This is a genomic window from Pseudoalteromonas sp. SR43-7 (assembly GCF_014163785.1).
GTDB classification, from domain to species: Bacteria; Pseudomonadota; Gammaproteobacteria; order Enterobacterales; family Alteromonadaceae; genus Pseudoalteromonas; species Pseudoalteromonas distincta.
Genome location: NZ_JACJDY010000028.1, coordinates 1 through 55,278, shown reverse-complemented (window position 1 = coordinate 55,278; position 55,278 = coordinate 1). Strand labels below are relative to the sequence as shown.

General features: G+C 39.8%; 46 protein-coding genes and 2 pseudogenes. 25 read left to right on the top strand and 23 right to left on the bottom strand.

Features of this window, described 5'->3' with window-relative positions; genetic code table 11:
• Nucleotides 1–491 precede the first annotated feature (491 nt).
• The 3 genes from H5087_RS17815 to H5087_RS17805 form a co-directional block, all read right to left on the bottom strand.
• Complete coding sequence (locus H5087_RS17815; protein WP_182672900.1) at nt 492–1,469, bottom strand: helix-turn-helix domain-containing protein; 978 nt, start codon at nt 1,467–1,469, stop codon at nt 492–494.
• Between the two features lie 589 nt (nt 1,470–2,058).
• On the bottom strand, nt 2,059–3,033 hold the full coding sequence (locus tag H5087_RS17810; protein ID WP_182672899.1) for a transposase: 975 nt from the start codon (nt 3,031–3,033) through the stop codon (nt 2,059–2,061).
• A 142-nt stretch (nt 3,034–3,175) separates the two neighbouring features.
• A complete protein-coding gene (locus tag H5087_RS17805; protein WP_149613366.1) occupies nt 3,176–3,799 on the bottom strand; it encodes an isochorismatase family protein in 624 nt (207 codons plus the stop codon).
• A 136-nt stretch (nt 3,800–3,935) separates the two neighbouring features.
• On the opposite strand from H5087_RS17805, the gene H5087_RS17800 reads away from it, so the two are divergent.
• The gene (locus H5087_RS17800) at nt 3,936–4,844 is read left to right on the top strand and encodes a LysR family transcriptional regulator (RefSeq protein WP_182672898.1); all 909 of its coding nucleotides are present in this window, start codon (nt 3,936–3,938) and stop codon (nt 4,842–4,844) included.
• A 20-nt stretch (nt 4,845–4,864) separates the two neighbouring features.
• Here the strand turns inward: H5087_RS17800 and H5087_RS17795 are convergent, their stop codons facing one another.
• Complete coding sequence (locus H5087_RS17795) at nt 4,865–5,746, bottom strand: LysR substrate-binding domain-containing protein (protein ID WP_182672897.1); 882 nt, start codon at nt 5,744–5,746, stop codon at nt 4,865–4,867.
• Nucleotides 5,747–5,905: 159 nt separating this feature from the next.
• Here H5087_RS17795 and H5087_RS17790 point away from each other — a divergent pair, with 159 nt between their 5' ends.
• The 3 genes from H5087_RS17790 (at nt 5,906) to H5087_RS17780 (ending at nt 7,528) form a co-directional block, all read left to right on the top strand.
• Nucleotides 5,906–6,583 carry a pirin family protein gene (locus tag H5087_RS17790; protein ID WP_182672896.1) on the top strand — a complete coding sequence of 226 codons (678 nt, stop codon included), beginning with the start codon at nt 5,906–5,908 and terminating at the stop codon, nt 6,581–6,583.
• Nucleotides 6,584–6,725: 142 nt separating this feature from the next.
• The gene (locus H5087_RS17785; RefSeq protein ID WP_169060237.1) at nt 6,726–7,265 is read left to right on the top strand and encodes an NADPH-dependent FMN reductase; all 540 of its coding nucleotides are present in this window, start codon (nt 6,726–6,728) and stop codon (nt 7,263–7,265) included.
• Nucleotides 7,266–7,342: 77 nt separating this feature from the next.
• Nucleotides 7,343–7,528 (top strand): hypothetical protein, encoded by a 186-nt coding sequence (locus H5087_RS17780; protein WP_182672901.1) that lies wholly within the window; start codon nt 7,343–7,345, stop codon nt 7,526–7,528.
• A 152-nt stretch (nt 7,529–7,680) separates the two neighbouring features.
• Here the strand turns inward: H5087_RS17780 and H5087_RS17775 are convergent, their stop codons facing one another.
• The 3 genes from H5087_RS17775 to H5087_RS17765 all read right to left on the bottom strand — a co-directional run bounded on the left by H5087_RS17775 (nt 7,681) and on the right by H5087_RS17765 (nt 10,693).
• Nucleotides 7,681–9,309, bottom strand: coding sequence for a hypothetical protein (locus tag H5087_RS17775; RefSeq protein ID WP_182672895.1), 1,629 nt, complete (start codon nt 9,307–9,309; stop codon nt 7,681–7,683).
• Nucleotides 9,310–9,687: 378 nt separating this feature from the next.
• Nucleotides 9,688–10,167, bottom strand: a complete 480-nt coding sequence (locus tag H5087_RS17770; RefSeq protein ID WP_259397787.1) for a DUF7010 family protein — start codon at nt 10,165–10,167, stop codon at nt 9,688–9,690.
• Nucleotides 10,168–10,288: 121 nt separating this feature from the next.
• Nucleotides 10,289–10,693 carry a hypothetical protein gene (locus H5087_RS17765; protein ID WP_182672894.1) on the bottom strand — a complete coding sequence of 135 codons (405 nt, stop codon included), beginning with the start codon at nt 10,691–10,693 and terminating at the stop codon, nt 10,289–10,291.
• Nucleotides 10,694–10,948: 255 nt separating this feature from the next.
• On the opposite strand from H5087_RS17765, the gene uvrA reads away from it, so the two are divergent.
• On the top strand, nt 10,949–13,507 hold the full coding sequence (uvrA, locus tag H5087_RS17760; RefSeq protein WP_182672893.1) for an excinuclease ABC subunit UvrA: 2,559 nt from the start codon (nt 10,949–10,951) through the stop codon (nt 13,505–13,507).
• A 52-nt stretch (nt 13,508–13,559) separates the two neighbouring features.
• Here the strand turns inward: uvrA and H5087_RS17755 are convergent, their stop codons facing one another.
• The 5 genes and pseudogenes from H5087_RS17755 to H5087_RS17735 all read right to left on the bottom strand — a co-directional run bounded on the left by H5087_RS17755 (nt 13,560) and on the right by H5087_RS17735 (nt 17,822).
• Complete coding sequence (locus H5087_RS17755) at nt 13,560–13,748, bottom strand: DUF2798 domain-containing protein (RefSeq protein WP_231615234.1); 189 nt, start codon at nt 13,746–13,748, stop codon at nt 13,560–13,562.
• A 293-nt stretch (nt 13,749–14,041) separates the two neighbouring features.
• Entirely contained in the window at nt 14,042–14,314 is a 273-nt protein-coding gene (locus H5087_RS17750) for a DUF2798 domain-containing protein (RefSeq protein WP_259397786.1), read from the bottom strand.
• An 80-nt stretch (nt 14,315–14,394) separates the two neighbouring features.
• Complete coding sequence (locus tag H5087_RS17745) at nt 14,395–15,012, bottom strand: LysE family translocator (protein WP_024595057.1); 618 nt, start codon at nt 15,010–15,012, stop codon at nt 14,395–14,397.
• Between the two features lie 71 nt (nt 15,013–15,083).
• A pseudogene (locus H5087_RS17740) lies at nt 15,084–15,308 on the bottom strand (alpha/beta hydrolase family protein); the annotation flags it as partial.
• A gap of 51 nt (nt 15,309–15,359) precedes the next feature.
• A complete protein-coding gene (locus tag H5087_RS17735; RefSeq protein ID WP_182672891.1) occupies nt 15,360–17,822 on the bottom strand; it encodes a prolyl oligopeptidase family serine peptidase in 2,463 nt (820 codons plus the stop codon).
• 166 nt (nt 17,823–17,988) lie between these two features.
• Here H5087_RS17735 and H5087_RS17730 point away from each other — a divergent pair, with 166 nt between their 5' ends.
• The 3 genes from H5087_RS17730 to H5087_RS17720 all read left to right on the top strand — a co-directional run bounded on the left by H5087_RS17730 (nt 17,989) and on the right by H5087_RS17720 (nt 21,553).
• Nucleotides 17,989–18,984: a LacI family DNA-binding transcriptional regulator gene (locus H5087_RS17730; RefSeq protein ID WP_182672890.1), complete on the top strand. Its 996-nt coding sequence runs from the start codon at nt 17,989–17,991 to the stop codon at nt 18,982–18,984.
• Nucleotides 18,981–20,210 carry a glycosyltransferase gene (locus tag H5087_RS17725; protein ID WP_182672889.1) on the top strand — a complete coding sequence of 410 codons (1,230 nt, stop codon included), beginning with the start codon at nt 18,981–18,983 and terminating at the stop codon, nt 20,208–20,210. Before H5087_RS17730 ends, H5087_RS17725 begins: the two co-directional genes overlap by 4 nt.
• 116 nt (nt 20,211–20,326) lie before the next feature.
• The gene (locus H5087_RS17720) at nt 20,327–21,553 is read left to right on the top strand and encodes a threonine/serine exporter ThrE family protein (RefSeq protein ID WP_002960134.1); all 1,227 of its coding nucleotides are present in this window, start codon (nt 20,327–20,329) and stop codon (nt 21,551–21,553) included.
• 190 nt (nt 21,554–21,743) lie between these two features.
• Here H5087_RS17720 and H5087_RS17715 read toward each other — a convergent pair whose 3' ends face one another.
• Nucleotides 21,744–21,989 (bottom strand): hypothetical protein, encoded by a 246-nt coding sequence (locus tag H5087_RS17715; RefSeq protein WP_259397785.1) that lies wholly within the window; start codon nt 21,987–21,989, stop codon nt 21,744–21,746.
• A 259-nt stretch (nt 21,990–22,248) separates the two neighbouring features.
• On the bottom strand, nt 22,249–23,973 hold the full coding sequence (gene poxB, locus H5087_RS17710; RefSeq protein ID WP_182672888.1) for a ubiquinone-dependent pyruvate dehydrogenase: 1,725 nt from the start codon (nt 23,971–23,973) through the stop codon (nt 22,249–22,251).
• 315 nt (nt 23,974–24,288) lie between these two features.
• Between poxB and H5087_RS17705 the strand changes: the two genes are divergently transcribed.
• Both H5087_RS17705 and H5087_RS17700 read left to right on the top strand, forming a co-directional pair.
• Nucleotides 24,289–25,944, top strand: coding sequence for an RluA family pseudouridine synthase (locus tag H5087_RS17705; protein WP_182672887.1), 1,656 nt, complete (start codon nt 24,289–24,291; stop codon nt 25,942–25,944).
• Between the two features lie 178 nt (nt 25,945–26,122).
• The gene (locus H5087_RS17700; protein WP_182672886.1) at nt 26,123–28,042 is read left to right on the top strand and encodes a GGDEF domain-containing protein; all 1,920 of its coding nucleotides are present in this window, start codon (nt 26,123–26,125) and stop codon (nt 28,040–28,042) included.
• A 36-nt stretch (nt 28,043–28,078) separates the two neighbouring features.
• On the opposite strand, the gene H5087_RS17695 is transcribed toward H5087_RS17700, so the two are convergent.
• The 3 genes from H5087_RS17695 to H5087_RS17685 are packed head-to-tail and all read right to left on the bottom strand — an operon-like array spanning nt 28,079 to nt 28,910.
• Complete coding sequence (locus H5087_RS17695) at nt 28,079–28,297, bottom strand: DUF6500 family protein (RefSeq protein WP_182672885.1); 219 nt, start codon at nt 28,295–28,297, stop codon at nt 28,079–28,081.
• 29 nt (nt 28,298–28,326) lie between these two features.
• Entirely contained in the window at nt 28,327–28,581 is a 255-nt protein-coding gene (locus tag H5087_RS17690; RefSeq protein WP_182672884.1) for a hypothetical protein, read from the bottom strand.
• 59 nt (nt 28,582–28,640) lie between these two features.
• On the bottom strand, nt 28,641–28,910 hold the full coding sequence (locus H5087_RS17685) for a hypothetical protein (protein WP_182672883.1): 270 nt from the start codon (nt 28,908–28,910) through the stop codon (nt 28,641–28,643).
• 331 nt (nt 28,911–29,241) lie between these two features.
• On the opposite strand from H5087_RS17685, the gene H5087_RS17680 reads away from it, so the two are divergent.
• Nucleotides 29,242–29,667 carry a hemerythrin domain-containing protein gene (locus H5087_RS17680; protein WP_008134499.1) on the top strand — a complete coding sequence of 142 codons (426 nt, stop codon included), beginning with the start codon at nt 29,242–29,244 and terminating at the stop codon, nt 29,665–29,667.
• A 93-nt stretch (nt 29,668–29,760) separates the two neighbouring features.
• Here the strand turns inward: H5087_RS17680 and H5087_RS17675 are convergent, their stop codons facing one another.
• Nucleotides 29,761–30,174, bottom strand: coding sequence for a hypothetical protein (locus tag H5087_RS17675; protein WP_182672882.1), 414 nt, complete (start codon nt 30,172–30,174; stop codon nt 29,761–29,763).
• Between the two features lie 419 nt (nt 30,175–30,593).
• On the opposite strand from H5087_RS17675, the gene H5087_RS17670 reads away from it, so the two are divergent.
• The 10 genes from H5087_RS17670 (at nt 30,594) to H5087_RS17625 (ending at nt 47,122) form a co-directional block, all read left to right on the top strand.
• The gene (locus H5087_RS17670) at nt 30,594–32,954 is read left to right on the top strand and encodes a TonB-dependent siderophore receptor (RefSeq protein ID WP_182672881.1); all 2,361 of its coding nucleotides are present in this window, start codon (nt 30,594–30,596) and stop codon (nt 32,952–32,954) included.
• Nucleotides 32,955–32,964: 10 nt separating this feature from the next.
• Nucleotides 32,965–35,118 (top strand): FAD-dependent oxidoreductase, encoded by a 2,154-nt coding sequence (locus tag H5087_RS17665; protein ID WP_182672880.1) that lies wholly within the window; start codon nt 32,965–32,967, stop codon nt 35,116–35,118.
• A 1-nt stretch (nt 35,119) separates the two neighbouring features.
• Nucleotides 35,120–35,938: a DUF547 domain-containing protein gene (locus H5087_RS17660; protein ID WP_182672879.1), complete on the top strand. Its 819-nt coding sequence runs from the start codon at nt 35,120–35,122 to the stop codon at nt 35,936–35,938.
• Nucleotides 35,925–37,259: an ABC transporter substrate-binding protein gene (locus H5087_RS17655; RefSeq protein ID WP_182672878.1), complete on the top strand. Its 1,335-nt coding sequence runs from the start codon at nt 35,925–35,927 to the stop codon at nt 37,257–37,259. The genes H5087_RS17660 and H5087_RS17655 overlap by 14 nt, the downstream gene beginning before the upstream one ends.
• Entirely contained in the window at nt 37,256–39,010 is a 1,755-nt protein-coding gene (locus H5087_RS17650; protein WP_182672877.1) for an ABC transporter permease, read from the top strand. The genes H5087_RS17655 and H5087_RS17650 overlap by 4 nt, the downstream gene beginning before the upstream one ends.
• A gap of 55 nt (nt 39,011–39,065) precedes the next feature.
• Nucleotides 39,066–39,704, top strand: coding sequence for an ATP-binding cassette domain-containing protein (locus H5087_RS17645; protein ID WP_182672876.1), 639 nt, complete (start codon nt 39,066–39,068; stop codon nt 39,702–39,704).
• Between the two features lie 32 nt (nt 39,705–39,736).
• On the top strand, nt 39,737–40,417 hold the full coding sequence (locus H5087_RS17640; RefSeq protein WP_182672875.1) for a CDP-alcohol phosphatidyltransferase family protein: 681 nt from the start codon (nt 39,737–39,739) through the stop codon (nt 40,415–40,417).
• Nucleotides 40,410–41,201 (top strand): sterol desaturase family protein, encoded by a 792-nt coding sequence (locus H5087_RS17635; RefSeq protein ID WP_182672874.1) that lies wholly within the window; start codon nt 40,410–40,412, stop codon nt 41,199–41,201. Before H5087_RS17640 ends, H5087_RS17635 begins: the two co-directional genes overlap by 8 nt.
• Before the next feature lie 261 nt (nt 41,202–41,462).
• Nucleotides 41,463–44,123 carry a glycoside hydrolase family 16 protein gene (locus H5087_RS17630; protein WP_182672873.1) on the top strand — a complete coding sequence of 887 codons (2,661 nt, stop codon included), beginning with the start codon at nt 41,463–41,465 and terminating at the stop codon, nt 44,121–44,123.
• Between the two features lie 65 nt (nt 44,124–44,188).
• Nucleotides 44,189–47,122: a TonB-dependent receptor gene (locus H5087_RS17625; protein WP_182672872.1), complete on the top strand. Its 2,934-nt coding sequence runs from the start codon at nt 44,189–44,191 to the stop codon at nt 47,120–47,122.
• A 243-nt stretch (nt 47,123–47,365) separates the two neighbouring features.
• Here the strand turns inward: H5087_RS17625 and H5087_RS17620 are convergent, their stop codons facing one another.
• Nucleotides 47,366–48,124, bottom strand: coding sequence for an SDR family NAD(P)-dependent oxidoreductase (locus H5087_RS17620; RefSeq protein ID WP_182672871.1), 759 nt, complete (start codon nt 48,122–48,124; stop codon nt 47,366–47,368).
• 130 nt (nt 48,125–48,254) lie between these two features.
• Here H5087_RS17620 and H5087_RS17615 point away from each other — a divergent pair, with 130 nt between their 5' ends.
• Both H5087_RS17615 and H5087_RS20230 read left to right on the top strand, forming a co-directional pair.
• Entirely contained in the window at nt 48,255–49,157 is a 903-nt protein-coding gene (locus tag H5087_RS17615; protein ID WP_182672870.1) for a LysR family transcriptional regulator, read from the top strand.
• A gap of 62 nt (nt 49,158–49,219) precedes the next feature.
• Nucleotides 49,220–49,393 (top strand): annotated as a pseudogene (locus H5087_RS20230) (IS110 family transposase); the annotation flags it as partial.
• Between the two features lie 40 nt (nt 49,394–49,433).
• On the opposite strand, the gene H5087_RS17610 reads toward H5087_RS20230, so the two are convergent.
• From H5087_RS17610 to H5087_RS17595, 4 genes are all read right to left on the bottom strand, one after another.
• A complete protein-coding gene (locus H5087_RS17610) occupies nt 49,434–49,643 on the bottom strand; it encodes a hypothetical protein (RefSeq protein ID WP_182672869.1) in 210 nt (69 codons plus the stop codon).
• A 170-nt stretch (nt 49,644–49,813) separates the two neighbouring features.
• Entirely contained in the window at nt 49,814–50,176 is a 363-nt protein-coding gene (locus H5087_RS17605) for a hypothetical protein (protein ID WP_182672868.1), read from the bottom strand.
• Between the two features lie 115 nt (nt 50,177–50,291).
• Nucleotides 50,292–50,972, bottom strand: coding sequence for a hypothetical protein (locus tag H5087_RS17600; protein ID WP_182672867.1), 681 nt, complete (start codon nt 50,970–50,972; stop codon nt 50,292–50,294).
• Nucleotides 50,973–51,435: 463 nt separating this feature from the next.
• Complete coding sequence (locus H5087_RS17595) at nt 51,436–52,956, bottom strand: aldehyde dehydrogenase family protein (protein WP_149593193.1); 1,521 nt, start codon at nt 52,954–52,956, stop codon at nt 51,436–51,438.
• 172 nt (nt 52,957–53,128) lie between these two features.
• Between H5087_RS17595 and H5087_RS17590 the strand changes: the two genes are divergently transcribed.
• Entirely contained in the window at nt 53,129–54,022 is an 894-nt protein-coding gene (locus H5087_RS17590; protein WP_182672866.1) for an AraC family transcriptional regulator, read from the top strand.
• A gap of 80 nt (nt 54,023–54,102) precedes the next feature.
• Nucleotides 54,103–55,134, top strand: a complete 1,032-nt coding sequence (locus tag H5087_RS17585) for a LacI family DNA-binding transcriptional regulator (RefSeq protein WP_182672865.1) — start codon at nt 54,103–54,105, stop codon at nt 55,132–55,134.
• Nucleotides 55,135–55,278: the final 144 nt, after the last annotated feature.

Sequence of the window (55,278 nt, the reverse complement as noted above, 5' to 3'; positions counted from 1 at the left end):
GTTAGTATGTAGCATGAGAGTTACCTCTTATATGTTTTGATTTAAAGATTCGACACCTTTTATCAAAACGGGTAACTCTCACTTTTTCAAGTTGAAGTGTCAGATCTTGTCTGAACTAATACAATGTAGCTTAAGAGCATTGACAATGCTTTTAAAAGCTTACCATAGGGTATAATTCATTTATATAAAGTAAAAAACATGAACGCTCGTAACGAACGTTCATAAAATGTAATAACCAAGGAGACGAGTATTGACTTCATACATCATAATTTCTCACAGTCTGCCTCACGCTCACAGCCGAACTTCGCTAAAGTGCCATTTATAGTATTTGAATTTAGGTCTAGATTGATGATCGTAAATGCCAGCATAGCGGTTGTTCAAGTATTTATATTTAGATGACTTATTTGTATCCCCCTAATCTCTGCCATATTAGAAAGTTACTGGTTAAGATTAGGTTTTTGTATCGCTGATAAAGATGCATATCATGTTCATCACTCTTCTTTATCCAGCAACTCCATTAATCCAACCAGTGCAGCGAAAAATACAGCCCCTACAGGCCAAATTATCCAAGTTACGCCCCAATCCATAGTCCATAAGCTCCAACCAAGAAAGATAGCGATTAGCAAAGGCCAGTAGAATGCAGCGAGTTTTTCAGCACGTTTTACACGTCTACTCTTTACGGTACCTAGAGGCCCATCTTTTAGAATATTGTTATAAGCCTCGTATTTAGCCGCAACAGGAGACACAATGTATATCCCAGCGGCTATGATGAGCATAAGCACAATTAGCATCATTAGAGTTATACTTGGGCCTCTGAAAAGCATACTAGCAAACATAAGAGGTGCAAAACTGATAATGAACATAAATATACCCAACGATAATCTTCGATTATAGGTAGGTCTGAACTTTGTTAATTTTTCATTGAAAACACCGTGTACACCATAGGCTAATTCAAATGCTTCATTATCTATTACCGCTATATCGCTTTTATATTGGTTGGCTCTGAGAAAAAAATTTATTCCCATAGAGACCATAACTACAATACACACAACTCCTATCGCTGCTGCGATATTGCCTGTCAGGTTCAATCGATTGGTTTCAGCCATTGCCAAGAAGAAAAACAAAGGTACTACTGAGCATAAACAAAGTATAACTCCTTTAGTGATTAAGGCTGACACTTCCATCTTATTTTCAATATATTTTGCTGCTTGTTCTAAACTAAATTGAATGATATCAGGCTTTTTATTTTCATCATGAGAATCAAAAGCTTCATTCTCATCTCTTAGTAGAAAGTCAGTAGACACGTCAAAAAGCTCCGCCAACATAATTATCCTATTTAAATCAGGTATGCTATTAGTGCTTTCCCACTTAGACACTGACTGCCTAGAAACATTCATCTTTTCAGCCAATTCTTCCTGCGACCAACCAACTTGTTTTCTTAATCTAACAATCTTTTCTGCTAAAATCATAAAGTTCATTCCTTCATTTGTTGTTGAGCGGTAAGCATAGAAAGTCAGGTAGTTGCAGACTAGCAAGTCAAGTTGTTAATTTGTCAACCAGCGGTTGCAATTAGGTTAAACAGCTAAATTTAAACATTTTATTTGGTGCTAGCAAGTTAGTTTTTCATTTTGAGAGTCGAACCAAATTAGACATCCTAAATATAACTAAGCTGTCAATCTATGGCAAAATTTCCCCATCAGGCAGGTCTTCCAGCCCAAAAGTTTTAAAGGTGCCCGTTTGATCCAATTTTGTCACTCGCTTAGGGAATAGTTTAGTGTTTAATTGCTAAAATCACCTATAGCATAACTAGGGCATCCATAGTTAAACCTCCTCAAAAAAAGCGACCGGCGAAACTAGACAGCCACTTTAATTATACATACCAAACTGTGTCATAAAATTTATCTTTTAGGTTAAAAATTTACCTTTCCTACTGGATTACTTTCATTTCACCTATTAAATAAGTCATTAACTCTATTAAACCTAAATCACACGCATAAAAATGGCTGCATGGTGCAGTTGTGATTTATTACTGAATAGTTTTACTGAGTAGCTTAAGTTTTATGCAAGTAGCTTTTCGCAGTTACTGATATTCGCCCGTCGCTTTCTGTTTAAATTTTCACAGTAACTTGCTTGTGAACTTGGCCTGCCTACTGCACCATGAAATACACGCGTAAATTGTGTGGTGAGTTTTAACCAGTTTTCGGGGGATATATTCACTCTTTCGAGTAAGGGTAGGTGCGAACTTTCAATATAACCTCGTTTGTCTTCTCGTATACAATGTCCAGTTAACTCAACAAGTTCAAGGTACGATTTAAGCTTAAACGGCAGCCCTTTTGGCATAATTTGACGTGGCATACCTGCAAAGCGCAGTAGTTGTTTTGGTTGCTTGCCATCCTTTACATACGTTAAACGCTGTTTGATGCTGGTATGGTCTGACTCCTCTGGGGTGTTAGCCATTTTGGCTCTAATTGGGTTTAAATCGACATACGCCATACAAGCAGCAAGTGCCGCTTCATCCAGAAGTGCTTGGGACGTAAAACGTCCCTCCCAAAACCTACCTGTGCAATTATCTTCTTTGTTCGCTCTGCGGGCAATATCTTCATTTAGTAATCGCATAAACCAACTAATACTGGATAGGCGCTCGCGGTAGTCGTTTACTGTTTGATTGAAAAAGATAAGTTCGGCTTTACTTAGCTTTTCACCTTGTACATATTTTTGCGTAAGTACAGTGCCTTTACAGAGCTTATGCCAGCGAATGATAATCGCTTTATCGTTTAATCGATTCGCTTTTTTATCATCAACATACAGTACTAAGTGGGTGTGATTACTCATAACAGCGTAAGCACATACATCAATACAAAATACCTTCGCTAATTCAAGCAGCTTATCTTCAACCCAGCCTCTGCGGTGCTCGTAAGATTTGCCTGTAAAACAGTCTTCGCCACATAAAAATGCACGACGAACACAGCGTGAAATACAATGGTAATATTTTGTATCAACCAAACTTATTTGACGCTTTCTTGCGATAGCCATGAGACACTCTGCTTGTTTTTTACACTAAATAAAGCCTAGTACTTCTTTTCATAAAGTGCAAAATTTAGAGTGGGTGTCTATTCTATTGTTTTTGACTTAAACTGTTGACCTACCAGTGAATATGATAGGCCAACGATACAAATTAAGAGCGAAGCGCAATTAATGTTTGATAAAACGGAATTGCAAGATCTGCGTATAGCCCTGCAAGTTGCTCACCTGTTGGGTTTTTCCAATCACGTTGTAACTCAGCTGTAATACCAACTGTAGAGTTCATAGTTACACCAGCGGCTGACATACGAGCAATTGATGTTGCTTGTGCTGCATCGTTCCACGTGCCTGACGCATCAATTAGCGCATGAACATTATAACCACGAGCAACGGCACTCAATGCTGCAAACGTTAAACAAACATCAGTCGATATGCCCGCAATAATAAGATTTTTACGACCTGTTGCTTCTACTGCATCAGCAAACTCAGGATAATCAAACGCATCGATTTCACCAGTACGTTGAATTATTTTTACATCAGGCAACTCATTTGTAATTTGTGGAATTAATGGTCCATTCGGTCCATCTTCTGCAGATGTTGTTAATATTACTGGTAAATTAAACATCTTAGCTGTTCTGGCTAGAGTCGCAGCATTACGACGCACCATATCTTGGTCTAAATCTTTAACTCCAAGTAATAAGCCGGTTTGATGATCAACTAATAATATGGCGCTATTTTCTGGAGTGAAACGAGTATTAGGATAATGTTGGGTTGTCATATTTATGTTCCTCTATCTAATTTATTAACGTGTTGGGTTACTACGATTTAGATAATACGTGTTCTTGTTATTGACAAAAACATCGTACTGAAGAAATAATAGTTCTCCAAATTAGAACAAGAGAAGACGCAAGGCTATGGACAAATATGAAGAGATGAAGACTTTTGTACAAATTGTAGATTCTGGTGGCATTAGCCATGCTGCAAGTAAGCTTGATATTGCAAAATCTGCAGTTAGCCGGCGTCTAAACGATCTTGAGTCTCGACTTCATATTCAGCTTTTTAATCGTTCAACTAGGAAGTTTAGCCTAACCGACACAGGGAAATCATATTACGAACAATGCCTGCGACTGCTAAATGATTTAGATGAAGTGGAGTCTTTGGTCACTAATGAAAATAGAAAACTAACGGGTACACTTCGCATTGCAGCCCCTTTATCTTTTGGGGTTGCCCATCTTGGTAATGTTGTTAAAACATTTATTAATAATCACCCCGATATAAAAATAGAGCTCAATCTAGATGACAGACGCATAAACATTATTGAAGAGCACTATGACATTGCGTTAAGAATAGGTGTATTAGAAGACTCACAACTAATTGCAAGAAAGTTATTTAAGCTTAATCTTATTCCGGTTGCCAGCCCAAATTTTTTAAATATGCACAGCGTGCCTAAAACAGCAAGCGATTTAGAATCATTACCAATGGTTGGCTACATGCTGAGTAACGACTATCTTCACTACACCGATCCCACGGGTCATGCAGGTAAAATAAAACCTCAAATAGTTCACTCATGTAGTAACGGAGATTTTATTGCAGAGTTAATTTCAAACGACATTGGATATTGTATTTTACCGAGCTTTATTGCGTATAAATACATCGAAGATAAACGTTTGGTGCCTTTATTACCAAAGTACATATGGGGCAATGAAAACGCTTATGCTGTTTACCCTTCAAATCGTCACCTTTCTCGTCGAGTAAGAGCATTCATTGAATATTTAATATCTAGTTTTGAAAACACACCTTATTGGGATGACTGTATAAAATAAATAAGCGCTTTGATATTAAATTACAGACTCTTACGCAGTTTATTAATAAACCATCTTGTAGCTTTCCCTTTATTGTTTGTCCGCCAACCAAGGAACAAAGGTGTTACCGGTGCATCTTTATTAATTGGTAAAGGGATTAAATTTCCTACCTCCAGTTGATTTATAATTCGATGTGTTGGTAAAAAACCAACGCCCAAACCTTTTACCTGCGCTGTTATTTTTTGCTCTAATGTGGCAACACGCATCACTGTTTGTTTTTCGAATATCCTGTGCGTCATCGGAGGCAACTTTTTTGAAGAGTCCCTGATCACAATTGAATGATATGGTTTTATATCCTCCTCAGATAGAGGAAGCTTATATTTTAGCAAAGGGTGGCTTTTACCGACTACAAACTGCCAATCTGCGCGCTTAATTTCTTCAAATTTAATCCCTTGAGTATTCACATCTGGAAAAGGTGCACCGATAACCAAATCAGCTCTATTTTCAATAATCGCGTCCCAGCTACCCCCTAATACTTCTTCTATAATGTTTACTTCAACATCTGTGTTAAGTTTATAAAACTCTGCAACAACCTCGTATAGTTCATTTATATCGTAAATAGTATCAATGGCAATGGTAATGCGGGACTCCCAGCCCCTGTCTACTTGTTTAGCTACTTCAACAATGTTCTGAGCTGCTTTTAATAACTCTCTACCTTGCTCAAGTAATACCTTACCCGCAGGCGTTAAAATAGCTCTTCTTCCCTCGCGTCGGTAAACAATAATACCTAAATCTTCTTCTAACTTTTGCACCGTATAGGTAATTGTTGATGGCACACGATATAAAGTAGCCGCAGCGGCTGCAAAGCTGCCTTTTCTATCTATTGCGTCTAGTACTTCACACGCATCTAAGGATAATTTCATTAGCTCACCATCAAATTTAATTGTTCAGTATATTCGAACCTATTTATCAATGTAACTCAATTTAACTACAAATTATATTGTCTATAATAGATTCATAGTTTAAAAATTCAGAACATTTCGATTCTTTTATTTCAATTAATAATAGATCAGGAGCTTAAAATGCAAGTATTACACAAAGATTCATTACATAGAGGCGGATTTGCAGGGTTAAAAGAAACACGCCTTGTCGTTGATAATAAAATTGGCGGACGAAATGATACATGGAATGGACTTGGTAACTTTATATATTTAGCTGATGCACGCTTTTCACCTAAAGGCGAAACAGGTATGCATCCTCATCAAGAATTAGATGTTATTTCGGTTATGCTTGAGGGACGCATAGAACATAAAGGCTCTATGGAAAATGGGAAATCGATGCATGCTAATCAAGTGCAAGCACAGCTAGCAGGCGGCGAAGGCTTTGTTCATAACGAGATTAACCCAGACGATGTAGAAAACAGAATGCTGCAATTATGGGTTTTACCTGAAAAATCAGGTGAGCCTGCAAGTTATAGCTTTTTTGACTTAAAAAGAGACGAAATGGTGCGAGTGTACGGTGGTGCCAAATCTCAACAAGACACACTAGATAGTCAGACTATAATCGAAATTGGTCTAATCAGTAAAAACCAAAATATCACTCACGAAGGCGAATTTATTGCTTATGTTACCGGTGGTGAAGCTATTGTAAATGGTGTTGAAGTAAAAGACGGTGATTTAATTCGTGACGATAAATTAGATTTTACAGCGCTTAGCGATGAGGTTCATTTATCATTAATTTACTTAAATAAAGCAAGCTAAAAGCTTTATCACGACTAATATTAATAGCAATAAACAAAACCGAAGCTACGTTTAATTTAGCGCAGCGTTCAAAATAACTTAGCATACCAACAAGGTGGCCCTTAAATTAAGTAAGCAACCTTGATATATAGGAATTTAAATAATGAAAAAAATACTAACCGTATCGGGAAGTAATAGTAAAAACTCTATCAATAGAACATTATTAGAGTTGGCATCAAGCAAAATTGAAGGTCATGAAGTGACCACGCTAGATATTAGAGATTACCCAATGCCTTTTTTTAGTTTAGACAGAGAAGAAAGTGAAGGCCATCCAGATGCCGCTAAGCAAATACGTACTTTATTTGCGCAACACGATGCTTTTATTATTTCATCTCCGGAGCATAACGGTGCAATACCTGCAGAGTTTAAAAATTTATTTGATTGGGTATCTCGTTTAGGTGACTTACAAAACCCAATGTTTGCAACAAATAAGCCTGTGTTTTTATTAAGTACATCACCAGGTCCTCGAGGGGGCGCGACCAATATACAAACATTAAGTCAAATAATGCCATTTTGGGGAGCTGATATTAGAGGTTCATTTAGCTTAGGTAGTTTCTACGACTACTTTGTAGATGGAAAATTAAATGTGGAAAAAGAGCAAGAACTCACAAGCGCTATAACCGACTTTACTGCCTCACTTTAATCGGCTAAGTGTTAGCCAGCAAAATCATCAAGAGCAAATATTGACGCCAGCTATCATAAGTTTTCACGGTCTACTCATTGTTAGCAGTTGAACGTCGTAAAAGTGGTAAAAAACATTCAAGGCGTGCATCTGAAACTCTGTTAGGTGGCGCCTTCGGCTTAACCAACCTACCTTTTGACGTAGGTCGGATAAGTGGCAAAGCCACGCCATCCGACAAAATAATGAATTCACCAGAGACAACCCGACTTACTACGTTACTCTAAATGACCTTTTAAGCTCAAAGCTGAACTTCGGAAAAGTGCCATAAGCCGACTATCAGCCGTAACTCTTTTCTGCCCCAAAACGTGTTTAGACGAATGCGTCAAAAGAACGAACAACGGACATCTACTCTCTTGCAAATCTTGGTAGTACTTTTCTAATCTAATCCAAGCCTTTTTAGTCGTATTTCGTTTAGCTTGGACTCCCGCGCGATTTTCTTCAAAGCCGATTTGGCATTTGCTTCAGCATGTTCACCAGATGACTGTTTTAATAATTTCCTCCAGGGTTCTCCGCTTTCTTTTTTAAAGAAATCATAGAACTCTGATTCCTTGATTTGAGATATTCTCGCCTTATCTTCTTCACTAGTATCATAACTTGTACATACTCTAATCAGGAATTCTCTGGTGGGTTCCAAGTTAGGGGAATCATTTAGTGCTGCTGTAACACTTTCGATTAGTTCATTATCAATTTCATCACCAAAGTCATCATACTTATCGAGATAATTTAAACGTCCTAGATCTAGGTTTTTTGAGACAAAAACCGCTATCAGGTCGGAAGCTTTACTTTGTTGCCCTAGCTCTCGCAGCAGTCGAACAGAACTACTTAAATTAGCAGCACTTATTGAGCTAATTGCATTTGTTGTAATTAGCATGAAACGCTCAATAAAGTTCGCCTCCTCACAAAAAGAGTTGTAAAACTCTTTCCAGATTTCACGAAAGGCATTCTCTTGATTAGATTCAATTAACTTTTTATTGGTTTGTTTGGCTATGGCTTTAAAAGATTCAACATGGATAAATCCAGACTCAACTATTTGAAAGAGTGCTTTATCTAAGTCGTCTACATAGGTGAATTGATATGCAACCAATAAACCTCTCCACTTTTTATGGTCGTCGGTTTCTTCCGTAGACAATCTAATAAATGAATTGGCTGTAAGAAAATCGATGGGCGGTATGCGTTTATTTGAACTGGAGCAGTAATAGCTCGTAGTGAACAAGGTGATAGAGAGACAAATTTGTCTAGATATTTCTGGCCCTAAGTCATCACAATGTTGTAAGCACTTTGAAATTAGAGAATATGCTTTAGAAATCACTCGCATATTTGTTAAGCTAAGGGTTTCTGCACACTCACGAACTGTTTCGATCCACTCAAATTCATTAGGGATAATTAGGTCGATACATTCTGACGGAGTAGGATTAAAAGTTATTTCCTTATCTATCACTTTTTCCTTAAATTCTTTGTAGTCTGTGCTATCAGAAATACTTGCTTCATTTAGTAAGAGAACAATCTTGCATTTCTTTTGCTCTTTCAATTGAGACACTATGCCAAGAATATCTTTAGAGCTGAGTGCATTACCTTTCCTTTCAAGATCGTCTATACAGATTAAACTGTTGCACACGTACATATAAGACATTGCATCGAGTACTGAAGAAGCATTTTTTAAAAATGGCAAGTTTTTAATTTGCTTTATGCTTTTTTGTCCGAGGGACTTACTCATACTAACAGTATTATCCTTTAACGATTTCAAGCTCGGATCTGATCCTATCAAAGAGCTATCAATGAGGTTTTCGAATAGGGTTGCCTTCAATACTTCTAAAGAGTTGACTCCAAATAAACTGACGTATGAATACTTACCAAAAGCTAACGTTTTATCATTTCTACAGTTGACTAGCTCTTGATTCCAAGCAAAAGTTTTACCAACTCCCCAAGCACCACTAATGGCAAGGACTTCTGGCTCACTGGAATTTAAAAATTCTAAGATATGTTGTTGGATGACTTGTAGTGACATTATTCAATATCCTTATTGATACGACTTATTTATATCTCTGTTTCTAAGTAAAAATTAAATTAACACATAGCTCTTTGTATATATACATGTATTACTTTAGGGAAAGCGTCCAACGTTATTCTCTTGATACAAATCAATGTGGTAATAGTCATTGATTTGATAAATAGCTTTTAAAAGGTAGCTTATGGCACAGAACCGTCCTTTGACTCTAACTCATAATTGTCCAAAAACGAGTTTACTCGACCGTCTGCTTCTCGCTCTAAGCCGACTAATGGATACATGCTATTTGCAAATACTCAATACTTTAAAAACCTTTGCTATATACCAAGCTGAAGGGTAACTCCAACAGCACACTATTTTTGCGATTATAAGAGCTTGTTATTCTGTTTTTAAAACCATACGTTTCGACTGGGCAAATATTACTAGCGCAAATACTATTTCGGTTATCCCGCCAATAAAGGCGCCAATTACAAAATTGGCATTTAATACAATACACAACATGCCAGAAAACATAAGCGAAGCACCTAAAATCCAGTACACTTTCATGCCATATAATGTGTTGAAAACTAAATAGCGAACACCAATTATCATCAGCATTATTGAATAAAACCATTCAGCTTGAAGTTTTGCTACGTAAAACGCTAAAAACAAACCAACAAATAAAATAATAGTGCTTTCTAAGGCCAATTTACCTAATGGGTTTTTAGGGTCATGATTGCCAGAGCGTTTAAGAGCTTTTGAAAGTAGCATGGCTAAAGGATGTATAAACATACCACCAAAAAACAAAGTAAGCATACTCGATTGATTTGAATGCAGTAATGCAACAAAACCAGCTATACACCAAACCAAGCCAGACACTTATACACCGGTTCCACCACCGAAGTATGCGAGGTTCATATTTTGTTGCGCATCTTCAAACTTCATAAAAATCCTTAATTTTAGAAATATCCCTAATTTAATATTATCGCATCGTTATTAGTTACAAATCGTTACTCGAATACACACTTAAAATAGGGAATTTATAATCAGCAAACGATACAGTTACCGATTGTGTTTCGTTGCCTTTAAAACCGAGTTTAAATTCCATTGGCATAAATCGGCTGCCGTCAGCAAAAAGTGCAAGTAAGTGCTCCTCGCCTAATTCTCGATTGCCCGACGATAAGTTAGTTAGCGTTATAACAGCCCAGCGTTCGCCCTCTTCATTGCTCATTAATACATAATTAACGATTTTAAAATCCCCTTTTTTAGGGGTTATGTTGCTATCGTTTGCAAACGATAAGTGCATGCTATTTGGTACTGCACGGTCAACATTTAGCGCTTTGATAGAGTCGGCTTGGCTTGCCCACGAAAGCACCAATAAAATGATCACTAAGGCTTTCTTCATTGTGAGTTCCTTTTTATTACCTAGTAAATTACCTAATAAATTACATAACAATAACTGTTTAAATTATATTCGCATTCCATACCTATTATGTAAACAAACAATCATCGTTATTTACCCAGCGCTTTGGCTGCGCCACTACAGACTAAGCGCTCATTCAGTGTGCTTGCGCTACTTTGAGGTAATAACGAGTGATAAGAGTAAATAATTCAAAGCTAACTTAAAGTAAAAAGCGCGATTAAACAGGAGTATAAACGTATGGCAAGCACACATAAAAACTCAACAACGGATTTATCTGATCCCAGTAACAGCATTCAAGTAAGAGGGGCGCGCGTTCACAACTTAAAAAATGTAGACGTTGATTTACCTCGTAACGCATTGGTTGTTTTTACAGGAATATCGGGCTCTGGAAAGTCGTCGCTTGCGTTTGGAACGCTGTTTGCTGAGTCGCAGCACCGTTACCTTGATTCAGTATCGCCGTACGCCCGAAGGTTGATAGATCAAGTTGATGAGCCCGATGTTGATTCTATTGAAGGGCTACCGCCTGCCGTTGCTTTGCAGCAGCAACGTGGCGCACCGTCGGTTCGTTCATCCGTTGGCAGCATAACAACTATTTCTAACGCGCTACGCATGCTTTACTCACGCGCAGGCGAATACCCCAAAGGGCAAGGCATACTTTACGCCGATGCGTTTTCGCCGAATACGCCACAAGGTGCGTGCCCAGAATGCTCAGGAATAGGCCGAGTGTTTGAAGTAACCGAAAAGCTACTTGTGCCAGACAATACAAAAACTATTCGCCAGCGCGCCATTGAAGCGTGGCCACCAGCATGGCAAGGTAAAAACCTAAGCCGTATTCTTACTTCCCTTGGATATAACATAGACACGCCTTGGAACAAGCTTTCTAAAAAAGCACGTGATTGGATTTTATTTACCGACGAAACACCTACGGTTCCGGTATACCCAGATTACACCTATGAGCAAACACAAAATGCGATAAAAAATAGCGAAGATCCAAGCTACATGGGAACTTTTTCAAGCGCTAAACGCTTTGTTTTACAGTCTTTTGCTACTACCCAAAGCCCGCGTACTAAAAAGCGCGTATCACAGTTTATGCAAATATCGCAGTGTCCTACTTGCCAAGGTAAAAAATTAAAACAAGCATCGTTAAGTGTTAAATTTGCAGGGCTCGATATTGGCGAGCTATCTCAACTTACGTTAAACGAGCTTGCTAAAAGATTAAGTAATGCCGCCAACACCAAAGTAAATAAAAATACAAAAAATCCAGAGCAAGCCATTGTTACGCAGCGCATTGCCAGCGATATTCTCACTCGTATTGAAGCACTAACCATGCTTGGTTTAGGGTACCTGTCGCTTGAGCGCACAACGCCAACGCTCTCACCCGGAGAGCTACAACGGTTGCGACTTGCCACACAAATTCGCTCTAAATTATTTGGAGTGGTTTACGTGTTAGATGAACCTTCAGCGGGTTTACACCCTGCAGACACACAAGCACTTTTAAAAGCACTTGATGAGCTAATAGCGGCTGGCAATTCTGTATTTGTTGTTGAGCACGATGTTAGTGTTGTTAAACATGCCGATTGGATTGTTGATGTAGGTCCTGATGCAGGTGTGCATGGTGGCAACATTATTTACAGCGGCCCTGTTGAAGGGTTAAGAAAAATAAAAAATTCGCACACCGGTCGCCACCTTTTTGCTAAAAACGCCAGTCAAGAGTCTACTCAAAACAGCGCTCAAAAAAAGGAGCAAAGGCAGCCAAAAGCGTGGTTAAAATTAGCTGATATTGAGCGTAACAACCTTAAAAAACTCAATGCAGAATTTCCATTGGGTGTTATGACAACAGTTACTGGGGTTTCGGGCTCTGGTAAATCAAGCCTAGTAAGCCAAGCACTAGTAGAGCTTGTTTACGAAGCACTTGGGCAAAAAATAATAACGGAAGCGCCAACCGACGAAGCAGACTTACTCGAACAGGAGCTGCAAACACACACCAGCGGAAAAATCATTGAAGGTATAAGCAATATAAGCCGCCTTATTACTGTAAATCAAAAAGCGATTGGCCGTACCCCTCGTTCAAACTTAGCTACCTACACGGGTTTGTTTGATCACGTGCGTAAACTATTTGCTTCAACCCAAAAAGCAAAAGAGCGCCGTTACGATGCTGGTCGCTTTTCGTTTAATGTTGCTAAAGGTCGTTGTAAAAACTGTGAAGGCGTTGGCTTTGTGAGTATAGAGCTATTGTTTTTACCTAGCGTTTACTCACCTTGCCAAGTATGTCATGGCAAGCGCTATAACGAACAAACGCTAGAGGTTACATATCGCGATAAAAACATAAGCGATATTCTCAATTTAACGGTTGAATCGGCGCATACCTTTTTTGAAGATGAACCTGCAATACTGCGAGCACTCGATGCACTTATGCAAGTTGGTCTTGGGTATTTACGTTTAGGGCAACCTGCCACTGAGCTTTCGGGCGGTGAAGCGCAGCGTATTAAATTAGCAACCGAGCTGCAACGTGCGCAGCGCGGTAACACACTTTATATTCTTGATGAGCCAACGACAGGCCTGCATCCATCGGATGTATCAATGTTAATGTCGCAGTTAAATAAATTAGTAGATGCTGGCAATACCGTCATTATGGTTGAACACGATATGCAAGTAGCCCGCAATAGTGACTGGGTTATAGATGTAGGACCCGGTGCTGGCGAAGAAGGCGGCTTAATTGTAGCGCAAGGTAAACCTACAGAGGTAGCTCAATCTAAAATAAGCCGAACAGCACCTTTTTTGAATGACGCAATTTAAAGAGCAGGTAAACACTAAATAACAAAAAAGAGCCAATGGCTCTTTTTTGTTATTAGCTTTTTAAAAAGCGTTCTATTTTAGGTTTTACCGTAACCGACATTATCAGCATTATAGTTAAACCTATTGGTAATGCAGCTAATAATCCTTCAGCCCATCCAGTTACAAATACACGCATATCTGCATAGCCAATATTATTAGTAGCGGTAACAAACGCCATAACCGACTCCATGATCAGCGCCATAAAAACACTAATCACTAAATTACGTTTTAGCTCGCTACTAGGGCGTGTTTATCTTTGTGGATTGAAATTTGTTCAATCTAGGGGCGATTAAATCACGGCGCGAGGTTTGTAACCTAGTGGGCTAAGTAAAAACCGAGCAACAAAGAGTTAATCGTCCCTAGAAAGAACCCAAAGGGCAGCGCATGTTTGGTATTTATGCTGCTTTATCGCCTATTTATGGGGAGTAACCAGACTACATAGGCTCTGCCTTGCCTAAAAACCAAACACACTGCTGCAAATTCAACCACCAAAGGTCAATACGCCCTAAGTAATAATTTATTAACTAGCTTATGCATTAAGGTCATCATTACAAAACCAATAGGCGCCATAACTAATACCGCACTTATAAACGAGGTAAACCAGTCTGCATAAAAATGTTCTGTAACCCCCACATTCACATAGGTCATAATGCCAGTTAAAGTACCGCCGATTAAAGTAATAATACTTACCATAACCAGTATTTTATAAATTACAGGTGTTTTTTTAGGCTCAACCATTTCTGGATTTACTGATTGGGGTGTACTCATTTTTGGGCATGCCTTAATCGTTAAATAGATGATAAAGTCAACCATAACAAATTAATTGATAATATCAACTACTTTTTGAACTAACCAAAAATAAGCCAAATTCCAACTAACCCCATTAAGCTACCAGCAATACGGTTCATCCATTTTATATTATCACCACGGCTTAAAAATAAACGTAAGCTTTTACCGCCTGTTGCGTAAGCTAACATACTTAAAAACTCGGTGGTCATTATAACGCCAAGCAATACTAAAAGCTGAGGGGCTACAGCATGCTCAACACTTATAAAGGGTGGGAGTAGTGAAATCATAAACGCCCACCCTTTAGGGTTAGCAATTGCGGTTACAAAACCTTGCGTAAATAACGACTTCCTACTTACGTCACTTGGTTTTGAGGTATCGACCGACATTTTTCCTTTGGCTCGCCACATGTTAACGCCAATATAAATTAAGTACGCACCGCCTACCCACTTTAAAATAGCGAACGCATCGGGGTAATTTAGCATTACGCTTGCAACGCCTAATACCGCCGCTATGGCAACACTTGCGACACCTAACAGCTCGCCTATCATCATCCATAATGTGCGGCGCACGCCAATGCTCATACCGAGTGTCATGGCAAGGGTCATACACATACCAGGCGTTATCGACACAAAAAAGAACGTAGGAATAAAAACCGCAAGTGCTGCTACATCAATCATTAATTTACTCTCATATTAAAAGCAAAAACGCGGCTATAAGTAGCCGCGCTGTTACTTACTCATTTTTATTACTATTGCCCAGCACTTACCACTGGTTCGGTAATTACTTTTACTGGCTCTGCTGTATCATTTAACAAATACTTATCTAACCACTGTTCTTGTTCCCACAACACATGTAATAAGCTTTTACGCGCACGGTAACCATGTGCTTCATAAGGGAGCATTACTAAGCGAGCGTCTTTACCTAAGCCTTTAAGCGCTGCGTACATGCGCTCACTTTGCATTGGGAAGGTTCCGTGAGATTGAAGGTGGGTATTCTTGCACCCCACCGCATATGTAAAAAGCATCTATTGCCCAGCACTTACCACGGGTTCAGTAATAACCTCTACTGGCTCTGCTGTATCATTTAACAAATACTTATCTAACCACTGTTCTTGTTCCCACAACACATGTAATAAGCTTTTACGCGCACGGTAACCATGTGCTTCGTAAGGGAGCATTACTAAGCGAGCATCTTTACCTAAACCTTTTAGAGCTGCGTACATGCGCTCACTTTGCATTGGGAAAGTGCCCGAATTAGGGTCTTCTTGACCGTGGATCATTAGCATTGGCTCGTTAATTTTTTCAGCATGGAAAAACGGCGACATATTTGCGTACACACTTTGTGCTTGCCAAAAATTACGCTCTTCTCCTTGAAAACCAAACGGCGTTAATGTGCGGTTATACGCGCCACTGCGGGCAATACCTGTTTTAAATAAATCGCTATGAGCCAATAAGTTAGCAACCATAAATGCACCGTATGAGTGCCCTGCTATGGCAATATTGTTTTTATCGGCAATACCTTTTTTAACTAATACATCAACAGCTGCTTGCGCACTTGATACTAACTGCTTTCTAAAGTTATCGTTTGGCTCGCTGCCATCAATACCTACAATTGGCATTTTAGGGTCGTCAAACACGGCAATCCCTTTGGCAAGGTAAGGCATTGGGCCCCAATAACCAATGTAGGTAAACGCATAAGGCGATTCGCGTACTTGTGATGCTACGGCTTTATCTTTGTATTCAAGTGGATAAGCCCACATAAGTACCGGTAACGGGCCTTGTGTTTTATCGTACCCTGGTGGTAAATAAAGCGTGCCCGAAAGCTCAACACCGTCATCGCGTTTATAACGTAATTGCTCTTTAGTTACGCCTTTAAATGCAGGGTACGGATGCTCAAATGTCGTTAGTTGCGTTAACGTGTCGTTATCTAAATCACGTATAAAAAAGTTAGGTTGCTCAGTTTTAGATTCGCGAATAGTAATAAAGCGCTCACCTTCGTCATCAAGCAGTGCGCGAACACGCTCGTAGTATGGCGCTTCTGATTGCCATAAACGCTTGCTGCTATTTGTTTTAACATCGTACCTATCTAAAAACGGCACATTACCTTGCTCTGAAGCACCATTACCGCGCAGGTAAATATAACGCCCGCCTACAATTTTAATTACGTTTGCACCTAAATCGTTGCGCTCGTAAATTGCATTACCCGGGTCTTTGTACGCATCGTTGTAACTACGCTCTGAAAATAGCACGCGGTTTTTGTCGGCATCTCGTGGTTGTACAACAAAGGTGCGTACTTGGCGATCGCTAAAGCGCCAGTCTGTCAGCATTGCTACGTTTTCGTTGCCCCACTCCATTCCCGCATAACGGCGTTCTACTTTGGCAAATAATTTAGGCTCGCGTTTAAATGGTGCACGTAAGCTGTAAACATAATCATGATGCTCAACGTCGGTTTTCATGTCACCGCCATCTTGTGCTTCTGCCCAAATAACTTCAGCGCCTTGATCGGCTCGCCATTCAAAATCGCGGCGGCCAGTGCGTACGCTGTCGTAGCCTTGTGGAATATTATCGGCAAGTGGCTGTTTTGCCAGCTCTGCTAATGCATAGCCGCGCATGCCCCATATTTGCCACGTGCTTGCAAAGCGGCTGTAAGGCACTTGATACGAAAACGGCTCATTAATACCGGCAACTAAAATATTGGTAGAATCAGGTGATACCGAAAACGATTTAAATAAAGAAGGGCTACCTATTGTTTGAGTATTGCCATCAAGCGTTATGTAAGCCAATTGCCCTTGGCCGTAAAACTTAAACTGTGATTCATCAAACGGGCTGGTTAATAAATTTTGGTAAGTACGTGCTGGTGCTTTTTCGCCAGTACTTTGTTGAATAACAGGCACTACATTTTGGCTGTTATTTTCAAGCCTTGGTTTACCAAAATTAACAGCAAGATTTGCAATAATGGCGCTGCTATCTGGCAGCCATTTATATGGCGATGCAGTTAGTACCGAATTTAACGCAGCACTAGTTAACTCTTTTGCTTGTTTGGTTTCAACGCTGTAAAGCCATAAGTTGGCTTGGGTTGGTTGCTCAACAACAAAGGCTAAATATTTACTATTAGATGACCATTTAGGTGAGCGGATAATGCCATTAGGTAAGTTGTTAATGCTAATAACCGACCCGCTTTGAACATGCTTTAGCTCCACGGCACTAAATTTGGCACTCACACGAGAGCGCGAAAAATTAGCGGGGTTTAGCTTAATACCAGCAAGCTTAAGCTCTTCTTTTGCAAGTTCATCAAGGGTTACTACACGTTTGCGTTCAAAAAGCGCTAGCCACTGGCCATCGCTCGATAAGTAACTAGTGGGTGCTAACTTAGCGTCAACCAATGCTGCAAGTTCAGGTGATGGGGTTTGATAGCCCTGCTCGGCGTAACTTGTTGGCACCAATGCCACACAACAAATAAAGGCAACTAACAGCCTAAAAGCGCTCATGTTTTTATCCTTTTGTTATTTTTTACTCTTATAGGCGTATATAAACACGTTTTGCTTTGTTCATAAAGTATTAAGGTAAGTTAAACACCTCTAAAAGATGACTTAATAGTGCTGATTAAGCTAAACTACAGCGCTATTTATTCACCACTGCGGTACTTAAAATACAATGCATAACAAAGCCAAATCAGTCACCATTTTTGATGTTGCAGAGCGTGCTGGTGTATCAAAATCAACCGTATCCTTGGTACTTACCCAAAGCGATAAAGTGGGCAATAAAAGTAAACAAAAAATACTCAAAGCGATAGATGAGCTAGGATACGTTTATAATCGTGATGCCGCTGCTATGCGCTCAAAACGCTCTAACTTAGTGGCCATAGTAATAAACGATTTAACTAACCCAGCTATGGCACACCTTGCTACCAGCTTACAACTTTTGTTAAACAACAATGGCTTACAAGCCATGATTGTAAGCAGTAATAATAGTCTTGAGCTACAAGCAAACGCAGTTAAAAACTTAAAAGAATACAACGCGGCTGCATTTATTATTTGCCCCGTTGCTAATACTTGCCCCAAATGGCTTGATGCGCTCAGCGCGCAGCACAAAGTAATTACCTTAATGAGTGAAGTGCCCTTTAGCGCAGCGCCATGCGTACTTCCCGATTATAAAAAAGCCAGCCACGTAGCCAGTATGCATATACTCGCACAAGGCGTGACAAACATAGCATTTATAGGCAATGAACTTACTTTAAGTGATTCACAAGCACTGCAAAGTGGCTTTAATACCGCATGCGCGCAGCACAGCATTACACCATTAGCACCCATTGACTGCGCAGTAAACACAGCCCTTAGCGCTAAAAATGCATTTATAGAAGCATATAAACACAACCCCACATTAAACGCAGTGGTGTGTGCAAACGATATTATTGCTCAAGGTGTTATTGCCGCTATTAACTCATTAACTCATCACTCTATTAAAGTAGTGAGTTGCCACCACATTCCTAATAGCGCGGTTATAAATAATCACTTAACCACTGTAGCTATTAATACAACTGATATAGCTAAGCGGTGCCTTTTAATACTCCAAGAGCTACTACAAAATACAGCCTCGCCAGTAAAAACACTGGTAAATGTAAACTTACAAATTAGAGATTCTAGCCAATGAAAAAAGTGCTGGTAATTGGCTACGTATGGCCAGAGCCAAATTCGTCTGCTGCGGGAACGCACATGATGTCGTTATTAAATGCATTTAGAGCGCAAAACTGGGACGTTGAATTTGCAACGCCCGCGCAGCGCACCGACCACATGGTAAACCTTGACGACTTTGGTATAACCAGCCAAAGCATTGCACTAAACTGCGATAGCTTTGACGAATACGTTAAAGCCTATAACCCTGATATGGTCATGTTTGACCGTTTTATGATGGAAGAACAATTTGGCTGGCGCGTCGATAAATATTGCCCAAATGCCATTAAAATTCTCGATACCGAAGATTTACAATGCCTACGTAATGCACGCCACGAAGCGCACAAAGGTGAGCGCGAGTTTACAACCAGCGATTTACACTCAGACATAGCAAAACGCGAAATTGCCGCTATTTTACGCTGCGACCTAAGCTTAATTATTTCAAGTTATGAAATGAGCCTACTAAACAGCGTATTTAAAATAGAGCCAAGCTTATTACACCATTTACCATTTATGGTTGATTTAAGCTCACTGCCTACAAGTACAAAAACGTTTGAGCAGCGCCAGCACTTTATGACCATAGGTAACTTTAGACACGCGCCCAACTGGGATGCTGTACTTTACTTACAAAAAATATGGCCACTTATTCGAAAGCAACTCCCAAAAGCAGAACTACATATTTATGGCTCCTACCCACCACCAAAAGCCACGGCACTAAATAACCCTAAAACAGGGTTTTTAATAAAAGGCTGGGCCGATAATGCGTTTGATGTAATGCAAAGCGCACGCGTATGTTTAGCGCCACTTCGTTTTGGTGCAGGCATTAAAGGTAAATTGCTTGAAGCCATGATTATGCAAACACCCAGCGTTACCACTAATATTGGCGCAGAGGGCATGCATAACGATTTACCATGGCCTGGTAAAATAGCCAACACCGCTGATGACTTTGCCAATGCTGCTGTTGAAATGTACACCAATCAAAATGACTTTGAACAAGCGCAGCAAGATGGCAACACGCTCCTTAATACGCTTTACGATAAAGCACAATTGAGCACGGTGTTAATTAAAAAAATTGATTCAATAAGTAGCGATTTAGAGGCTCATCGCAAAAAAAACTTTACAGGCCAAATGCTCAAACATCATACAATGCGCAGCACTCAATACATGTCGCAATGGATAGCTGAAAAAAATAAAAAATTAGATTAAAAATGACTAGACACACACCAATTAGTGTTTAAAATCGCGCCCATCAAACGTGGGCAGTTTTAGCTGTATTGTCTATATTTTTAGCTTAGTTATCGCAATATTTGGTCCAAAAAGATTTGAAAACTGCAACCTTTACAGAAAAACGCAAATTTATCGTTAAATTGGGTAAAATGCTTCACAAGTATGGTACGCCTGCTTACCGCCTAGAAGCTCACCTAATGGAAGTGGCTACATATTTAGGACTTAAATCGTCGTTTGTTATGTCGCCAACTTCGGTAACGTTTGTTATTTGGACTGATGGCCACGAAGACGAGTACACCCATGTTGCTCGTGTAGACCCTGGCGATCACGATTTAGGCTCACTTGCCGACACCGACGACCTTGTAAACCAAATGCTTGACGACAAGCTAACTTTACAAGAAGTTGACGCCCAGCTAGATGCTATCTACGACATGCCAAACCCATACAATAAACTTGTTACGGGCGTTGCGTTTGCAACTTCTGGTGGTGCGTTTGCAATGTTAATGGGTACTAGCTGGACTGATGTTATTTGGTCATCGCTTCTTACTTTAGTTGTTTATTTGTTTGTGCTTTGGTCTGGGCGCTCAAAACGCGTAGCTCATATGCTTGAGCCATTGGTAGCCATAATATCGGCAATACTTGCATGTGCAGTAAGCGTGTATATAACACCTGAAATAAACATACGCTTAGTGGTACTTTCAGCCATCATTGTATTTATACCCGGTTTAGCACTTGCGCTTGGCTTAGCAGAGCTTGCAGCGCGGCATTTAGTGTCGGGTACAGCAAGAGTGATGGACTCGTTTATGCTGTTATTTAAACTCTATTTTGGCGGTTTTATTGGCATAGGCATTGGCTTTGCACTCTTTGGGCAAGCTGACTTTGTACAACCTGAACCATTACCAAAGTGGACAGCATGGCTCGCCATATTTTTACTTTGTAGCAGCTTAATCGTTATTTTTAGAACCAAACTTAAGCACGCTGTTTGGTCTATTGCATCAGGGTTTATAGCCTATGGCACCAGTATTGGCTCGGCTATGTACCTTGATTACACGTTAGGTACGTTTGTAGGTGCTTTATCGGTGGGTATATTTAGTAACTTGTTTAACCGTGTTGCTAATGCGCCGGCCTCTATTGTGGCCATGCAAGGCTTAATTGTATTAGTACCAGGTAGCAAAACCTATATTGGCTTAAACTCACTCATTGAAGGCCAAGACTTTATATACGCAGAGCATATAGGCCAGCAAACGTTTTTAATATTTATGTCGCTTGTTGCAGGGCTAATATTTGCAAACGTGGCTCTTCCGCCTAAAAAGAGTTTGTAAGTGATACTGAGCGCTCGCTTTACTTTAATTGAGTAAAGCGAGTAAAACGTTAAACTAAAAACAACTACCAAGTAGCAATTGAGGCCAATGCTAAGTGTTTTAGCTCATTACATTGCACTTGAGTCAAACTCAAAAACCTCATAGTAATTAAAAAAACTAGCCAAGGTAGGGTAAGCGCTGTTTCTTGATCCTAGCAAATTGTTACTGTTTGCGAATCATTTACTAAGCCCTTTAACCATTGGCGTGTTAACTCACTCCCTTGTGTGGAGTCGAATCTTTTTGCTCCGACCGGAAAGTTAATAGGTGTAGTAGCAATTAATGCTCTTGCTTGATCTTCACTCAATGGATTGAGTTTATTTAGTGTATCTTTAGAAAAATCACTATAGGATGAGCTAATCCAGCACCATGCTAAAGAAAAGTCTTCAATTTTAATCAACGCTCTATACCTACTTTTATAAACACGTAATTGACCTTATAGGTTATTACTATTACCTACTCTATACAAACTTCATGTTATTTTAATTTTAGTTCAACAAGTTACAAGAGAGCACTATGGTTTATTAATATTTAAGAAAGTATGTCAGACGTTTTTTACATTACGTGAAAGGTATACATTTTCAATAAGCAAATAATAGAGGACATTATTGCTTTATACTTCCCTATTGAGCAAAAGTACTCAATAGGGAAGTAACTAACTAGCGTGACCAGTTAGTTTTGGCAAGCTCTACAATCTCGTTTCCTTTGCCGTTTATCAGCGCCTTCATCATGTAAACACTAAAGCCTTTTGCTTGCTCTAATTTGATTTGCGGTGGCATTGAAAGCTCTTGTTTTGCAGTATCGACTTCTAAAACAACAGGTCCTGAGTGGTTCATCATCTCGTTCATTGCCGATGGTAATTTTTCAGGGTCATCCACATGAATCCCTTTTAAGCCGCAGGCTTGTGCAATGTTAGCAAAACTTGGGTTTTCTAAATCGGTATCGCTTGATAAAAACCCACTGGCTTTCATTTCCATAGCCACAAAACTAAGTGAGCGATTATTATAAACAACAATCTTTATTGGTAAATTAAGGTGCTTAAGCGAGATTAAGTCCCCCATTAACATCGAAAAGCCACCATCACCACACATTGCAATGACTTGGCGATCTCTGTCAACAGATTGAACTCCCATTGCCTGCGACATCGCGTTTGCCATAGAGCCATGATTAAACGATCCAATTAAGCGGCGCTTACCATTCATTGATAAATAACGCGCAGCCCACACTGTTGGCGTACCTACATCACAAGTAAAAACAGCATCGTCAGTCGCTTGTTCGTTGAGTAAACGTGTTAAGTATTGCGGATGAATTAAATTTTGCGAGGTTTTGCCACTGGCAAGTTCATCAAGATCTTGTCGAGACTCTTTGTAATTTTTAACGCATTTTTGTAAGTGCGAACTTGTCCGTTCACCTTTAATATAATCAAGCAGTGTGGTCACTGAATTTTTTGTGTCTCCTAATACGCCACAGTCAATTTGCACGTGTCGCCCGAGTGACGCAGCCTGATTATCAATTTGTAATATGGTGGTATTTTCGGGATAAAAAGCACGATAAGGAAAACTAGTACCAATCATAAGTAACGTATCGGCTTCTTGCATTGCATGATAGCCCGACGCAAAACCAATAAATCCGGTCATACCAACATCATAAGGGTTATCGTATTCAATAAACTCTTTACCGCGCATGGCATGCACTATCGGTGCTTGTAATTTTTCGGCTAGCGCAACAATTTCGTCGTGGGCATCCTTACAACCAGCACCACACAATAAGGTTACTTTTTTACTTTTATTAAGATGAGTCGCGATTGCTTCAATATCAGATAAAGCGGGGGTATACGTTGCTGGCTTTGGCACGTTCCATTTTGGTTTGATAGCTTTAGGCATATCTTTTAATGCAATATCACCAGGTAGCACAAGTACACTCACGCCTTTGTTTAATATTGCTTGTCGCATTGCGGTTTCTAGCAGGTATGGCATTTGCTCAGGGCTCGACACCATTTCACAATACACACTGCATTCTTTAAATAATTCTTGCGGATGGGTTTCTTGAAAATAACTACTACCAATTTCAGATGAAGGAATATGTGCGGCAATTGCTAATACTGGTACATTATTGCGCTGACAATCAAATAAGCCATTAATTAAATGAAGATTACCTGGCCCGCAAGAACCCGCACATACCGCAAGCTCGCCTGATAAATGGGCTTCGCCACCAGCTGCAAATGCGGCAACTTCTTCATGTCGCGTTCCTAGCCATTCAATTGTTCCCATTTTTCGCAGACTTTCACTAATGCCGTTAAGTGAATCGCCAGTTACTCCCCAAATACGTTTTACGCCAGCTTGTTCAAGGGTTTTAGTAATAAAACTTGCGATATTTCGACTCATAATATAGAACTCCTAAATATTCAGTTATTCTGTAAATTGATTTTTCGTCTCTGATCTATCAGGTAAGTCATCGTTTCGAAATGCGCTCAATTATTGAGAATCGATAAGCTTAAATATTTTGATAATGATAGATATATTACTACTGAGACTTTACTAACAAACGCCTAAGTCTGCTGCGCCCCATACTGATACATAAAACATGAATGTCCACTTTAAAGTGTTTATGAATATGCGGGTGCGAGATTTTTAGTGGCTTAACTATGAATATGTTATTATGCGCTCAATTATTTTACTGAATGCTTTTCTCTTACTTCTATGCCAAATTCTGCTTCTTGCTTTACATTATTTTCTCAAAATATTGATGCTCTCGCGCTTCCTGAAAAGTTTACTTTCCCTTTTTATTACGAGCCGCAACCATTAGCTGTAGCAGCCACTAAACAATTACAGCAACAACTTGAAACGTTAACGCATTTAAAAGCAGAAAATGCAGGTAAAATGTTTGGGGTTTTAGTGGTGCAAAATGCTAAGCAACAATTGGGCTTTTTAAGTGCTTATTCGGGACAAATTGAAGGTGATAAAGCCAATATTGGCTTTGTGCCGCCTGTTTCTAGCATGCAACTTCAAGACGATACCTATTTGGCTCAAAGTAAAATAATTAACGATATTAATGCTCAAATTGAGCAATTAGAAAATAGCGAACAACTGCATGAAGTTAATAGCAAACTTGATGATGCAACACAGAGCTACCAGCAAGCGCTATTAGCTCAACAGGCAGTAATGCAAACCGGTCGCCAACAACGAAAAACACAACGTACCGAAGGTGAATTAGAGCTTAGCGAAAGTGATTTTGAGCAGTTAAAAAATAAGCTTGCAGGGCAAAGCATCGTAGAAAAAAAGCAACTGCTGGCACTTAAAGCCTATTGGCAAAATATAATCGAGTCACTGCAGCAAACACACATCAATATTTCTGATGAAATTGCTCATTTAAAAAAGCGCCGTAAAACGCTTTCTAAAAGCTTACAAAAGAAGTTATTTGCTCAGTACCAGTTTTTAAATGCAAATGGTGAAACTACAGACTTAAATGCCATATTCGCAGCATTACCTGAGCACACTCCTCCTTCGGGTGCTGGCGATTGTGCAGCGCCTAAGTTATTACAATACGCCTATAAACATGACTTAAAGCCACTTGCTATGGCTGAGTTTTGGTGGGGAGCAGCACCTAAATCAGCAATTAGGCAGCATAAGAATTACTACCCTTCTTGTTACAGTAAATGCCAACCGATACTTGGTCATATGCTAAAGGGTTTAGATGTTGAAGATAACCCGCTACTTATCAACCCAGCTCAGGGTAAAGATTTAAGTATTGTTTATAAAGATGACGACTTACTTGTGGTAAATAAGCCCGCTGAGTTTTTATCGGTACCTGGCGTTAATATTGATGACTCAGTTTATATGCGAATCAAAACGCAGTTTCCAGAGGCATCAGGGCCACTAATTGTACACAGATTAGATATGTCGACTTCTGGGTTATTGATGATTGCACTTAATAAACGCGTGCACAAAGCACTGCAAAAGCAGTTTATTGAACGCACCATAGATAAACGTTATGTCGCATTAGTTAATGGTAACGTAGCTGAGGATAGCGGAGTAATTGATTTGCCCTTAGTGCTCGACTTTGATGATAAACCGCGCCAAATGGTGTGTTACACACACGGTAAGCCATCACTTACTACCTGGCAGGTTTTAGAGCGTAACAACAATATTACCCGATTACAGTTATACCCTAAAACAGGGCGAACTCATCAATTAAGAGTGCATTGTGCGCACAGCTTAGGTTTAAACATGCCAATTATAGGCGACACACATTACGGGCAAAAAGCCGAACGATTACATTTACATGCAGAATACTTAGCATTTACTCACCCTATTACGCTCGAGCGATTAGAGTTTGAAGTAGCCGCTGATTTTTAATAAAACACATAACTACAGCGACTATATTATACAATGAGTTTGTTTTTATTAATTAAATTGATATCGTTTGTGGTCTTATTTTTTCAATGAGAAGTATAAAAAAGCTGTTCAAACCCAAGTTTATTAAGCACTGTGAATAAGTATTTCAATAATAAAAATAAATCAGCAAAGGATTAACATGGCTAACAATGCACAAATAAAGGTTTTAGGTAATACTTTATGGGCAAAGTATATTGTTCTCCTTTTATTTTTACTTTTAAGTAAGCTTGCCTCAGCTAACGGCGATTCATTAAATGCAACTTCACATGCGCTAGACTTTGACACAACTCAAACTCTCATCAATAACATAAAACGAAATGAATTAGACTATCTTCAAAATGAAGACAAACTCACTCAAGCATTTAAAATAAGCAAAGATCAAAATTGGGAAAAACTTCATTTAGAAGCGGCCGCTTTGTATGCGGAGTTACTTTTTAGACAAGAAAAATACGCAGCGTTAAACACTCACTTATCCTATTACTTAAAGAACAAAGAGTTACCAAACCAAAAAAGTGTATATTTATTATTTCTCGAATCACAACTCAAGTCTCTAGCGAGGGATGCAAACCCAGCTCCAGCACACATGCTAGCCACAAAATTAGAAGAGAGCCTGCAACAGCATTCATCTAAAGAAAAAATTATTATTTTACGAGCACTTGCTTACTATTACACGGATACAGACGCATTGAAAAAGACCCTAAATGTTGCACTAGAAGGGCTAGAATTAGCATTAAAAGATGACGACTCAGCATCTCAGGGATACTTTTTTAGAAAAATAGCCGATGCATATAATTATCTAAACGAAAAAGACAAAGCCATATATTATGCAAAAAAAGCGGTTGCAGCATATGAGCAAACACAAGATGGGCTTTTTACTGCAAAAGCATATTGGAGTTTAGGCAATATATTGCTCGAGATAAAAAAACCTAAAGATGCCTTAATATACCTAGACAAAGCATTGCTCTATTTTAAAAAAGCTAATATGCAAAAAGGCTTAACCTTTGCCCAATACTCAATTGCTAGCATTGAGTACTTACAAGCAAACTACGATAAAGCTTTAACTTTAACTAAAGAGAACATTGAGCTTGCTCGTTCTGCAGGTGTACACGACATGCAACTCGCATCGCTCATTTTGTTAGCTGACATATATATAAAACTAGATTTACTTGAGCAAGCAAATGAAGCAAACGATGAGGTATTTTTAAACTTAGATAAATTCAGCCGCAGTATTTATAAAGCCGATTTTTTAAGTAAACGCTATGAGCTAAAGCGACGACTCAACTACACTAACGAGGCTTTTGAAGCAATTGAACAAAAGCTCCTTTATACAAAAAAACACTACGAAGCTACCAGTGAAAGTAATATAAAAACACTACAGGTACAGTTTGAAGTAAAAGAAAAAGAAGAAAAAATACAGCAACTAGAATACGCAAAAGACATTAGTGAACTACAAGCTAAAGAAGAGTACCAACAAAAAATAATTTGGCGACTTAACGCTGCTATAGCGTTTATTTTAGTGATTGCTTCATTATTTTTATTTTATAGGCAAGCTCGACAACGTCAAAAATATCACGATATTTCATTAACAGATTATCTAACAAATAGCCCTAATCGCAGAGGAATAATGCGCGCCGCAGAAGCAAAGCTTGATGAAGGTAAAATGACGATAGCAATTGTTGACTTAGACTACTTTAAAAAAGTTAACGACCAATTTGGTCACGATGTTGGGGATTTAGTTCTTATTTCCTTTGCAAAGGCTGCAAAAGAAACACTAAGTGGTTATCATCAGTTTGGCCGCTACGGCGGCGAAGAATGGTTGTTTGCACTAAATTCGGTTGACGAACTAGCTATTCGAGATATATTTGACCAGCTCGCCACTAGGTTTACCGAGCATTGTAGTAATATAAAAGACCTTCCTAGTAATACAAAAATCACTTTTAGTGTGGGAGCCTCTGTAAGTAGCCCTTTAAAAAGCACACTAGATGTTCTTATTAAGCATGCAGATAAATTACTTTATAAAGCAAAAGAAAACGGAAGAAACCAAGTCGTTGTTGATTAGATAAATACAGCTAAAAGTACTTGCTCAGTTAATTGACTAAAGTCCATCTAAAACCATCTGTTTAATTTTATGTGCTTTTACAAAATGATCTAATTTATGAGTGTGTATCCACCAAGTAGCGGCCTCCATAAGTAGCTCTGGGTCGTCGTTTTTATTGGCAAAAAATGCATAAAAAGAAAGCCCTACATTTTCGCCTTTAGCTGCCATTTTTTTATCGCACACAGTAATGATTTTTGCTCTTAGTTCTTCCCTCATACATACCTTATTTAATTATATTTTTACTATTAAAATACGCCATTTAAAAAGCTAACGATTAGCTGTAAAAGGCTTCTATCAACCAAGCCATGATTCTCAAGCTCTTTATTAGGCGTATTTACTTTTGCAGCTTTGCATTCATTATCTAATGTCTCATTTTTAAGTGTATCGGTTTCGTATGCAATATCTGCTTGTTCCATACATTTTGCCGAGCCTGCGTAAGGCTGCGCCGCACAAGCGCTTAGTAATAAAAAAAGTGGAATTGCTATCAATAATTGCTTCATAACTAATCCTATTTTTACGCAACTTATTTACTTTAAATTACAGTTGCAAGTTAGCCTATTTACTTTTCTACCACCATTACAAAAAATTCAAAAAAGAACGTACCGATGGCATCAAAAAAAGTGTCATTTTTTTCATCCTTTTTAATTTGTGCGCTAATGCATTGATTGTAAACCTGTGAGCTTGTTTGAGCGCCATTTCGATCAATCATTTCAGCCTCTTCAATGCATAAGTTAGGGTCAGAACGCGGGGCTGTACTACATGCACTCAGTAAAGCGCACAGTCGTAATGCGCACAGTAGTAATGCGGCGACGGGGCTTTTTATGTTCATCCTTAAACTATCCTATTAAGTTAACGTGCTACCTGCATTTATGTGTGAGAGTAATATATAGGTTGTACCCAAATAACACTCACACTTTATCACTGCTATAAAATAAACAACCAGTAAATATTTGTAAGGTTCTGTAGGAATTTATACTCACTTTTATAATTGAACTACGCAAAAGCCTGAAATTATTGCATTCATATCACTGTAAAATTTACAGTGGTCGCAGCCAAAGAATAAAAAATTAAATTAAATTTATTAAAATACAATAACTTAATATTTGGCATTTAGTTTGCTAGTTAATGATATAAGCAAATAAATTGTAAAAGGACTAGTTATGAATATTTTTGAAGCACTACGTCATGACCATGACAAACAACGAGAATTGGTAGATGCGCTTATTCAAACACACGGCGACACAGAGCAGCGCCACACGCTAATGGATGAGCTAAAAACAGAATTAGAAAATCACGCAAAATTTGAAGAACGTTACTTTTATAACCCACTTATGTTTGATGACTTAACTCATGAAAAAGCGCGCCACAGCGTAGCTGAACATCACGAAATTGATGAATTAATTGAACAACTTGAAGATACCGAAATGAGCTCGTCTGCATGGTTAGTTGCAGCTAAAAAGCTACACCATTTGGTACATCATCATTTAAGTGAAGAAGAACACGAAGTGTTTCAATTAGCGGGTAAAGCACTTACCGAAGGGCAAAAAGAGAGCCTTGCTGAGCAATACAACGACGCAATGCATTAGTTGTAAACACGCAAACCGACTTCCACACACTCCCTGTGTACTTATTGGTTATAAGCCTTATGGCTTATAACCAATTTTTTTGCATGTACTTTATTACTTTAAAGTAAATTTCACGTCTTGGTCGCGTAATAAGTAAAGTGCAAAACACGCAGCCCACATTGGCCATGCAGTAAAGAATAATAAGTTATTAAAGCCATCTATGTACTGGTTGTAAGAAGAAAGCGTAGATAAGCCATGCATTACAAAAATGATACCGTACGTTATACGCTTTTTAATACCTGCTAAAAATGCTAAAACAAGCACTAACTGCACCGCACCAATAATGTAAGCCACTATATCTGTAGAGCCACTAATACCGTAAAAATGTTCAAAAATACGTGCGCTATGCCCAGGATTAACAAACTTATCGAATGTCCACATAACCATTACAATAAACACGCCTAAACGCAAAGATAAAAGTGACCACTGCAAACGGTTTTGCACATCAGAATTCATTGAACCTGTCATAAAATTTCCTTAAATGAATATTAATAAACGTAGAAGTAACCTAGACCGTATAAGTTGTTTTTTATTTCAAAATTCTTTAATTAAATTCATTAGTTAAGCCATGCAGTACTAAAAGTGAAGCTTATTTAAGTAATTTAAAAAATGCTTCATAAAAGTTAACTCTTTTAAAATGTTAGCAGGTTGAAAGTAGTCTATAATTAATAAATCCTATTAAAAGCATATATTTACATTCACTCTAATACAATCGCCCTATTAATATTTTATCGACTAATAAAACAATAGTACTTAATTACCAACTTTGTAATGCATCTGTTTTGTTATGTTCTAAAAAACAAAAAGAATCAAAATTTTACTGAAAGTTATTTTTAATCCTTTCGGTCTTTATCGCCAACAACATTTTAACCGTAGAGAGAAAACGTTTGAAACACGCATATTTAGCACTTTCCCTAGCCACCATATTAAATACACCACTTAATGCTTTTGCAGCCGAAGAATCAAAATCAGCAAAAGAAGGCGCAATTGAGCGTATTGAGGTGGCAGGCCAAGTTATTAAATCTCAAGGTCTTTCGGTTAAAAATGCCACTGTAGACGGCCCTTTTGGCGACAACTTAGCTCTACGAGATATAGCCCGTTCAGTAACACCAATTTCAAGCGAGTTAATAGAACAACTCAATATTACGACTTTACAAGATGTACTTGCAGTAAGCCCTAATACCTATTCAGCCAGTGGTTTTGGGGCACCAAGCTTACCTACTATTCGTGGGCAACTAGGTGAGCTTTTCCAAGATGGTACACGCCGCCAAGCAGGTAATAATGGCTTTGGTGTGCCGTTATCGTTCAACTCTATAGAACAAATAGATGTAGTAAAAGGCGCGCCACCGGTATTATTTGGCTCAAGCCAACGCAACGGTGGTTTTGTAAACTTACATTCTAAAAAAGCATCAACTGACGACAGTAAAGGCAAAGCAACGGTATCTGCAGGACGATGGGATCAGTACAGTGTTTTAGTTGATTACAGTGCACCTATAGTAAAAGACAAAGTAGGTTTTAGAGTAAGCGCTGAACACATTGATAACGGCAGTTACTACGACTTTTCGGGCACGAAAAGCGACAGCTTATTTGCAGCACTTAGGGTGTTACCTGATGACAAGAGCAGCTGGGATATTAACTTGGAGTTATACCAAGTTGAATTTACCGATAACGCAGGTATTAACCGCCCTACTCAAGCCTTAATTGATGATGGCCTTTATGTTACCGGCCAAGGCGTGCAAGCCAATGGCAGTACAGTACCTGCAGCTGGTTCTATTGTTTCACCTACTGGGCAAGTAAAAATAGACCGTAGTACAGTACTTACCGACCCTGACAATCAAAACGAAGCCACTACTTATTTACTACACAGTATTTATAAGCGTGAACTTTCAAACAACGCATCAATAAAAAACATTACGTATTTTCAGCACTTACAACGCGAAGAAATTGCACAAAATAGCTTTGTTGAAATTATAGATGGTGCCGATACCGCGCAAAACCGTACCGAATTGACCTACCAATGGAGCAACGAGCAGCAAACAATTTTTGCTTTTGATGTGCGTTACAACCGCGTGCTAGGCTACAGCCAATTTACAACAGAAGCCGACTTACCTATTGATTTAACTGGCCCAATTTCAAATCGCCGCATTCCTTTAACTGATGCACAACAAGCGCGTTTAATTGAAATTAGTCCAGGTGTATTTGTATCCCCTGGTGGTCAGTACGATATTAATAACGATGGCAGCGGCGACTTTAACTTATCAGACACTACCGATTCGCGCTCATGGCAAACGGGTTTTGCTATTCAGCAAGATTCAGATTGGACAGATAAGTTTCATACAAGTGTTGGCTACCGCATAGATTTTTATGACGTAGACGCGCACGACCCAATAGCACCAGAGGGTGAAATTGCAGCGAGCGACAGCATTAACGATAAGCTACATTCGGGGCAAGTAAGCTTTAACTACCGATTAAATGGTGATTACACCACTTATGGTGCAGCAAGTTACAACGAAGCCACATCAAATAGTATGGCTGGCGGCACATCTCTTGGTGGTGATAACACGATTAGCGCACAAAACTTTTCAACCGAAAATACCTTAGTTGAATTTGGTTTGAAATACGCACCAACCGACAGTGATTGGTACGCCGATGGAGCAGTATTCAGCCAACGTCGTAGTTTACGTAATCGTGATGGTAGTAATACCGGCATTCGTACTACCGGCTTTGAAAGCCAAGTATTTTATGATGCTTACCCTTATTGGCTAAGTGCCGGCTACAGCTATATTGACGCTCGCTACGATAATTCTGCAAGTAGCCAAGACTCAGCGCAAGTAGCAGATGCATTTGACAACTCACGTCCAGATATTATTTCAGGTACCAGTGTTGGCGCACCTAGCTTTACCGCGTTTGCACCTTCAAACCGCCAAGTTCAGGGCATCCCTGAGCAATCTTTCAGCTTTAACGGAAATTATTCAATTAATTCGAAATGGCAAACGGGTTTTTCAGGTCTATATACAAAGAGTTACCCATTAGACTTTTTGGCGACAGTAAAAATTCGTGATCAGTACACCCTAAACGTAAATACTAGCTATGCTTTTACGCCTAATACCAAGTTACGATTAGATGTGAACAACGTGACGAATCAAAAAAACTGGCGCCCAGTATTTGAAGGCGGTTACTTTGGTGCAACTTTAGCTTTTCCTGAGTTGCCAATTAACGCCAAGTTAACCCTTACGCATAGTTTTTAAGAGAGAGAACATGATTAAAAAAATATTTCTATTATTGATTGCAGCGGCCGCCGTCGGTCTGTTCTTTCATTTTGACTTACACCAACTACTTACGCTTGATGGCTTAAAAGGGTCGATGGATCAGTTTAACCAATACAAAGAGCAGTCACCGTTACTAGTTATTGGTGGGTTCTTTTTACTATACGTAGTAGTAACTGCTCTCTCTTTACCAGGCGCCGCTATTTTAACACTTGCCGCAGGTGCATTGTTTGGCTTAGTTGAAGGCTTATTGGTTGCATCTTTTGCCTCAACTATTGGCGCAACACTTGCCTTTTTAGTATCGCGTTACTTACTACGTGACACTATTAAACAACGTTTTCCTGAGCGATTAGCCGCCATTGATGCAGGCGTTGAAAAAGAAGGTGGATTTTACTTATTTACGCTTAGATTAGTACCGGTGTTTCCGTTCTTTTTAATCAACTTACTAATGGGTGTTACTTCAATAAAGTCTTGGACTTATTACTGGGTAAGCCAAGCAGGTATGCTCGCCGGTACATTTGTATTTGTTAACGCAGGTACACAACTGGCGCAAATAGAAAGCTTATCTGGAATTTTATCATTCAACTTAATCTTATCATTCGCTTTATTAGGTATATTCCCATTCATTGCAAAAGGAATCTTAAACGTGTTTAAAAAGCGTCGCGTATACAAAAACTACACTAAGCCTAAAAAATTCGACCGTAACATGATTGTTATTGGCGCAGGCGCAGGTGGTTTGGTAACAAGTTATATAGCCGCTGCTGTTAAAGCAAAAGTAACCCTTATTGAAGCGGGCGAAATGGGCGGTGACTGTTTAAACTATGGTTGTGTTCCAAGTAAAGCAGTCATTAAAAGCGCTAAAATTGCAGAACAAATTCGCCATGGTGAAAACTACGGCCTAGAAAATGCGACACCGCAGTTTTCGTTCAAAAAAGTAATGGCACGTGTACATAAAGTTATTGCCGATGTAGCACCGCACGACAGCGTTGAGCGTTACACCAACCTAGGCGTAGATGTTGTAAAAGGTTACGGTAAATTAATAGACCCGTGGACTGTAGAAATTAAACTTAACGACGGTGGCACGCAAACACTCACCGCTCGTACTATTGTGATTGCCACTGGCGCGCGCCCATTTGTACCGCCACTACCTGGTATTGAAGAAACTGGCTATGTAACAAGCGATACGTTGTGGAATAAATTTGCAGAGCTAGATGAGGCACCTAAGAAACTTGTAGTACTTGGTGGTGGTCCAATTGGTAGCGAATTAGCACAAAGCTTTGCACGTTTAGGTTCAAGCGTTACGCAAATTGAAATGGCGGAGCGCATCATGATCAAAGAAGATCTGGAAGTGTCTACTTTTGCTCACGAAGCGTTAACCGAAAGTGGTGTTAATATTTTAACATCGCACCAAGCACTTCGCTGTGAAGCTCGCGATGGTAAAAAATATATTGTTGTTAAACATAACGACAAAGAAATAGATATTGAATACGACGAGCTATTATGTGCCGTTGGTAGAAGTGCACGCCTTAAAGGTTATGGCCTTGAAGAGCTTGGCATTGAAACAAACCGCACAGTAGTAACTAACGAATACCTAGAAACACTGTACCCTAATATTTTTGCAGCAGGCGATATTGTAGGTCCATACCAATTTACACATGTGGCAGCTCATCAGGGTTGGTACGCAGCGGTAAATGGCTTATTTGGTCACCTTAAAAAGTTTAAAGTAGATTACCGTGTTATTCCGTGGACTACGTTTATTGACCCAGAAGTAGCACGTGTTGGCTTAAACGAGCAAGACGCAAAAGACAAAGGCATAGATTACGAAATTACTCGCTTTGAATTTGAAGAGCTAGACCGTGCAATTACCGACAGCGCTACAAAAGGCTTTATTAAAGTGATTACACCCAAAGGCAAAGACAAAATATTGGGTGTTACTGTAGTATCTGAACACGCTGGCGATTTAATTGCTGAGTTTGTACTGGCAATGAAACACGGTTTAGGCCTTAACAAAATACTCGGTACTATACACAGCTACCCTACTTGGGCTGAAGGTAACAAGTACGCAGCAGGCGAGTGGAAACGCGCTCATGCACCTGAAAAAGTACTTAACATGCTTGAAAAATACCACACATGGCGCAGAGGCTAATATGTTTAAAACACCTCTAAAAGCATTGCTACTTGGTTCGGCTTTAGTTGTAACATCGTTTGCAACATCATTTTCGGCCCAAGCCCAAAACATGCACGATAGCTGGAATGCATTATTAAATAAGTATGTTGTCGCTATTAATCATAATCACAGTACTGAGGTTGATTACGCTGCTATAAAACGTGAGCATACACAGCTAAAAACGTATTTAGATTCGTTAACGGCTGTAACGCAAAGCGAATTTGACGCGTGGGAAAAGCCTAAGCAACTCGCTTTTTTAATCAATGCTTATAATGCGTGGACTGTTGAACTTATATTGACTAAGTATCCAGATCTTAAATCAATTAAAGACTTAGGGAGCTTTTTTAGCTCACCATGGAGTAAAGAGTTTGTGCCATTACTTGGCAAAACTCGCAGCCTTGATGATATAGAGCATGGTTTAATACGTGGCAGCGGTAAATACAACGACCCACGTATTCACTTTGCAGTAAATTGCGCGAGTATTGGTTGCCCAGCGCTTCGAGAAGAAGCCTATACAGCCACTGATTTAGAGAGCCAATTGCAAGAGCAAACAGTACGCTTTTTATCAGATATGACACGCAATATGGCTCAAGAAAATACGCTAGGCGTGTCTTCAATATTTAAATGGTACGGCGATGACTTTGAAAACGGTTTTAGAGGTGCAAACACGCTACAGCAGTTTTTCCTGCAATATAGCGATGCACTTAAACTGATACCCGCTCAGCAAAAAGCACTTAAAAATGATGACATGAAAGTTAAATTTTTAGACTACAACTGGGATTTAAATGTTCGCCATTAAGTTTTGGCAAACACTGGCGCGATACAGCTTTTGCTGTGTCGCGTTTTGCGTTTGTGTAATCGCAAATTTAGCTGTTTTTTCGAGCACTGCGTTTGCTAATCCCGTTATCAACTCAAAGAGTGAAAGTAATTTAGTAATAAACACACAACAGGGAGCTCGCTGGCAACAAGTTCAAACACTTGGTAGTAATCAAGATGTTTACTTTTATGCATGGGGCGGCGACGCGCAAATAAATGCCTATATTCAATGGGCAGCGCAGCAAGTTAAAACTAAGTACAACATTAACCTAGTGCATGTAAAATTAAGCGATACCAGCGAAGCAGTAAGCCGTGTACTTGCCGAAAAATCAGCAAACAATAACAACCAAGGCAGCGTAGATTTAATGTGGATCAACGGGGCTAACTTTGCCACCATGAGTGAGCACTCTCTGCTTTTAAAGCAATGGGCAAATAAACTCCCCTACTTTGCATTAACCGATCCGGCTAACAACCCTGCTGTAACCTTTGACTTTGGTTTACCTACCAATGGGATGGAGGCTCCATGGGGGCAAGCGTCACTTACATTTTATTACGACAGCATTGCAATAAATGGTAAGGCAAACAATAAATTGCCTACTACATTAAACGAATTATTAAACTGGAGCGCGCAAAACCCTGGTCGCTTTAGTTACCCAAAGCCGCCTGACTTTTTAGGTATGAGCTTTTTAAAATACGCCTTAGTTGTACTGCATCAGCAAAGCAGCAAAAATATTAAAGCGCAGCTAAACCAACCAGCTACCGCTTTAAATACTGCACAAGTGCTAAATCCGTTATGGGACTTTTTAGATAAATTACACCCAACTCTTTGGCGTGGTGGCACTCATTTTATGCAAAGTGGTGCTCAAATGCGCCGCTTAGTAGACGATACAGAGTTGAGTTTAGCCTTTACTTTTTCTGCACCTGAAGTACCCGCAGCTGTAAAACGCTATGATTTACCAAACAGCATTCGCAGTTACGCAATGAGTGATGGCAGTTTAAGTAATACCCATTTTGTGGCAATCCCTTACAATGCAAGCCACCAGCAAAGTGCGCAATTAGTGGCTAATTTTTTACTCAGCCCTGAGGCGCAAGCTCAAAAACAAAAAGCGCATATATGGGGCGATAAAAGCGTACTTATTCAATCAACGTTAACGCCTGATCAGCAAGCTTTATTTAAAACAGCTAAACCGCATCCAAGTGCACTGCCTTTAAACAGTATTAAACGCACATTGAGCGAACCTCATCCAAGCTGGGTAAACGCCATTATGCAAGGTTGGCAAACTCGTTATGGAGTAAGCCAATGAGTGTTATTTCAAAAAGTGTACCGATTAATACCAAAGCAACAACGCAGTGCAGCACCGATATGTTTACGCGCATTGTAAAATTTAGCCCGCGATTTTTACTCGCTTTACTTATACTACCCGTACTTGGTGGCTTAATTAGCGTATTGCTGCCTGCCTTTGGTTATGCGCCCGTACTTGAGCAAACAACGTTTAGCTTGCAAGGTTTTAATGCCCTTTGGCAAACACCCGGCCTCACCCAAATGGTTACCTTAAGCGTTGCAACGGGCTTAATAAGTACTTTGCTTGCATTTATTATTACCTTAATGATTTTAGCTGCGTTTTTTAATAGCCCGTGGCTTAACCGAATTCAGCGTTTATTGAGCCCTATATTAGTTATACCTCATGCCGCCGCGGCTATTGCGGTAGGGTTTTTAATTGCCCCTTCAGGTATGATTTCACGCTTAGCGTCGCCTTGGTTAAGCAGCTGGGAACTTGCGCCAAACGGCATGTTTCCGCATGATTCATTCGGTATTAGTATTATTTTAGGCTTAACACTAAAAGAGCTTCCCTTTTTATTATTAATGGCACTGGGCGTACTTGCTCAACCTGAGCTTGGCAAAAAATTACGCCAACAACATAAGGTTGCGCTTAACTTGGGTTATTGCCCAATGACCGCCTTTTTTAAAGTAATACTGCCAAGCCTTTATCCGCTGCTGCGTTTGCCCCTTTTAGCCGTGCTTGCCTATGCAAGTGCCAGTGTAGAAATGCCACTCATTTTAGGCCCAAATACACCACCCACATTGGCCGTTGCAATAATGCATTGGTTTAACGATGTTGATTTAAACCTGCGCATTAAAGCCTCAGCGGGCGCTTTATTACAACTGGCTGTTACAGGCGGGTTATTAGCCCTTTGGCTTGGCGCAGAAAAGGCCGTAAAAGTGCTATTTAGCGACTCTCTCACTAATGGAGTGCGCGAATACGGCGGATTTTATTGGCAAAAAATAACGGTCGTACTCACCACATTAGTAATTAGCTTCATATTGTTGTCACTTATTGGTTTAGTTATGTGGTCGGTTGCAGGCTTTTGGCGCTTTCCAGATGCAATGCCTGAGCAATTTACACTACTGCATTTTAAAAGTGCGCTAATGCAAATGAGCAGCCCGCTTTTTAATACCCTAGCAATCGGTTTAGTAACCACACTATTTGCCATTATTCTTACTTTATTGTGTTTAGAATCAGAGCAATTGAGTGATAAACCGATTTCTCGTTTTACCAGTTTAATTATTTACTTACCGTTATTAGTACCCAGTATTGCCTTTTTGTTTGGGTTAGTATGGATACAACAATTGGTAAATAACCAAGCCGCATTTTTTAATGTGGTACTTACGCATTTACTGTTTGTGTTGCCTTACGTGTTTTTGTCACTGGCGAGCAGTTATAGGCGCTTAGACCCTCGTTTTGCTCATGTTGCAGCAAGCCTAGGCGCAGCGCCATGCAAGGTGTTTTTTAAAGTAAAACTACCTCAGTTGTTTGCCCCTATTTTAATTGCAGCCGCACTGGGCTTAGCAATTAGTTTTGGACAATACCTCCCCACGCTTTTAGCTGGCGGCGGGCGCATAGCCACAATAACAACCGAAGCCGTTACGCTTGCCAATGGCGCAAGCAGACGCACCAGTGCCGTGTACGCTATTATGCAAATGGCGTTGCCACTTATTGGATTTATACTGGCATGGGTTTTACCTAAATATTTTTTCAAAAGTGCACGTGCTTAAAAGTGCACATATTTAAAGCACCCATGTTTAACACCATCAGGGTTAAGGTTTTTTAATGCAGTCATCGTTACAAATTAAAAATTGTCAGCTTTATCGCCAAAATGAGCTGCTACTTAGCTTAAACGAGCAAGTTAATGGCGGTGACATACTTACCATTATGGGGCCATCAGGCAGTGGTAAATCAAGCTTATTAAATTGGATTACGGGTACTTTACCAAGTAGCTTTAAGGCCAATGGAGAGGTGTGGCTTAATTGTCAAAATATCGATAACACCCCTCCACACTTGCGCCATATTGGAGTGCTTTATCAAGACGCTTTATTGTTTTCGCATTTAACTGTTGCTGGTAACATTGCCTTTGCAATGCCAAAAGGTAATAAAAAACAACGCCTTGAAAAAATAGAACACGCACTTGAGCAAGTAGGTCTTAAAGATATGGGCAATCGTCACCCCGATAACTTATCGGGCGGGCAACAAGCCCGTGTTGCATTATTACGTATGCTGCTGAGCGAACCTAAAGCCATTTTACTTGACGAACCCTTTAGCAAACTCGACACCCAACTGCGTGTTGATACACGCGAACTCGTGTTTAGCCAAATACGCGATCATAAGCTACCTGCAATTATGGTAACTCATGACCATAGCGATGCCGACGCTGCAAGTGGCAAACTCATTACTTTAAATAGCGCACTTTAATCCGTGGCTTTAATACGCATAAGGCAATAAACATGCTAGACAAATTTATCACCCCTGTAATTAAGCCACTTTTAACACCTGTGGTTACGCTTATGCATAAACGCGGCATAACCGCCGATCAGCTCACTGTTGTAGGCTTTTTAGTTGGCTTATTAGCTGTGCCATTACTGGCGTTTGGAATGTGGTACGGCGCATTAGTGGCCATTGCTTTAAATCGAATTTTAGATGGACTTGATGGCGCATTAGCACGCTATGCAAACCAAAGTTCAAGCGCGGGTGGCTTTTTAGATATCACACTCGACTTTTTATTTTACGCGGCTATTCCGCTTGGCTTTATTTTGGCAAACCCTGAGCAAAACGCGATAGCGGGATCGTTATTACTTGCCACTTTTATTGGTACGGGCTCAAGCTTTTTAGCTTTTGCGATTGCCGCAGAAAAATTTAAACTCGAAAAACCGCAATTTAAATACAAAAGCTTTTACTACTTAAACGGTTTAACCGAAGGCACTGAAACAATAGCGCTATTTATTGCATTTTGTATTTGGCCGCAGCACTTTGCAGTTATGGCGAGCATTTTTGCTATTGCATGTGGCATAACTATTTTTACCCGTATACATGGCGGTTATCATACGCTTAAGCAACAAGAAGCCGATGCTAACAAAGCAGCTGAAAACGTGCCTAACAGTGCAAATTCTGAGGTAATAAATGACTAATGAAGTATGGTGGCGACTCGGCTGCTTTTTTAGCATTTTAATTATAATGATGCTGCTTGAATGGCAAAAGCCTGCTCGCCAAGCACCTATTAAAAGCAGTACACGTTGGTTTGCTAATTTTGGATTAGTGTTTGCATCATCAGTTATTGCGCGCTTAGTGGTCCCTATTGGGTTAACCGCTGTTGCACTTTACAATCAAGAGCACGGCATTGGCTTATTTAATCAAATAGCCCTACCAAGCAGTTTAATTATTATATTGAGCATACTTTTACTCGATATATTAATTTATTGGCAGCATAGATTATTTCATCAAGTGCCTATATTATGGCGTTTGCACCGCGTTCACCACGCCGATGCACACGTAGATACAAGTACGGGCTTGCGCTTTCACCCTATCGAAATTGTACTGAGCATACTTATAAAACTCATTGCAGTAACTGCTCTTGGCCTACCTGCCATTGCGGTACTTATATTTGAAATAGCACTTAATGGTTTAGCATTATTTAATCATGCAAATATACGCCTACCTAATGCCATTGAAAAACCACTGCGTTTAATATTAATGACGCAAATATTGCATCGAATTCACCATAGCCAAGTGGTTAGTGAAACTAACTCAAACTATGGTTTTAGTGTAATTTGGTGGGATAAATTATTTGGTAGCTATAAAGATAAAGCTAAAAAAACCGACGCAGATATAAATATTGGCTTAAAAGAATACCCAAGCCAAAAGCAAAACGCCTCGCTTTGGGGTTTATTGATCATGCCATTTAAAAATAAGTAAACTGCGTATATTCTCGAATTAGCCCTATATTTAATAGGCTCTTATTAAAGAGCCTATTATCAATTAAGTAACACTAAAACGCCTCTTACCGTAAACTAATTGTAAATAAAATAAACAAATATGTTGACCATTTGCGTACTCCACAATATCATTTGTAAGCGCTTACAAAACACAATCTAAAATGTAAGCGCTTACAGCATGAAAAACAAAGCTCAAAAAACAATTAATCTGACAATAATCTGTTGAAACCGGGGTTCAGTTATGAACATTGAAACAACGCACATTACACGTTTACTTGCCGCTATCTCTTTAGTTACGTTAGCTGGCTGTGGTGGTGACTCTGCCACTAAATCAAATTTTGAAAATGTAGATGCCTCTGAGCCAGTATCAGATTGGCAAATGGTTTGGAGCGACGAGTTTGAAGGCTCAGCCATTGATACAAACAAATGGAACTATGAATTAAACTGCGATGGCGGTGGTAACAACGAGAAACAGTGTTACACCGACAGTGAGCAAAATGCATTCATTGCAGACGGTGTGTTAAACATTGTTGCCCTACCCGCTGAAGAGGGTGCAGAAAAACCTTACACTTCAGCGCGATTAAATACGCGTTACAACGCCGACTTTACATATGGTCGCTTTGAAGTGCGCGCCAAACTTCCATCAGGACAAGGTAGCTGGCCAGCATTTTGGATGCTGCCAACTGATGAAGTTTACGGCACTTGGCCTCGTTCTGGCGAAATAGATGTTTTAGAATCAGTAAACCTTAAAACACCAGATGAAGATGGCGGTATAGAGTCTAGTATCCACGGCACACTTCATTACGGACGTGCGTGGCCAGATAACAGCTACACAGGGCAAGAATACAAATTCCCTGAAGATACTAACCCGGCAGATGATTTCCACACGTATGCTGTTGAATGGCAAGAAGGTGAAATTCGCTGGTACGTAGACGGTTACCTTTATGCAACTCAGCGTCAATCAGAAGTTCGTACTAATGCAAGTGGTGAGGCTGTAGGCCTAAAACATCGTGGTTGGTTTGCAGAATACTTTGAACAAGGTTCTGGCGAACTTACAACGCATTGGGATAGCGCACCATTTGATAAAGACTTTCACTTATTGCTAAACCTAGCAGTAGGCGGTGACTGGCCTGAAAACGTAAATGATTTAGGTGTAGACGCTAGCGCATTTGAAAACGGCCAAACCTTTGCTATTGATTACGTACGTGTTTATCAATGTGCATCAAACCCTGAAACAGGTAAAGGCTGTGAAACTATTCGCCCAGGTTACAATAGCTTAGACGATGCTTTGCTTGAAGGCGATGCACCAATTCCTAGCCCACCTTCGACAGGCATTGCAACACCACTAACTATTTTTGGTGAATCATTTAATCCAAATTGGCCTGCATGGGATTGTTGTGGTGGTTCTACTCCCGCTATTGTTGCAGATGAAACCCAAGGTGATGTAGTTGAATTTGTAGTAGGTGCAGAACCCACTGTAATGGGTTTTATTAGCCGTGAAATTTTTATTACTGACGAAGCAGGAAAAGCCAGCCCATTTGATGCATCTCCAATGCTGGATGAAGGTTACGTTCGCTTTAAAATGAAAGTAACAAATGCACCAGGCACAGCTGATGCAGCTTGGCTTGTAAAACTTGAAAGTAATGAAGGTTCTAGCGCAGTAGAAATGCCGATTACAGACAGTGTTGAAGGCGTAAGCCCTGTTGTTGGCCAATGGCAAACTTATACATTTTTATTAAAAGATCTAGATGCCGCAGATTTAGATATTAGTGCAATTGATGTGATCATGGTGTTTCCAGCATGGGGCGCAGGTGAAGGCGCTGTTTATTTAATTGACGATGTTGAGATTACTCAAGATAACTTAGGCGTATCACCTGAACTTACTATTTTTACTGATGAGCAAAATCTAGCATGGCCAATGTGGGATTGTTGTGGTGGCTCAACCCCTGTTGAAGCTATGGATGATGAAGAACATGGTCTAACTGCAGAGTTTAGCATTGGTGCAGAGCCTACTGTGATGGGCTTTAATAGCCGCACATCGTCAGGTGGCGCAGGCGAATCGTTTGACGCTAGTAGCATTTTAGATGAAGGCGTTATTCAATTTGATTTAAAAGTAACCTCTACTCCTAGCGACCCAGCTACACCGTGGTTGTTTAAAGTTGAGTCAAATGGCGGCGACTCTGCAGTAGAGCTTGAGTTAACGGCAAGTGTTGAAGGCGTAGCGCCAGTTACTGGCGAGTGGCAAACATATACATTTAAATTGTCTGATCTTGCAGCTGCTGGCTTAGATGTAAGTACTATAGATGTACTGATGATTTTCCCAGCGTGGGGTGCAGGTGAAGGCTCTGTTTACCGTGTAGATAACGTTAAGATTTATAATCCAAATGCAGCGCCAGCTGCAACGGGTGAGCTTACTGTATTTAAAGATGCAGCTGCCGATCAGTGGAGTATTTGGGATTGTTGTGGTGGCTCTACACCAACAACAGAAACCGATGATGACGCGCATGGCGCAGTAGCGCAATTTAGCATTGGTTCTACTGCTACAGTAATGGGCTTTATTGCTGATGAAGACGTATCGTTCGATGCCTCTGCAATACTTGAAAATGGTGTAGTTCAATTTGATATGAAAGTTGTATCAGCCCCTTCAGATATTGACGCACAATGGCTATTTAAAATTGAATCAATTGGTACATCGAGTGCCGTAGAGCTTGCTTTATCTAGCAGTGTTGAAGGCCAGGCACCTGTAACGGGCGAATGGCAAACATACACCTTCCCTCTTCAGCAATTGTTTGATGCAGGCTTAGACATTAGCGCATTAAACGTAATTATGGTTTTTCCTAGCTGGGACATGGGCGATGGCGCGCTTTACCGTATAGACAACGTGATTATTGCAAATCCATAAAACACACACCAATAGGCGCTTAGCGCCTATTGCTACACAACAACATTTTATAAAGCAGAGCTATTATGAACACATTCAATTTTAAAAAGAGCCAACTTGCGGCTTCTGTGTCTCTCATCATTGCTGCGAGCACATTAAACACAGCTATTGCGGCAGAAGCAGAAACAAGCGTTTCATCTGATGTAGAAGTTATTGAAGTAAAAGGTATTCGTGGTTCACTTATTCGTTCTATGGATATGAAACGCGACTCTTCTGGTATTGTAGATGCCATTTCATCTGAAGAAATGGGTAAATTCCCAGATACCAACTTAGCAGAATCATTACAACGTATTACCGGCGTATCGGTGAGCCGTGCAAACGGTGAAGGTAGCCAAATTACAGTACGTGGTTTTGGCCCTGAGTTTAACTTAATAACCTTAAATGGCCGCCAAATGCCGGGCACAGGTTATACACGCTCGTATAACCTTGAAAACATCGCCTCTGAGGGAGTAAGTGCCCTTGAAGTGTTTAAAACAGCACGTGCAGACGTGCCAAGCGGTGGCTTAGGTGCAACTGTAAATATTTCTACTGCACGCCCTTTTCAAAAGCCGGGTCAAAACTTTTCAGCTACCGTTAAAGCAAACCACGATTCGTCAAACGAAGCTGGCAATGACGTAACACCAGAGTTTTCTACTGTTTACAGCAATACTTTTGTAGATGACACTTTTGGCTTTGGTTTTTCGTTTTCGCACCAAGAGCGTGACTTTCAAAAACAAAGTGCAAATATTCAAGGCTGGCAGGCAAACGTAGACTTACCTGAATTAGATAGCAGCAACGTCGTTGATAACCGCACAGACCCTGCAGGTAACTACTATTTCCCTAAAGACATGAACTACTCTATTGAAGATGTAGAACGTGAACGTACAAACGGACAAGTTACCTTTCAATACGCACCGGTAGATGGCTTTGTAGCAACACTTGATTACACAGCAAGTAAAGCAGTTACAGGTTCACAGAGTATTGGTTGGGGTATTTGGAACGACTTTGGTAGCAATATAAATGGCTACGAACTAGATGAAAATGGTACAGCTGTTTATGCTGATATTAGCGGTAACGATGCGTCATTCACTGCTAATAAAGGCACTACAGAAGTAAAAGCACGCTCACTTGGTTTAAACCTAGATTGGGAAATTAGTGACACGTGGCACGTAGAGCTTGATTACCACGACTCTAAAAACGAAACTGATAACGGCGCCGACAATGGGCTGGGAAGTGCCGGCCAAGTAATTTTAGGTTCTGATCAGCTAGCTAATAAAATTTATGATTACCGCACGGGCGAAGTACCCAGTGCACAAGTTAATTGGTTAAATGGCACAAGTGAATTAACGCCTGGCGAAATTGATTCAAACTTTAGTCAGTTTACTCACTCACCGGGTGAGTCAAACATTGAACAATTACAGCTACATACAACATGGTATAACGAAAGTTATGACATTGGTTTAGTTAAAGTAAAATTTGGCGCATCACGTACAGAACAAAACACCGGTGGTTACACCGCATGGAGTGGTTTAGTAGGTGGTCCAGGCTTTAACCCATCGTATACAGAAATATTCCCAGATAGCATGTTTACTCGCCACGATACATCGGGCCTTTTAGATCAATTTGAAGGCGGCGGCAGCAACTTACAACCTGGTTACTACTATACCTACGATTTTGACGAAGCTGTTGCACGCCAAATAGCTTATTTAACAGCTGATGTAACCGGTGGCGATGCATACGCCGCAAATGCATATATGGATGGTATTGACAGCGAAAGCTACGTAGAAGAAATCACTAATAGCTTTTACGTTCAATCAAGCTGGGAATTTGACGTAAGTAACTACTACGTAAAGGTAAATGCAGGCCTACGCTATGAGCAAACAGACGTAACCAGTACTGTACGTCAACGCGTTGAAGATCAAGTTAATTGGATCAGCGCTTCTGAGTGGATCATGCAATACGCTGCTGGCGGCGATGATAACTTCTTAGAGCAACAAGGTGATTACGATGTTTTACTGCCTTCAATCGACGTAAGTGTTGATTTAACTGAAGACGTAGTAGCCCGCGTATCTTGGGGTAAAACAATGTCGCGTGCACCACTGGGTAATTTAGCCGGTGGCCGCAGCTTAACAGGCAGCCCAAAACCAGGTTCTCGCACAGGTAGCCAAGGTAATACAAACTTATTGCCGTTTGAATCAACAAACCTTGATTTATCACTTGAGTATTACTACGCAGAAGGCAGCTACGCATCTGTTGGTTACTTTAAAAAAGACGTTGATAACTTTATTCAAACCACCATTACGCAAACTACTATTGATGGCTTGCACGATATTTTAAACGGCCCTCGTTACTTACAAGCCGTAAGCGATATTGAATCACGTGGTGAGCAAGCAACAACCGACGCTATTTTTGCACAAATGATTGCCAGCGGTTACGGCAATGCAAATGGCGTTATTGAACCAAACAGCGACGATCCGCTAATTACATGGAATATTAGCCAACCACAAAACACCGACAGTAAATCGGTAGATGGTTTTGAAGTAGCTGTTCAGCACTTAATTGGTGAAACCGGTTTTGGTGTTGGTGTTAACGCAACGTTTGTAGATGGCGACGTTGAATTTGATAGCGAAAGCCTTGATCAACAAGCACCGCTTACGGGCTTAAGTGACTCAGCTAACTTCCAAGGCTTTTACGAAAAAGATGGCCTATCAGTTAAAATTACTTACGCTTGGCGCGACTCGTATCTAATTGGTGTTGGCCAAGCACAAGGTTCAGCTGATGCGCCTCCGCAATATGCTAAAGCGTATGGCCAGTGGGATATGAGCGTTAACTACGATGTAAACGAAAACGTAACGGTATTTTTTGATGGCATAAACTTAAATAATGCCACCGAAGAAGGTTACGGACGTTACGAAGAGCAGTTCTTATTTGCTAATCAATACGGTCCGCGTTACTCAATAGGTGCTCGTTACACGTTCTAACTAAATTTCCTTTAGTAAAAAATGCAAAAAACCGCTCACTGAGCGGTTTTTTTATTGTCTCAAGTTATAATTTTTAATAAATGGTACCAATCTGTTTATATATAGGGACTACTTAACGTTAAGAAAATTACGCTAGAACTAGACACAAATTTTTTACCTAGTTGTTCTAAATAAAAATTTCAGCGACATTATAGTGCAATTTAATTCACTAAATTGCTCAAAGATTCATGCCGTTTGGTATGATTATATATACATACCGCCCGATACCTCAAGCCGTTGACCTGTCATCCAACGGTTTTCGTCCGCTAATAAGTTAGCAATCATAGGCCCTATATCGTCTGTTACACCAACTCTGCCCATTGCCGTTTGTGATGTAATAAACGCATTTACTTCATCGTTATCACGAACGACACCATTACCAAAGTCGGTTTCAATTGCACCAGGGGCTATAACATTTACCGTAATATTTTTAGGTGCAAGTTCTTGAGCTAAATACCTTGTCATTACTTCTATTGCACCTTTGGTCATTGCATAAGTAATATGACCTGGTAATGAAAAACGCGTTAAACCACTTGATAAATTAATAATACGACCACCGTTTTTTATAAAGGGTAACAATGTTTGGGTAACAAAAAATACTCCCCTTAAGTTAATATTTATCAACGTATCAAAAGTTGATTCACTTGTGTCTGCAAAACTGCTAGTAAGCCCCACCCCTGCATTATTAATTAAGTAATCAAACTCACTTTGTTGCCAATGAGTCTGCAGGACATTTTGTAGTTGTTGTGCAAAATCCTCAAAGCCGAGCATATCACTTACATCTAATTGCAATGCAATCGCTTTAGAGCCTAGCTCCTGTACTTGCTTTACAACCTCTTTTGCTTCTTTTTCATGACGACGGTAAGTAAAAATGCAATCGATATTTTGCTTTGCAAGGCAAAGCACCGTGCTTTTACCAAGCCCACGATTACCACCGGTGATCACTGCAATTCGTTTGTTCATTGTTATATCCTGTTGAAAATAAAAGCGGGGAGTTAAATAACTTCCAAGCCAGTATATTTTTTCAAGCAACAAAGATAAACAGGCTGAAAAGAGTTACACTGTTCAAAATAAACGAACAATAAACAGTGTTATGAAAGACCTAAACGCAATACGTATTTTTATTAAAGTAGCGCAACTCAGTAGTTTTTCTAAAGCAGCAAAAAGCTTAAATCTTCCTAAGTCAAGTGTATCGCAAGCAGTAACCATGCTTGAAAGTACATTAAATACGCGTTTATTACACCGTACTACACGCACTGTAAATATGACTTCAGACGGTGAGCTATTTTATCAACGTGCACTAGGAATTATCAGCGACGCTGACGATTTAAAAAATTTATTTGTAAGTGAGGATAAAGGTTTAACAGGCCGAATACGTGTAGATATGCCACAAGCTGTTAGTCGAGATACCATCATTCCAAACTTAAGTTCGTTTTTAAAAATGCACCCAAATCTTGAAATAGAACTTGGCAGCTCCGATAGACGAGTAGATGTCATTAAAGAAGGATTTGATTGCGTAGTAAGAGTGGGCGAACTTACCGACTCATCGTTAATTGCACGACGTTTGGGCAGCTTTAAAGTTTTAAATTGCGTAAGCCGTTATTATGTAAAAAATCATGGTTTACCTAAAACTCTTAACGATTTAAAAAATCATTACATTGTTCGCTACAGTCAAACACTTGGTATCCCTGATCCGGGTTTCGAATATTTAGATAGCAATAATCAATTGCAATCAATAACGATGAAAAGCCAGCTTACTGTTAACTCCTCAGAGGCATATTTAAGCGCAGTACTGAGTGGTTTCGGGCTTATTCAATCACCTATTCACGGTATAAGTAAATACCTTGAATCTGGCGAACTTATACAAGTTTTGCCTCAATACGCGATGCCCGACCTACCAATCAATATTTTGTACCCAAATAGACACCACCTACCCAAGCGCGTAAGTGCATTTATGCTTTGGCTTGAAGAACAATTGAGCGTCTTTACAAAGTAATAATCTGTGCGTTATTCATTTTGCGCTAAAGCATCGTTACTTAGCCACGATAGTTGGCAGCAAGAAGTAAAGGAAAACCCCATAATAGCATCATCAGAACATTAGCATTTAAGTGGATACGAATACTGTTTAGGTGCTGGAAAACACATACGCCCTACGATGAATCAACTTACTTAACCGCATTGAAAAGTAAGGGATCACCGCTGTTAAAATTTGCGGTGGAAAGTGAGCTTTAGCGCTTGCTGTCCACCTCAGGGCGTGTTGTTATATTTAAATTTAAGATAGCCTAGTTATTATTTTGGCAACCCATTTATCATGGTGCTTGCTAGGTGCGAAAGATAAAAACATACCAATAATTGGAAATATTCCAGTAAAAATGGCGGCAATTATTTTAGAACCTTCATCTTTAGTTGGTACACCGTTTATTTCAATTACGGCATTTGGATCTAATGCTGCTTGAACAAAAATGAAAACTAATGCTTCCAATGATTATTAGAGTTCCACCCGCAAGCCGGCTTAAACCTACAACTATATCGACTTTTTTCTGTAATTCAGCGTCCATACTATCCTTTAAATATAACGCCGCATTAAGCGGACTAATACTGTGTAGCGAAGCGGAACGTAACCCACTGTTTTAGTTCCGTTTAAATGCCTTGTTAAGTTGCTTTTCTCCTAACAAATTTCACGATTTTATTTGTAGAAAAGTCATAATGAATTACACCATTTTTATAAGATTGATCCATTACCGATTTACTATTACGAAATGTAGAACGATGCTTTAATTTAAACTCAAATAAACCAGATTTTATGTTTAATCCACTTTTCTCTAAATAATAGTCATATGCTTCATCACCTTTTTCTTTTAAAAAAGATAAAGTAGCAATGTACGCTTTTCTCTCAAGTTCAGACTCAGCCTCGTAAGACCCGAAGAATGTATACCCATCAGGCGGCCCTATCGTAACTGTTTTAGCTTCAGTTTGAATTGATAACAAAGCTAGAATTATGAGTATAAATTTCATGAGCAACTTAACACCCGCATAACGGGCAAAAATACGTAGGCTACAATACCAAGCGAAGCGCAGGGAGCCTACGTGTTTTTGTCCCTTGCGAGCGCAGCGAGTGTTAATGCGTTTGTTAGATATTCTTTGCCAAAAACTTCAAGAGAACACTTTGCGTGTAAGACAGCATTTCCATCCGTTCTTTGCTGGTTGTACTTTTTACTTCTGCCCAACGACCATGTCTCACTGGACTGGCAAAGTTAGTAATCTTAGTGTCCACATCTTCACGATTAGTACCAAGATCTTTGTGCAAATCTAACCAGCCTTGCGAACCTTGTCCTGTATTATACGACTTAGTTATTGCTTCAAGCGCTCGGTAACAATAAAAAGCACAATCCATAGTGTCAGTGATTGCTCTCATATAATCTCTTAAAGCCATCCTAAAATAGACGTTTTTAACAGAAAAATGTAGGGAATCATTAAATACTTTTGTTTGTTCAAATTCGTTTTTTGTGTCCGCTTTAACGCCAAACACAACCGCCTGATCTTGTTCGTCAGACCCAAATACATTGATAATTTCTACAGAGTAACCGCAGTTTAAAGAGAAACCCAAAGCGCTAACTATCATTTGCGCATTATGCTCTACGGTTAATTTAGCACTAACTATATCTTTAATTGGAGTATCGAATATTGCATTTAACTGACCAGCATCACAGGTAATTTTTAAATACCCGTGTTGCTTCATGTCCATTGCTATTTCACTAAACTGAACAGCTGCTCTTTCTGGAAGAACTTTGCCGGAAATAAAATACTTCATCCTGAATACCTAACAATTTTGTCTACGACATTTGTCGTTTTATAAACCGACAAATGTCCCTATATTACAATGCATTTATCTTAGCTAGCAAATAACCAACTGTAAACAACTAGTTAACTACAAAGAAATCTCCGTTAATGCTGTAATACACCTAAATGGAGGAGATCAGTAATATCCGACAATGCATAAATCACTGCACATTTTTAGAGCAGCTTTTTATAAAAAGTTAATATCATAAAATCGTTTTTTAAACGCAGGTAATGAGTTATTTGATGCGCTTAGGTTTTAACGTTTTGAATGCGGCTGATATTGTAATTCTGTATTACAACAAACTTAAAGTAGTGTTGTGAGCACTGTGAAATAAAAGCACTTTAAAATAAAAACACTCTAAATAAAAAAGCGCTACAAATATGCAGCGCCCTCATCACTTAATAGTTGTTGTGTACAAGTTTGAACTGTTTTATTAAAAGAAGCCGAGCGGATCTTCGCTGTAGCTCACTAATAGGTTTTTAGTTTGTTGGTAGTGATCAAGTGCTAGTTTGTGTGTTTCTCGCCCTATTCCTGATTTTTTATAACCACCAAATGCAGCATGTGCTGGGTACATGTGGTAACAGTTTGTCCACACTCGACCAGCTTCAATTTTACGTCCCATGGTGTAAGCACGATTCATGTTTCTACTCCACACCCCTGCACCTAAACCAAACTCAGAGCTGTTGGCAAGTTCGAGTGCTTCGGCTTCATCTTTAAAGGTCGACATTGAAATAACAGGGCCAAAAATCTCTTCTTGGAACACACGCATATCGTTCGTGCCCTTTAATAACGTAGGCTGTATGTAATAACCACCATTTAAATCGTCACTTAGCTGCTCTACATTGCCACCTGTAAGTACCTCTGCACCTTCTTTTTTGCCTATTTCAATGTAGCTCAGTATTTTATCAAATTGTGCTTTTGAAGCTTGTGCGCCCACCATTGTTTCACTATCGAGCGGGTTACCGCGCTTAATTTTTTGGGTACGCTCGAGTATTCGTTCAATAAACTGCTCGTAAATATCTTCTTGAATAAACAGCCTTGATGGGCACGTACACACCTCGCCTTGGTTAAAGTAAGCAAGCACGGCGCCTTCTATTGCTTTGGATAAAAACGCGTCGTCTTTTTCCATTACATCATTAAAAAATATATTAGGTGATTTACCACCGAGCTCGACCGTTGAAGGAATAATATTTTCAGCAGCGCATTTCAAAATATGTGAGCCCACAGGCGTTGAACCTGTAAATGCAATTTTAGCGATGCGTTTGCTTGTGGCCAGTGCTTCGCCTGCTTCTTTACCGAAGCCGTTTACTATATTTAATACGCCTGCAGGGAGTAAATCGCCAATTATCTCCATTAAAACTAAAATAGAAGCTGGTGTTTGCTCAGCCGGTTTTAAAATTACGCAGTTACCTGCAGCAAGTGCTGGTGCGAGTTTCCAGGCGGCCATTAAAATAGGGAAGTTCCACGGAATAATTTGCCCAACAACACCTAGTGGCTCGTGAAAATGATACGCAACGGTGGTTGCGTCTATTTCACCTATAGTGCCGTCTTGCGATCGTAGGCATCCTGCAAAGTAGCGAAAGTGATCTGCCGCTAGCGGAATATCTGCAGCGAGTGTTTCACGAATTGCTTTACCGTTATCCCATGTTTCGGCAACAGCTAGTAACTCTAGGTTTTGCTCAATTCGGTCGGCTATTTTTAGCAGTATGTTACTTCGGTCGGTCACCGATGTTGTGCCCCACTGCTCTCGCACTGCATGCGCTTTGTCGAGAGCCAGCTCTATGTCGTCTTTGTCTGAACGCGGTATTTGGCAAAATACCTTACCGTTTACTGGGCTTATATTATCAAAATATTGGCCATTTACAGGCTTTACCCACTCTCCGCCAATGTAGTTTCCGTATTGTTGTTTAAAGTTTACGAGTGCGCCGTCGCTACCTGGATTTGCATATATCATGTGTGTGCTCTCTTTATTGTTGTTAGCTAAAGGTCGAACATTTATATAAAACAAAATGCTTTATATTTAATCAGTGTTGTTTGACATTAGCCTAACGAGCACCTAAAAACTTGATTAGCTGTCCACAAAAGTTGTCTGTGGGTCCACACTAATAAAAAACTAAAGGATTGATATGCACACATCTCAGTTAAACAAAAAACGCCAGCAACTTGATGTTTTAATAGAAAATAAAGTGACATTTGCGGCAGATAATAGTGAATTGAGTATTTACGACACATATCAAAGCGCGCAAAAGGTGGCACTGCACTCAAACGAGCTGCTGTTTTGCGCCATGCTTAGCGGCAAAAAGGTAATGCACGTAGAAAGCAGCCAATACCATAAAGCATTTTTACCACACGAGTCGTTTGTATTAGCGCCAGAGCAAGGTGTTTTAATTGATTTTCCACAGGCATCAATGCACGCCCCAACTACTTGTTTAGCTATTGAAATTAGCACCGACAAAATAACTAGCGTGGCGAATGCACTTAACATGCAGCAAAACTTTGCACACGATGGCTTATTTGAATATGTACCTCAGTTAGTGCATACCCAACATAATATTCAAACGCAGCAATTATTAGAGCGCATGGTGCATTTATTTAGCGAGCAAGGCGCACAGCGACATTACTTGATTGATTTGTCGTTAAACGAATTGATCACCCGTTTATTACAACAACAAAGCCGCGAGCTATTGCTGGCTAGCTGCGATAAGCCACGCCTTAAAACAAAAGTCAGCGATGCCCTGCTTTATATTGAAGAACACTTAAGTGAAACGCTCGACATAAATACCTTATGCAAAATAGCCTGCATGAGCCGCAGTAAGTTTTATCAGCAGTTTAAACTTGCATTTGGCACTAGCCCAGCCCTTTGGCAGCAACAATTAAGACTTAAAAAAGCGCGTACTCAATTGCTACAAGGCCATGCAATTAGTAAAGTTTGCTTTGATGTTGGATTTAATAGCGCGAGCCACTTTAGTCGTTTATTTAAACAAACGTTTGGCATTGCGCCTAAAGAGTGTCGACATTAGCCCTAAAATCTTATTTTTTTACTTTGCTAACGCCCTGAATATGTTAGTTTATTAACATGAGTATTGAGTAAAGAATTGGTATGAGTAAGCAAACCCGCTGGACCCTAAAAAGTATTGCTAAAGAGTTAGGTGTTTCTAACGCGACAGTATCTAATGCGTTTAATCGCCCTGATCAGCTATCGGCTAAACGCCGAGACGATATTCTTGCAGCGTGTAAAACTTTGGGCTATTACGGACCTAATAAGGCCGCGCAATCATTGCGTAATGGCACATTTAATATTGTTGCTTTAGTGTTGCCCGATAGTGTGGAATACATGGTGTCGGACCCTGTGGCTAGTAGCTTTATGCGCGGTGTTACCTCGGTGCTTGAAAAAAACGGCATTAATATTTTATTGTTTTCAGGTAATAGCGATAACCTTAATAACGTGGTCGACTTTGTAGATGGCTTTATTTGTTATGGCCGCCCTCGTAATAATGCGTTAGTTGAGCAGTTAAAAACAGTGTCTAAACATGTAGTGACAATTGATTTTGATATTGCTCGCAATGCCTCTGTAAATATTAATAACGAACAAGCAAGTTACGAAATTGCTAAACACGTACTGCATAATCAAAGCGATAAAGTGGCTATATTAGGGCTTAGGCTACTTGATGAAAACGTATTATGCCGCGTGTATGAGCATCACGAATTTGAAACCGGACAATCTATTTCGCATCAACGTTTACGCGGATATCAACGCGCTTTAAGCGAGGCAAATATTACGGTGGCTGACGATCGCATTTGGAACATTCCTGAAAGTAGCGAGCGTTTTGCAATTATTGCTGCTAAAGAGGTTTTAAGTGCCTCCCCTCGTCCTAACGTTATTATTTGTATGAGTGATTTAATTGCCCTTGCCACAATGCGAGAAGCAATAAAACAAGGCATAAAAATAGGTGAAGAACTGCGTATTGTGGGCTTTGATGGTATTGATGAAGCAGCCCGGTTTGTACCTCGCCTCACCACTATTCATCAAAACAGCCAAGAAAAAGGCGTTATAGCCGCTGAATTATTTATTTCTAAAGAAGAAAAAACTAAGGAAGTCAGTTACGAATTAGAGATTGGTGCGAGTAGTTAGCTTACAAACCTTGTAATAGTTTGTCCCGTCCTAAAATACGTTGACGGTTTTAAATGAAGGCCAGTAGCTTTTGCTCCTGGTCTTTTTTATGCACTTGGTTTGGTGTTTTCATTCCTAAACTTAAATGCGGCCTCAATTCATTGT

Excerpts from the sequence above, each read along its gene's own strand:
- H5087_RS17815 (WP_182672900.1), bottom strand. The coding sequence starts at position 1,469 with ATGATTTTAGCAGAAAAGATTGTTAGATTAAGAAAACAAGTTGGTTGG.
- H5087_RS17810 (WP_182672899.1), bottom strand. The coding sequence starts at position 3,033 with ATGGCTATCGCAAGAAAGCGTCAAATAAGTTTGGTTGATACAAAATAT.
- H5087_RS17805 (WP_149613366.1), bottom strand. The coding sequence starts at position 3,799 with ATGACAACCCAACATTATCCTAATACTCGTTTCACTCCAGAAAATAGC.
- H5087_RS17800 (WP_182672898.1), top strand. The coding sequence starts at position 3,936 with ATGGACAAATATGAAGAGATGAAGACTTTTGTACAAATTGTAGATTCT.
- H5087_RS17795 (WP_182672897.1), bottom strand. The coding sequence starts at position 5,746 with ATGAAATTATCCTTAGATGCGTGTGAAGTACTAGACGCAATAGATAGA.
- H5087_RS17790 (WP_182672896.1), top strand. The coding sequence starts at position 5,906 with ATGCAAGTATTACACAAAGATTCATTACATAGAGGCGGATTTGCAGGG.
- H5087_RS17785 (WP_169060237.1), top strand. The coding sequence starts at position 6,726 with ATGAAAAAAATACTAACCGTATCGGGAAGTAATAGTAAAAACTCTATC.
- H5087_RS17775 (WP_182672895.1), bottom strand. The coding sequence starts at position 9,309 with ATGTCACTACAAGTCATCCAACAACATATCTTAGAATTTTTAAATTCC.
- H5087_RS17765 (WP_182672894.1), bottom strand. The coding sequence starts at position 10,693 with ATGAAGAAAGCCTTAGTGATCATTTTATTGGTGCTTTCGTGGGCAAGC.
- uvrA (WP_182672893.1), top strand. The coding sequence starts at position 10,949 with ATGGCAAGCACACATAAAAACTCAACAACGGATTTATCTGATCCCAGT.
- H5087_RS17755 (WP_231615234.1), bottom strand. The coding sequence starts at position 13,748 with ATGGCGCTGATCATGGAGTCGGTTATGGCGTTTGTTACCGCTACTAAT.
- H5087_RS17750 (WP_259397786.1), bottom strand. The coding sequence starts at position 14,314 with ATGAGTACACCCCAATCAGTAAATCCAGAAATGGTTGAGCCTAAAAAA.
- H5087_RS17745 (WP_024595057.1), bottom strand. The coding sequence starts at position 15,012 with ATGATTGATGTAGCAGCACTTGCGGTTTTTATTCCTACGTTCTTTTTT.
- H5087_RS17735 (WP_182672891.1), bottom strand. The coding sequence starts at position 17,822 with ATGAGCGCTTTTAGGCTGTTAGTTGCCTTTATTTGTTGTGTGGCATTG.
- H5087_RS17730 (WP_182672890.1), top strand. The coding sequence starts at position 17,989 with ATGCATAACAAAGCCAAATCAGTCACCATTTTTGATGTTGCAGAGCGT.
- H5087_RS17725 (WP_182672889.1), top strand. The coding sequence starts at position 18,981 with ATGAAAAAAGTGCTGGTAATTGGCTACGTATGGCCAGAGCCAAATTCG.
- poxB (WP_182672888.1), bottom strand. The coding sequence starts at position 23,973 with ATGAGTCGAAATATCGCAAGTTTTATTACTAAAACCCTTGAACAAGCT.
- H5087_RS17705 (WP_182672887.1), top strand. The coding sequence starts at position 24,289 with ATGCCAAATTCTGCTTCTTGCTTTACATTATTTTCTCAAAATATTGAT.
- H5087_RS17700 (WP_182672886.1), top strand. The coding sequence starts at position 26,123 with ATGGCTAACAATGCACAAATAAAGGTTTTAGGTAATACTTTATGGGCA.
- H5087_RS17695 (WP_182672885.1), bottom strand. The coding sequence starts at position 28,297 with ATGAGGGAAGAACTAAGAGCAAAAATCATTACTGTGTGCGATAAAAAA.
- H5087_RS17690 (WP_182672884.1), bottom strand. The coding sequence starts at position 28,581 with ATGAAGCAATTATTGATAGCAATTCCACTTTTTTTATTACTAAGCGCT.
- H5087_RS17685 (WP_182672883.1), bottom strand. The coding sequence starts at position 28,910 with ATGAACATAAAAAGCCCCGTCGCCGCATTACTACTGTGCGCATTACGA.
- H5087_RS17680 (WP_008134499.1), top strand. The coding sequence starts at position 29,242 with ATGAATATTTTTGAAGCACTACGTCATGACCATGACAAACAACGAGAA.
- H5087_RS17675 (WP_182672882.1), bottom strand. The coding sequence starts at position 30,174 with ATGACAGGTTCAATGAATTCTGATGTGCAAAACCGTTTGCAGTGGTCA.
- H5087_RS17665 (WP_182672880.1), top strand. The coding sequence starts at position 32,965 with ATGATTAAAAAAATATTTCTATTATTGATTGCAGCGGCCGCCGTCGGT.
- H5087_RS17660 (WP_182672879.1), top strand. The coding sequence starts at position 35,120 with ATGTTTAAAACACCTCTAAAAGCATTGCTACTTGGTTCGGCTTTAGTT.
- H5087_RS17655 (WP_182672878.1), top strand. The coding sequence starts at position 35,925 with ATGTTCGCCATTAAGTTTTGGCAAACACTGGCGCGATACAGCTTTTGC.
- H5087_RS17650 (WP_182672877.1), top strand. The coding sequence starts at position 37,256 with ATGAGTGTTATTTCAAAAAGTGTACCGATTAATACCAAAGCAACAACG.
- H5087_RS17645 (WP_182672876.1), top strand. The coding sequence starts at position 39,066 with ATGCAGTCATCGTTACAAATTAAAAATTGTCAGCTTTATCGCCAAAAT.
- H5087_RS17640 (WP_182672875.1), top strand. The coding sequence starts at position 39,737 with ATGCTAGACAAATTTATCACCCCTGTAATTAAGCCACTTTTAACACCT.
- H5087_RS17635 (WP_182672874.1), top strand. The coding sequence starts at position 40,410 with ATGACTAATGAAGTATGGTGGCGACTCGGCTGCTTTTTTAGCATTTTA.
- H5087_RS17630 (WP_182672873.1), top strand. The coding sequence starts at position 41,463 with ATGAACATTGAAACAACGCACATTACACGTTTACTTGCCGCTATCTCT.
- H5087_RS17625 (WP_182672872.1), top strand. The coding sequence starts at position 44,189 with ATGAACACATTCAATTTTAAAAAGAGCCAACTTGCGGCTTCTGTGTCT.
- H5087_RS17620 (WP_182672871.1), bottom strand. The coding sequence starts at position 48,124 with ATGAACAAACGAATTGCAGTGATCACCGGTGGTAATCGTGGGCTTGGT.
- H5087_RS17615 (WP_182672870.1), top strand. The coding sequence starts at position 48,255 with ATGAAAGACCTAAACGCAATACGTATTTTTATTAAAGTAGCGCAACTC.
- H5087_RS17605 (WP_182672868.1), bottom strand. The coding sequence starts at position 50,176 with ATGAAATTTATACTCATAATTCTAGCTTTGTTATCAATTCAAACTGAA.
- H5087_RS17600 (WP_182672867.1), bottom strand. The coding sequence starts at position 50,972 with ATGAAGTATTTTATTTCCGGCAAAGTTCTTCCAGAAAGAGCAGCTGTT.
- H5087_RS17595 (WP_149593193.1), bottom strand. The coding sequence starts at position 52,956 with ATGATATATGCAAATCCAGGTAGCGACGGCGCACTCGTAAACTTTAAA.
- H5087_RS17590 (WP_182672866.1), top strand. The coding sequence starts at position 53,129 with ATGCACACATCTCAGTTAAACAAAAAACGCCAGCAACTTGATGTTTTA.
- H5087_RS17585 (WP_182672865.1), top strand. The coding sequence starts at position 54,103 with ATGAGTAAGCAAACCCGCTGGACCCTAAAAAGTATTGCTAAAGAGTTA.